The 56,783-nt window shown below is 66.4% G+C and carries 50 protein-coding genes (1 of these 50 running past the window's edge); 23 read left to right on the top strand and 27 right to left on the bottom strand.

Going from position 1 to position 56,783, the window contains the following annotated elements; genetic code table 11:
* From AC56LK_RS18450 to crtB, 7 genes are all read left to right on the top strand, one after another.
* A protein-coding gene (locus AC56LK_RS18450) for a PAS domain-containing sensor histidine kinase (protein WP_497185942.1) crosses the window boundary here: on the top strand, window positions 1-637 show its 3' portion. Its footprint begins 560 nt before the window's first position; 637 of the gene's 1,197 nt are visible here — the last part of the coding sequence; its start codon lies beyond the left edge, outside the window; the stop codon is at window positions 635-637.
* A 131-nt stretch (window positions 638-768) separates the two neighbouring features.
* Window positions 769-1,782 carry a porin gene (locus tag AC56LK_RS18445; protein ID WP_497185941.1) on the top strand — a complete coding sequence of 338 codons (1,014 nt, stop codon included), beginning with the start codon at window positions 769-771 and terminating at the stop codon, window positions 1,780-1,782.
* Between the two features lie 303 nt (window positions 1,783-2,085).
* Entirely contained in the window at window positions 2,086-3,099 is a 1,014-nt protein-coding gene (locus tag AC56LK_RS18440) for a polyprenyl synthetase family protein (protein ID WP_497185940.1), read from the top strand.
* A 17-nt stretch (window positions 3,100-3,116) separates the two neighbouring features.
* Window positions 3,117-4,430, top strand: a complete 1,314-nt coding sequence (locus AC56LK_RS18435; protein WP_497185939.1) for a glycosyltransferase — start codon at window positions 3,117-3,119, stop codon at window positions 4,428-4,430.
* 4 nt (window positions 4,431-4,434) lie between these two features.
* A complete protein-coding gene (gene crtY, locus AC56LK_RS18430; protein WP_497185938.1) occupies window positions 4,435-5,616 on the top strand; it encodes a lycopene beta-cyclase CrtY in 1,182 nt (393 codons plus the stop codon).
* Complete coding sequence (locus AC56LK_RS18425; protein WP_497185937.1) at window positions 5,613-7,142, top strand: phytoene desaturase; 1,530 nt, start codon at window positions 5,613-5,615, stop codon at window positions 7,140-7,142. Before crtY ends, AC56LK_RS18425 begins: the two co-directional genes overlap by 4 nt.
* Complete coding sequence (gene crtB, locus AC56LK_RS18420) at window positions 7,139-8,113, top strand: 15-cis-phytoene synthase CrtB (protein ID WP_497185936.1); 975 nt, start codon at window positions 7,139-7,141, stop codon at window positions 8,111-8,113. The genes AC56LK_RS18425 and crtB overlap by 4 nt, the downstream gene beginning before the upstream one ends.
* Here the strand turns inward: crtB and AC56LK_RS18415 are convergent.
* On the bottom strand, window positions 8,016-8,543 hold the full coding sequence (locus AC56LK_RS18415; RefSeq protein WP_497185935.1) for a sterol desaturase family protein: 528 nt from the start codon (window positions 8,541-8,543) through the stop codon (window positions 8,016-8,018). The two genes, crtB and AC56LK_RS18415, sit on opposite strands and share 98 nt — an antisense overlap.
* A 107-nt stretch (window positions 8,544-8,650) precedes the next feature.
* On the opposite strand from AC56LK_RS18415, the gene AC56LK_RS18410 reads away from it, so the two are divergent.
* Together AC56LK_RS18410 and AC56LK_RS18405 are read left to right on the top strand one after the other, a co-directional pair.
* Complete coding sequence (locus tag AC56LK_RS18410) at window positions 8,651-9,067, top strand: DUF2141 domain-containing protein (protein WP_497185934.1); 417 nt, start codon at window positions 8,651-8,653, stop codon at window positions 9,065-9,067.
* 209 nt (window positions 9,068-9,276) lie between these two features.
* Entirely contained in the window at window positions 9,277-10,764 is a 1,488-nt protein-coding gene (locus AC56LK_RS18405) for an alanine/glycine:cation symporter family protein (RefSeq protein ID WP_497185933.1), read from the top strand.
* A 41-nt stretch (window positions 10,765-10,805) separates the two neighbouring features.
* On the opposite strand, the gene AC56LK_RS18400 is transcribed toward AC56LK_RS18405, so the two are convergent.
* The 4 genes from AC56LK_RS18400 to AC56LK_RS18385 all read right to left on the bottom strand — a co-directional run bounded on the left by AC56LK_RS18400 (window position 10,806) and on the right by AC56LK_RS18385 (window position 13,331).
* Entirely contained in the window at window positions 10,806-11,072 is a 267-nt protein-coding gene (locus AC56LK_RS18400; protein WP_497185932.1) for a hypothetical protein, read from the bottom strand.
* Window positions 11,073-11,162: 90 nt separating this feature from the next.
* Window positions 11,163-11,528 carry a hypothetical protein gene (locus tag AC56LK_RS18395; RefSeq protein WP_497185931.1) on the bottom strand — a complete coding sequence of 122 codons (366 nt, stop codon included), beginning with the start codon at window positions 11,526-11,528 and terminating at the stop codon, window positions 11,163-11,165.
* Window positions 11,529-11,718: 190 nt separating this feature from the next.
* Entirely contained in the window at window positions 11,719-12,378 is a 660-nt protein-coding gene (locus tag AC56LK_RS18390; protein ID WP_497185930.1) for a class I SAM-dependent methyltransferase, read from the bottom strand.
* A gap of 14 nt (window positions 12,379-12,392) precedes the next feature.
* Window positions 12,393-13,331, bottom strand: a complete 939-nt coding sequence (locus AC56LK_RS18385) for a CysB family HTH-type transcriptional regulator (protein ID WP_497185929.1) — start codon at window positions 13,329-13,331, stop codon at window positions 12,393-12,395.
* A 179-nt stretch (window positions 13,332-13,510) separates the two neighbouring features.
* Between AC56LK_RS18385 and AC56LK_RS18380 the strand changes: the two genes are divergently transcribed.
* The 6 genes from AC56LK_RS18380 to cobA are packed head-to-tail and all read left to right on the top strand — an operon-like array spanning window position 13,511 to window position 19,514.
* A complete protein-coding gene (locus tag AC56LK_RS18380) occupies window positions 13,511-15,199 on the top strand; it encodes a nitrite/sulfite reductase (protein ID WP_497185999.1) in 1,689 nt (562 codons plus the stop codon).
* Entirely contained in the window at window positions 15,192-15,749 is a 558-nt protein-coding gene (locus AC56LK_RS18375; protein ID WP_497185928.1) for a DUF934 domain-containing protein, read from the top strand. Before AC56LK_RS18380 ends, AC56LK_RS18375 begins: the two co-directional genes overlap by 8 nt.
* Before the next feature lie 10 nt (window positions 15,750-15,759).
* Window positions 15,760-16,476, top strand: coding sequence for a phosphoadenylyl-sulfate reductase (locus AC56LK_RS18370; RefSeq protein ID WP_497185927.1), 717 nt, complete (start codon window positions 15,760-15,762; stop codon window positions 16,474-16,476).
* A gap of 35 nt (window positions 16,477-16,511) precedes the next feature.
* A complete protein-coding gene (gene cysD / locus AC56LK_RS18365) occupies window positions 16,512-17,450 on the top strand; it encodes a sulfate adenylyltransferase subunit CysD (RefSeq protein WP_497185926.1) in 939 nt (312 codons plus the stop codon).
* Complete coding sequence (locus AC56LK_RS18360) at window positions 17,450-18,784, top strand: sulfate adenylyltransferase subunit 1 (protein ID WP_497185925.1); 1,335 nt, start codon at window positions 17,450-17,452, stop codon at window positions 18,782-18,784. Before cysD ends, AC56LK_RS18360 begins: the two co-directional genes overlap by 1 nt.
* 13 nt (window positions 18,785-18,797) lie before the next feature.
* Window positions 18,798-19,514 carry a uroporphyrinogen-III C-methyltransferase gene (cobA, locus tag AC56LK_RS18355; RefSeq protein ID WP_497185924.1) on the top strand — a complete coding sequence of 239 codons (717 nt, stop codon included), beginning with the start codon at window positions 18,798-18,800 and terminating at the stop codon, window positions 19,512-19,514.
* A 1-nt stretch (window position 19,515) separates the two neighbouring features.
* Here cobA and AC56LK_RS18350 read toward each other — a convergent pair whose 3' ends face one another.
* The 5 genes from AC56LK_RS18350 to lptF all read right to left on the bottom strand — a co-directional run bounded on the left by AC56LK_RS18350 (window position 19,516) and on the right by lptF (window position 24,749).
* Window positions 19,516-21,615 (bottom strand): DUF4214 domain-containing protein, encoded by a 2,100-nt coding sequence (locus tag AC56LK_RS18350; protein ID WP_497185923.1) that lies wholly within the window; start codon window positions 21,613-21,615, stop codon window positions 19,516-19,518.
* A gap of 184 nt (window positions 21,616-21,799) precedes the next feature.
* The gene (locus tag AC56LK_RS18345) at window positions 21,800-22,009 is read right to left on the bottom strand and encodes a hypothetical protein (RefSeq protein WP_497185922.1); all 210 of its coding nucleotides are present in this window, start codon (window positions 22,007-22,009) and stop codon (window positions 21,800-21,802) included.
* 6 nt (window positions 22,010-22,015) lie between these two features.
* On the bottom strand, window positions 22,016-22,384 hold the full coding sequence (locus AC56LK_RS18340; protein WP_497185921.1) for a sirohydrochlorin chelatase: 369 nt from the start codon (window positions 22,382-22,384) through the stop codon (window positions 22,016-22,018).
* Between the two features lie 14 nt (window positions 22,385-22,398).
* The gene (gene lptG, locus AC56LK_RS18335; RefSeq protein WP_497185920.1) at window positions 22,399-23,583 is read right to left on the bottom strand and encodes an LPS export ABC transporter permease LptG; all 1,185 of its coding nucleotides are present in this window, start codon (window positions 23,581-23,583) and stop codon (window positions 22,399-22,401) included.
* Window positions 23,580-24,749, bottom strand: coding sequence for an LPS export ABC transporter permease LptF (lptF, locus tag AC56LK_RS18330; RefSeq protein WP_497185919.1), 1,170 nt, complete (start codon window positions 24,747-24,749; stop codon window positions 23,580-23,582). The genes lptG and lptF overlap by 4 nt, the downstream gene beginning before the upstream one ends.
* Before the next feature lie 75 nt (window positions 24,750-24,824).
* On the opposite strand from lptF, the gene AC56LK_RS18325 reads away from it, so the two are divergent.
* On the top strand, window positions 24,825-26,327 hold the full coding sequence (locus AC56LK_RS18325; RefSeq protein ID WP_497185918.1) for a leucyl aminopeptidase: 1,503 nt from the start codon (window positions 24,825-24,827) through the stop codon (window positions 26,325-26,327).
* 66 nt (window positions 26,328-26,393) lie between these two features.
* Here AC56LK_RS18325 and AC56LK_RS18320 read toward each other — a convergent pair whose 3' ends face one another.
* The 3 genes from AC56LK_RS18320 to AC56LK_RS18310 all read right to left on the bottom strand — a co-directional run bounded on the left by AC56LK_RS18320 (window position 26,394) and on the right by AC56LK_RS18310 (window position 27,487).
* The gene (locus AC56LK_RS18320; RefSeq protein WP_497185917.1) at window positions 26,394-26,855 is read right to left on the bottom strand and encodes a hypothetical protein; all 462 of its coding nucleotides are present in this window, start codon (window positions 26,853-26,855) and stop codon (window positions 26,394-26,396) included.
* Window positions 26,856-26,924: 69 nt separating this feature from the next.
* A complete protein-coding gene (locus AC56LK_RS18315; RefSeq protein ID WP_497185916.1) occupies window positions 26,925-27,137 on the bottom strand; it encodes a DUF1653 domain-containing protein in 213 nt (70 codons plus the stop codon).
* Window positions 27,137-27,487 (bottom strand): phiTE_015 family protein, encoded by a 351-nt coding sequence (locus AC56LK_RS18310; RefSeq protein WP_497185915.1) that lies wholly within the window; start codon window positions 27,485-27,487, stop codon window positions 27,137-27,139. Before AC56LK_RS18310 ends, AC56LK_RS18315 begins: the two co-directional genes overlap by 1 nt.
* Window positions 27,488-27,969: 482 nt before the next feature.
* On the opposite strand from AC56LK_RS18310, the gene xth reads away from it, so the two are divergent.
* Window positions 27,970-28,737 (top strand): exodeoxyribonuclease III, encoded by a 768-nt coding sequence (xth, locus tag AC56LK_RS18305; protein WP_497185914.1) that lies wholly within the window; start codon window positions 27,970-27,972, stop codon window positions 28,735-28,737.
* 4 nt (window positions 28,738-28,741) lie between these two features.
* Here xth and AC56LK_RS18300 read toward each other — a convergent pair whose 3' ends face one another.
* The 7 genes from AC56LK_RS18300 to AC56LK_RS18270 all read right to left on the bottom strand — a co-directional run bounded on the left by AC56LK_RS18300 (window position 28,742) and on the right by AC56LK_RS18270 (window position 39,575).
* Entirely contained in the window at window positions 28,742-31,372 is a 2,631-nt protein-coding gene (locus AC56LK_RS18300) for a sensor domain-containing protein (RefSeq protein ID WP_497185913.1), read from the bottom strand.
* A 73-nt stretch (window positions 31,373-31,445) separates the two neighbouring features.
* Window positions 31,446-32,657, bottom strand: a complete 1,212-nt coding sequence (prpF, locus tag AC56LK_RS18295; RefSeq protein WP_497185912.1) for a 2-methylaconitate cis-trans isomerase PrpF — start codon at window positions 32,655-32,657, stop codon at window positions 31,446-31,448.
* Window positions 32,658-32,668: 11 nt separating this feature from the next.
* Window positions 32,669-35,275, bottom strand: coding sequence for a Fe/S-dependent 2-methylisocitrate dehydratase AcnD (acnD, locus tag AC56LK_RS18290; protein ID WP_497185911.1), 2,607 nt, complete (start codon window positions 35,273-35,275; stop codon window positions 32,669-32,671).
* Between the two features lie 7 nt (window positions 35,276-35,282).
* A complete protein-coding gene (prpC, locus tag AC56LK_RS18285; RefSeq protein WP_497185910.1) occupies window positions 35,283-36,443 on the bottom strand; it encodes a bifunctional 2-methylcitrate synthase/citrate synthase in 1,161 nt (386 codons plus the stop codon).
* 17 nt (window positions 36,444-36,460) lie between these two features.
* Entirely contained in the window at window positions 36,461-37,351 is an 891-nt protein-coding gene (gene prpB / locus AC56LK_RS18280; RefSeq protein WP_497185909.1) for a methylisocitrate lyase, read from the bottom strand.
* A gap of 233 nt (window positions 37,352-37,584) precedes the next feature.
* On the bottom strand, window positions 37,585-39,246 hold the full coding sequence (locus AC56LK_RS18275; protein ID WP_497185908.1) for a cation acetate symporter: 1,662 nt from the start codon (window positions 39,244-39,246) through the stop codon (window positions 37,585-37,587).
* Window positions 39,243-39,575, bottom strand: coding sequence for a DUF485 domain-containing protein (locus AC56LK_RS18270; RefSeq protein ID WP_497185907.1), 333 nt, complete (start codon window positions 39,573-39,575; stop codon window positions 39,243-39,245). The genes AC56LK_RS18275 and AC56LK_RS18270 overlap by 4 nt, the downstream gene beginning before the upstream one ends.
* Window positions 39,576-39,708: 133 nt before the next feature.
* Here AC56LK_RS18270 and prpR point away from each other — a divergent pair, with 133 nt between their 5' ends.
* The 3 genes from prpR (at window position 39,709) to AC56LK_RS18255 (ending at window position 44,021) form a co-directional block, all read left to right on the top strand.
* The gene (gene prpR, locus AC56LK_RS18265) at window positions 39,709-41,301 is read left to right on the top strand and encodes a propionate catabolism operon regulatory protein PrpR (protein WP_497185906.1); all 1,593 of its coding nucleotides are present in this window, start codon (window positions 39,709-39,711) and stop codon (window positions 41,299-41,301) included.
* Window positions 41,302-41,460: 159 nt separating this feature from the next.
* Entirely contained in the window at window positions 41,461-42,852 is a 1,392-nt protein-coding gene (locus AC56LK_RS18260) for a pyridoxal-phosphate dependent enzyme (RefSeq protein ID WP_497185905.1), read from the top strand.
* Complete coding sequence (locus AC56LK_RS18255; RefSeq protein WP_497185904.1) at window positions 42,849-44,021, top strand: trans-sulfuration enzyme family protein; 1,173 nt, start codon at window positions 42,849-42,851, stop codon at window positions 44,019-44,021. Before AC56LK_RS18260 ends, AC56LK_RS18255 begins: the two co-directional genes overlap by 4 nt.
* A gap of 90 nt (window positions 44,022-44,111) precedes the next feature.
* Here the strand turns inward: AC56LK_RS18255 and AC56LK_RS18250 are convergent, their stop codons facing one another.
* On the bottom strand, window positions 44,112-45,419 hold the full coding sequence (locus tag AC56LK_RS18250; protein WP_497185903.1) for a family 1 glycosylhydrolase: 1,308 nt from the start codon (window positions 45,417-45,419) through the stop codon (window positions 44,112-44,114).
* Window positions 45,420-45,554: 135 nt separating this feature from the next.
* Here AC56LK_RS18250 and AC56LK_RS18245 point away from each other — a divergent pair, with 135 nt between their 5' ends.
* On the top strand, window positions 45,555-45,995 hold the full coding sequence (locus AC56LK_RS18245; RefSeq protein ID WP_497185902.1) for an FKBP-type peptidyl-prolyl cis-trans isomerase: 441 nt from the start codon (window positions 45,555-45,557) through the stop codon (window positions 45,993-45,995).
* Here AC56LK_RS18245 and AC56LK_RS18240 read toward each other — a convergent pair.
* The 4 genes from AC56LK_RS18240 to clpS all read right to left on the bottom strand — a co-directional run bounded on the left by AC56LK_RS18240 (window position 45,992) and on the right by clpS (window position 53,780).
* Window positions 45,992-47,551: a methyl-accepting chemotaxis protein gene (locus tag AC56LK_RS18240; RefSeq protein ID WP_497185901.1), complete on the bottom strand. Its 1,560-nt coding sequence runs from the start codon at window positions 47,549-47,551 to the stop codon at window positions 45,992-45,994. The two genes, AC56LK_RS18245 and AC56LK_RS18240, sit on opposite strands and share 4 nt — an antisense overlap.
* A gap of 103 nt (window positions 47,552-47,654) precedes the next feature.
* A complete protein-coding gene (locus AC56LK_RS18235) occupies window positions 47,655-51,059 on the bottom strand; it encodes a S41 family peptidase (protein ID WP_497185900.1) in 3,405 nt (1,134 codons plus the stop codon).
* A 121-nt stretch (window positions 51,060-51,180) separates the two neighbouring features.
* Window positions 51,181-53,481, bottom strand: a complete 2,301-nt coding sequence (clpA, locus tag AC56LK_RS18230; RefSeq protein WP_497185899.1) for an ATP-dependent Clp protease ATP-binding subunit ClpA — start codon at window positions 53,479-53,481, stop codon at window positions 51,181-51,183.
* On the bottom strand, window positions 53,478-53,780 hold the full coding sequence (gene clpS / locus AC56LK_RS18225) for an ATP-dependent Clp protease adapter ClpS (protein WP_027864722.1): 303 nt from the start codon (window positions 53,778-53,780) through the stop codon (window positions 53,478-53,480). The genes clpA and clpS overlap by 4 nt, the downstream gene beginning before the upstream one ends.
* A 318-nt stretch (window positions 53,781-54,098) precedes the next feature.
* Here clpS and cspE point away from each other — a divergent pair, with 318 nt between their 5' ends.
* A complete protein-coding gene (gene cspE / locus AC56LK_RS18220) occupies window positions 54,099-54,302 on the top strand; it encodes a transcription antiterminator/RNA stability regulator CspE (protein WP_020653506.1) in 204 nt (67 codons plus the stop codon).
* Window positions 54,303-54,363: 61 nt separating this feature from the next.
* Here cspE and AC56LK_RS18215 read toward each other — a convergent pair whose 3' ends face one another.
* On the bottom strand, window positions 54,364-54,657 hold the full coding sequence (locus tag AC56LK_RS18215) for a hypothetical protein (RefSeq protein ID WP_497185898.1): 294 nt from the start codon (window positions 54,655-54,657) through the stop codon (window positions 54,364-54,366).
* A gap of 28 nt (window positions 54,658-54,685) precedes the next feature.
* Window positions 54,686-55,939: an NADP-dependent isocitrate dehydrogenase gene (gene icd, locus AC56LK_RS18210; RefSeq protein WP_497185897.1), complete on the bottom strand. Its 1,254-nt coding sequence runs from the start codon at window positions 55,937-55,939 to the stop codon at window positions 54,686-54,688.
* A gap of 180 nt (window positions 55,940-56,119) precedes the next feature.
* Between icd and AC56LK_RS18205 the strand changes: the two genes are divergently transcribed.
* Entirely contained in the window at window positions 56,120-56,668 is a 549-nt protein-coding gene (locus tag AC56LK_RS18205) for a pseudouridine synthase (protein WP_497185896.1), read from the top strand.
* Window positions 56,669-56,783: the final 115 nt, after the last annotated feature.

Here is a 56,783-nt window from a genome sequence, read left to right as displayed (position 1 = left end):
CCGCGAAGAAGAGCGCACCCACATCGCACGCGAGCTGCACGACGACCTCGGCCAGCTGCTGGCCTCATTGCGCATGGACCTGACCCTGCTGCAGGGGAACAACCAGCTGCCCGAACCGAGCCAGCGCCTGATCGAAGGGATGGAAAGCAACCTCCTGATGGCGATCGCCTCGCTGCGCCGCATCGCCACCAACCTGCGCCCGCGCGCGCTCGACGAAGGCGGGCTGTATTTCGCCCTGCAGGGCTTGCGCGACGAATTCGTCGAACGTCACGGCATCGTCTGCGCCCTGCTGGCCGACGAGGCCGAACTGCGCCTCGACGATACCGCCAGCACCGCCGTGTTCCGCATCGTGCAGGAGGCGCTTACCAATATCGCGCGCCATGCGGGCGCCACGCGCGTCGTGCTCAACCTCGACCGCACCGACGGCGAGTTGCTGCTGACGATCCGCGACGACGGCCGCGGCATCCGCGCCGAAGACATGGAAAAGAAGGAATCGCTGGGCCTGGTCGGCATGCGCGAGCGGGTCTGGGCCATGGACGGCGAGATCACCATCAGCAGCGATGCCGAGGCCGGCACCCGCATCGACATCGTGCTGCCGCTGGCGGGCCGCATCATCGGGGAGGAAACCACGGGTTGAAGGCGCGCACCTTTGGATTGGCAGGATGGCATATCAGGATGTCACTAAGCGGAAATATTCCGTAGGTAATATCCGCCTCGTTCTGAGTTATCAAGAACTCGACATCCTGTCCAAAACCAAAGGAGCTCTTCATGAAGTTCAAGTACCTGGCAGCCGCGCTGCTGTCTTCCCTGCCACTGTTCGCTCACGCCCAGACCAACGTCACCGTCTATGGCGTGATGGACGCATCGATCGGCGTGGAAGACACCGACGCACCGGGTGAAGACAGCCGCACCGTGGTCAACTCGGGTAACCAGTCCAGCAGCCGTATCGGCTTCCGCGGTACCGAAGACCTGGGCAACGGCTTGAAAGCGCTGTTCAACATCGAAGCCGGCGTCGCCCTCGACACCGGCGCTGCCGACTCGAACCTGTTCGGCCGCCGCGCCGTGGTCGGCCTGCAAGGCGACTTCGGCACCCTGACCGTCGGCCGCGAATACAGCCCGATCGCCGCCGTGGCCGCCGCCACCGACGTCCTGGGCCAAGGCCTGTACGGCAGCAACCTGTCGGCCTTCGCCACCAACCGCCTGACCCGCCGCCTGGCCAACTCGGTCAACTACAAGAGCAACGCGATGAGCGGCTTCACCGTCAACGCTGCCTACTCGACCGGCGAACGCGCCGTCGAGCCGTCTGGCGACCTGATGGGCGTGTCGCTGGAATACAAGACCGGCGGCCTGTACCTCGGCGCCGGCTACCACGTGATCGAGCGCCTGGCGACCGGCGACGACAAGGAACTCGCCTTCGGCGCGGGCTACACCTTCGGCGCCTTCGAAATCAAGGGTAACTACCTGGTGGCCGACCAGACCGGCGCCAACAACGAGTACAAGAACGCCAACCTCGGCGCCGCCTTCACCACCGGCCCGAACAAGTTCTTCCTGAACTTCCAGCAACAGAAAACCGAGAATGGCGCCAAGGGCAATACCGTGTCGCTGGCCTACACCTACGCGCTGTCGAAGCGCACCAACATCTACACGACCTACGCCCAGCTGCGCAACAACGGCCGCGGCGTGTTCGGCATCAGCTCGTCGTCGGTGGCCATCGCCCCGCCGGCCACCGCGCTGGGCGCCGATCCGCGCGTGTTCAACGTCGGCGTGCGTCACTCGTTCTAAGCATCCCCTGCGGCGCGGCGCAAGCCGCGTGCCCCATCCAATGCCGGCCCTGCCGGCATTTTCTGTTTACGCCCCCGTCCCGCGCTTGACCCGCTCTCCTTCGGCTCCCAAGCGAATGTGGCCGAATTTTCACGTTTAATACGCTTGTCACAGTCTTGCGGCAGTCCGCAGGCTGCGTCACGCATGCACCACAAGAGCGGTGCGCACGATTGAAAATGAACGATTGCACAACATTGCTTCCGGTATGATCATCGGCAAATCTGACAATTATTGTTTCCGGCTTTCGGCTCGAAGGGGTAGCGCATGACGACAGCGGCACGGCGGCTCGATGGAAACCTGCAGGGGGCCATCAATGGTTTCGCCCCGGAACAGGACGACCAACTTCACACGCGGGGGGTGGACGCCCTGCGCGAGGCCATCGAGGACCGCATGGCCCAGCTGCTGACCGGGTCCGGCGACCAGGCCGACCTGCTGGGCGCCGCCATGCGCGCCGGTGCGCTCAGCGCGGGCAAGCGCATGCGTCCGCTGCTGGTGATGCTGGTGGCGCGCGACCTCGGCTGCACCTCGCCGGCCCTGGCCGACGTCGCCTGCGCGGTCGAGATGGTGCATGCGGCCTCGCTGATCCTGGACGACATGCCCTGCATGGACAATGCCCGGCTGCGGCGCGGCAAGCCGGCCATCCACGTCCAGTATGGCGAAGACCTCGCCATATTGGCCTCGGTAGCGCTGCTGAGCCGCGCCTTCGGCGTGCTGGCGAGCGCCGCCGACATTCCGCCGGTGACGCGCGCCCGCCTGGTGGCGCGCCTGAGCGACACGGTCGGCAGCCAGGGCCTGGCGCGCGGCCAGTTCCAGGACCTGCATGGCGGCGCACGCACGCTCGACGCCATCGCCACCACCAACGAACTCAAGACCGGCGTGCTGCTCGGCGTCGCGGTCGACATGGCCGCCATCGTCGCCCAGGCCGACGAGCGCGTGGCGGCCTCGCTGCGCGCCTTCGCGCTGGCGGCCGGCCACGCCTTCCAGATCCGCGACGACTTCCTCGACCTGCCGGGAGAAGACATCGCGCTCACCGGCAGCGCGAGCGGCAAGGACACCGGCAAGGACCTCGGCAAGGCCACCCTGCTTGCCTCGCTCGGCGTCGAGGAGGCGCAGCGCAGGCTGGCGCGCCACCTGCACGATGCGCAGGAGCACCTGGACGATGCGCTCGGCGCCACGGCCGCTACCCGCCGCTTCGTGGGCGGCCTGTTCGCGCAGGGCCGCGCGCGCCTGCGCATTCCGGTCGAGGCCGCACGCAGCCGCGAAGCGCTGGTGAACTGAGCGCGGGGACGCATCACATGGCGCACTTCGGGGTCGTCGCACCTGCGTTCTACAGCCATTTCAGCGCCCTCGCCGCTCTCGCCGGCGAACTGGTGGAACGCGGCCACCGCGTCAGCTTCATCCACCGCCCGGACGCCGCCGCCTACCTGAACGACCCGCGCATCGGCTTCCACACGGTCGGCGCCGGCACCCATCCGCCCGGGTCCCTCGCGGCCGCGCTGCGGCGCGCCGCCAATCCGGGCGGCCCGTTCGGGCTGCGCCGCGTCATCCTCGACATGGCCGCCGGCACCGACATGCTGTGCCGCGAACTGCCGCGCGCCGTCGATACCCTCGGGATCGACGCCGTCATCGCCGACCAGATGGAGGCCGCCGGCGGGCTGGTGGCGGAAGGCCTCGGCCTGCCCTTCGCCTCGGTCGCCTGCGCGCTGCCGGTGAACCGCGAGCCCGGCATCCCGCTGCCCGTCATGCCCTTCGACTACGCCGACGGCGAGCGCGCCCGCAAGATCTACGAAGGCAGCACCCGCGTCTATGACTGGATGATGGCGCCGCACCGGCGCAGCATCGCGGCCAATGCGCGCCGCCTCGGCCTGGCCGCGCGCGACGGGCTGCACGAATGCCTGTCGCCGCTGGCCCAGGTCAGCCAGACCGTGGCCGCCTTCGACTTTCCGCGCCGCGCGCTGCCGCCGCACTTCCACCACGTGGGGCCGCTGCGTCCCACCGGCAAGCGCGCCGGCGGGGCGCTACGGCACGGCATGCCCGCCATCGCGGCCGGCCGGCCCTTCGTGTTCGCCTCGCTGGGCACCATGCAGGGCGGACGCCTGGCGCTGTTCAAGCGCATCGCGCAAGCCTGCCGCGCGCTCGACGTGCAGCTGCTGGTCGCGCACTGCGGCGGACTGGATGCCCGCCAGGAACGCGTCCTCGAGCGCGCCGGCGCTACCTGGGTCTGTGACTTCGCCAACCAGCAGGCGGTCCTGGCACGCGCCGACGCGGTGGTCTCGCACGCCGGGTCGAACACGGTCATGGACGCGATCGCCGCGCGCACGCCGATCCTGGCGCTGCCGATCGCTTTCGACCAGCCCGGGACCGCGGCGCGCGTCGTGCACGCCGGCGTCGGCCTGAAGGCTTCTGCGCGGTTTGCCGGCAGCGCCCAGCTGAAGTCCCTGCTGCAACGCCTGCTCGGCGAAGGCGCATTCGCGGACCGCCTGGAAGCGCTGTCCGACAGCGTGATCTCTGCCGGCGGCACGCTGCGCGCGGCCGACATCATCGAGGATGCGCTGCGGCTGCGGCGCCGGCCGGGACCGGCGAGCATCGGCGCAGCCGCCCTTGGATAGGCCCGTGTCTTCTTCCGCTCCCCTCTACGACCTGGTGCTGGCCGGCGGCGGCCTGGCCAACGGCCTGCTGGCCTGGCGCCTGCGCAGCCTGCGCCCGGAGCTGCGCATCCTGCTGCTCGAGGCGGACGAGCACATCGGCGGCAACCACACCTGGTCCTTCCACGATACCGACCTGAGCCCGGGCCAACGGGCCTGGATCGCGCCCCTGGTCTCACACCGCTGGCCGCGCTACGAGGTCACCTTTCCCGAGCTGGCGCGCACGCTGGAAGGCGGCTACGCCAGCATCGCGTCCAGCGACTTCGCGCGCGTGATCGAGGCGGCGCTCGGCCCCGCGCTGTCGACGCGGGCACGGATCGCATCCGTCACGCCGACCCAGGTAGCGCTGGCGGACGGCGACACCATCCACGCCCGCGCCGTCGTCGACGGGCGCGGCATGCGCGCGAGCGAGCGGCTTTCGCTCGGCTACCAGACCTTCCTCGGCCAGGAACTGCGCCTGGCCGCGCCGCACGGCTTGCGCTGCCCGGTCATCATGGACGCCACCGTCGAACAGCAGGGCGGCTACCGTTTCGTCTACCTGCTGCCTTTCGGACCGGACCGCGTGCTGGTCGAGGACACCCACTACGTCGACAGCGCGGCCTGGCAGCCGGAACGGCTGCGCGCCAACATCGCGGACTACGTGGATGCGCGCGGCTGGCAGATACGCGACGTGGTGCGCGAGGAACAGGGCTCGCTGCCGATCGTGCTCGCCGGCGACTTCGACGCCTTCTGGGCCGACCTGGAGGGACAGCCCAGCAGCGGCCTGCGCGCCGGCCTGTTCCACCCGACCACCGGCTACTCGCTGCCGCATGCGGTGCGGCTGGCCGACCACATCGCGGCCATGGATGACCTGGGCGCCCCGGCACTGTTCGCGGCCATCCGCGAAGAAGCGCGGCGCGAATGGCAGGGCCAGCGTTTCTTCCGGCTGCTCAACCGCATGCTCTTCCTCGCCGGCCGCCCGGAACAGCGCTGGCGCGTGATGCAGCGCTTCTACCGCCTGCCGGCGCCCTTGATCGCGCGCTTCTATGCCGGCCGCCCGCACCTGGGCGACAAGGCGCGTCTGCTCAGCGGCAAACCGCCGGTGCCGGTGGCGCAAGCCCTGGCGGCGGCATGCAAGATCCACCCCGACCAGATCAGGAAACCAGCATGAACGAACAAAAGAAGGCCGTGGTGATCGGCGCCGGTTTCGGCGGCCTGGCGCTCGCGATCCGGCTGCAGGCCAGCGGTACCCAGGTCACCCTGCTGGAAAAGCGCGACAAGCCGGGCGGCCGTGCCTATGTCTACGAAGACCAGGGCTTCGTGTTCGACGCCGGACCGACCGTCATCACCGACCCTTCCTGCCTCGAGGAGCTGTTCACGCTGGCGGGCAAGCGGATGGCCGACTACGTCGAGCTGCTGCCGGTCGCGCCCTTCTACCGCCTGTGCTGGGAAGACGGCAGCCACTTCGACTATGCCAACGACCAGGAGGCGCTCGACCGCCAGATCCACGCGCGCAACCCGGCCGACGTCGAGGGCTACCGGCGCTTCCTGGCCTATTCGAAGGCGGTGTTCGACGAGGGCTACCTGAAGCTGGGCGCCGTGCCTTTCCTATCCTTCCGCGACATGATCGCGGCCGGCCCGCAGCTGGCGCGGCTGCAGGCCTGGCGCAGCGTCTACGGCCTGGTGTCCCGCTTCATCCAGGACGAGCAGCTGCGCCAGGCCTTTTCCTTCCATTCGCTACTTGTGGGCGGCAATCCCTTCGCCACCAGTTCGATCTACACCCTGATCCACGCCCTGGAACGCCGATGGGGCGTGTGGTTCCCGCGCGGCGGCACCGGCGCCCTGGTGCGCGCCATGGTGCGCCTGTTCCAGGACATCGGCGGCCGCATCGAACTGAACGCCCCGGTGGCGCGCATCGAGGCCGAAGGCAGCCGCGTCAGCGGCGTGCGGACCGAGGACGGGCGCCTGTTCCCGGCCGACGCGGTGGCCTCGAATGCCGACGTGGTCCACACCTACGACAAGCTGCTCGGCCAGCACCCGCGCGGCGCGGCCCAGGCCGAGGCGCTGCGCAAGAAGCGCTTCAGCAATTCGCTGTTCGTGCTCTACTTTGGCCTCGACCGGCATCACGATCAGCTGCAGCACCACACGGTCTGCTTCGGCCCGCGCTACCGCGCGCTGATCAAGGACATCTTCCAGGGCCAGGCGCTGGCCGAGGACTTCTCGCTCTACCTGCACGCGCCCTGCGTGACCGACCCCTCGCTGGCGCCGCCCGGCTGCGGCAGTCACTACGTGCTGGCGCCGGTGCCGCACCTGGGCAATGCGCCGATCGACTGGGCGTCCGAGGGCCCGCGCTACCGCGACCGCATTCTCGACTACCTCGAGCAGCGCTACATGCCGGGCCTGCGCAGCCAGCTGGTCACCAGCAGCTTCTTCACCCCGGTCGACTTCCGCGACCAGCTCAACGCCCACCTCGGCTCGGCCTTCTCGCTCGAACCGATCCTGACCCAGAGCGCCTGGTTCCGCCCGCACAACCGCGACGGCGCGCTGTCCAACCTCTACCTGGTGGGCGCCGGCACCCACCCCGGCGCCGGCGTGCCGGGCGTGATCGGATCGGCCAAGGCGACCGCCGGCCTGATGATCGCCGACCTGGCACAGGCATGGACGCCCGGTATGGCCGGGGAGGCGGTGCGGGCATGAGCGAAGCCTTGATGGACCATGCCACCCACAGTATCGAGGTCGGGTCGAAGAGTTTTGCCGCGGCGGCCCGCCTGTTCGATCCGGCGACGCGGCGCAGCGTGCTGATGCTGTATGCCTGGTGCCGCCATTGCGACGACGTGGTCGACGGCCAGGCGCTCGGCTTCAACCTCGCCACGCCCGCGACGCACGATGCGGCCGGCGCGCTGGCGCTGCTCGAGGCGCAAACCCGCCGTGCCTATGCCGGCGAAGCGATGCACGAACCGGCCTTCGCCGCTTTCCAGGAGGTGGCCCTGCGCCACCGCATCGAGCCGCGCTTCGCGCTCGACCACCTGGCCGGCTTCGCCATGGACGTCGACGGCGCCCGCTACGAGAGGATCGAGGACCTGCTGCGCTACTGCTACCACGTGGCCGGGGTGGTCGGGCTGATGATGGCCTCGATCATGGGCGTCCGCGATCCGCGCGTGCTGGACCGCGCCTGCGACTTGGGACTGGCCTTCCAGCTCACCAACATCGCGCGCGACATCGTCGAGGACGCCCGCATGGGCCGCTGCTACCTGCCGGCGCAGTGGCTGCGCGAAGCCGGCATCCCGCCGCGCGAGTTGGCCGAGCCGCGCCACCGTGTGGCACTTGCCGGGCTGGCGGCGCGCTTGGTGGACCATGCCGAGCCCTATTACGACTCGGCGCGCGCGGGGATTGCCGCCCTGCCCCTGCGCTCGGCCTGGGCGATCGCCAGCGCGCGCAATGTCTACCGCCAGATCGGCATCGAAGTGAAGCGGCGCGGACCGCGCGCCTGGGACGAGCGCGCCGGCACCAGCAAGGCGACCAAGTTGTGGCTGCTGGCGAAAGGCGCCGGGAACGCCCTGGCCTCGCGCTTCAGTGCGCGTGATCCCGGCGCCCGTCCGGCGGCGCTGTGGCAGCGTCCGGGCGCTTCGGCGGAGCTCCCCCGTGCAGCGCATGCAAGCGTTGCTTGAGGCTGGCCACCGGCGGCGCATACAGGAAACCGAAGGAGACCGCGCCGTCCCTGCCTTCCACCGCATGGTGCATGCGGTGGGCCTGGTACAGGCGCTTCAGGTAGCCGCTGCGCGGCGTGGTGCGGAAGGGCCAGCGCTGGTGCACCAGGCCGTCGTGGGCGACGAAGTACAGGAAACCGTAGGCCGTCATGCCGGCGCCGATCCATTGCAGCGGCCAGGCGCCGCGGGTGCCGAACCAGATCAGGGCAATCGCCACGCCCGCGAAGACCACGGCGTACAGGTCGTTCTTCTCGAACCAGCCCGTGCGTGGCTCATGGTGCGAGCGGTGCCATCCCCAGCCGAAGCCGTGCATCACGTACTTGTGCGCGACGATGGAAAACACTTCCATCAGGATGACGGTGAGCACGACGATGAAGGCGTTGAGCAGCATGGCGCGAACCGGATAAGGGGATACGGCGAGCCTATCACACGCGCGGGCGCGCACGCCATCCGGAGCGGTTCACCGGCGGTACAACAATTCACTTTGAAAGGACATTCATGCCTAAGCTGGCTTCCGCCCTGCTCTCCTGCACCTTCCTGCTGGCGGCAAGCCCTGCCCCGGCCGCGACGATCGAAGTGCGCGTGTCGAACGTCGCCGGCGGCAAGGGCCAGGTCAATGTCGCCGTGTGCGACCGCGAACGCTTCCTCAAGCAGTGCGCCTACAGCGCCTCGGTGCCGGCCCTGGCCGGCGAGACCGTGGTCATCCTCAAGAACATTCCGGCCGGCACCTGGGCCGTGCTGGCCTACCAGGACGAGAACGAAAACAGCGAGCTCGACCGCAACTTCATCGGCATCCCGAAGGAGAATTACGGCTTCAGCCGCGATGCCGCCGGCCGCTTCGGGCCGCCCGGCTTCGACGACGCCGCCATCGAGGTCCGTGAGGGCACGACCCTTGCCCCGATCCGGCTCCACTGAGGCAAAAAACGCCCATCCGCGGTGCGCCGGGGCGCCGGTGTGCACGCTCCGGGAGCAAGCTTGCTCCCGCTAAAAAATAACGATAGGAATCAGATAATTCTTCGGGTATCTTTGTGGTCTGACGCGTGGCCGGGCGGCGTTTCCGGCCATGATCGATAACACGGACGCAGGATGCGATGCCTGCGCTGGCTTGCTAGGGGAACGAGTAAATGAACGAGTTGGTCAATGCCATTAACGAATACGTCTGGAGCCTGGCCTTAATTGGCCTGTGCCTGGGCGCCGGCCTGTATTTCTCCATCCGGTCGCGCTTCCTGCAGGTGCGCCACGTCGGCGAAATGGTTCGCCTGATGTGGGACGGCAAGAGCTCCGAGCAGGGCGTCTCGTCCTTCCAGGCCCTGGCCATGACCCTGGCCGGCCGTGTCGGCACCGGCAACATCGCCGGCGTCGCCACCGCCATCACCTTCGGCGGCCCCGGCGCCGTGTTCTGGATGTGGATGATGGCCTTCCTGGGCGCCAGCTCGGCCTTCGTCGAATCCACCCTCGGCCAGGTCTACAAGGAAACGATCAACAAGCAGTTCCGCGGCGGCCCCGCCTTCTACATCGAGAAGGGCCTGGGCGTGAAGTGGTACGCGGTGCTGTTCGCGGTCGTCACCATCCTCGCCACCGGCCTGCTGCTGCCGGGCGTGCAGGCCAATTCGATCGCCGAAAGCCTGCATACCGCGACCGGCGTCGACACCATGTACACCGGCATCGGCCTGGCCCTGGTGCTGGCCTTCATCATCTTCGGCGGCGTCAAGCGCATTGCGACCTTCGCCGAATTCGTGGTGCCTTTCATGGCGATCGGCTACATCCTGGTGGCCTGCTTCATCGTGGCGATCAACATCGATCAGCTGCCGGGCGTGCTGAAGCTGATCTTCAGCTCGGCCTTCGGCCTGGACGCCGGCTTCGGCGCCATCCTCGGCCTGGCGATCCAGTGGGGCGTCAAGCGCGGCGTGTACTCGAACGAAGCCGGCCAGGGCACCGGCCCGCACGCTTCCTCGGCCGCTGAAGTGAGCCACCCGGCCAAGCAGGGCCTGGTGCAGGGCTTCTCGGTCTACATCGACACCCTGTTCGTGTGCTCGGCCACCGCCTTCATGCTCCTGATCACCGGCCAGTACAACGTGCAGGCCCCGGACGGTTCGCCGATGTTCGTCGGCGTGCAGGGCGTGGCCTCGGGTCCGGGCTATGTCCAGACTGCGCTGGAAAACATCATGCCGGGCTTCGGCTCGCTGTTCGTCGCCATCGCCCTGCTGTTCTTTGCGGGCACTACCATCGTCGCCTATTACTACATCGCCGAAACCAACATCGCCTACCTCAACCGCACCACCAACCGTCCGTGGCTGACCCTGGTGCTGAAGCTGGGCATGATCGCCTCGACCATCTACGGCGCCGTCAAGACCGCCGACGTGGCCTGGGCGCTGGGCGACCTGGGCGTGGGCCTGATGGCCTGGCTGAACCTGATCGCCATCCTCCTGATGCGCGACACCGCCTTCAAGTGCCTGCGCGACTACGAGGCGCAGAAGAAGCTGGGCAAGGATCCGGACTTCGATCCGGTGGCGCTGGGCATCAAGAACGCGCACTTCTGGGAGCAGCGCGTGGCCCTCGCGAAGAAACAGCCGAAGGCGGGCGACACGGTCGCTACGGAAATCGTCGGCTAAGCCTGCCGGGCTGCGGCCGCTTGGTGCGGCCGCAGCCCGGGTCAGGCGGACAGGCCTTTCTGCAGCAACTCGGCGACCAGCTGGTTCAGCTCAACGCCCTTCTCCTTGCTCAGCGTCTGCAGCTGCTGCACCAGGTCGCCGTTCAGTTTGACGGCAAACGGCACCAGTCCCAAGGCGCGATCACGTTCGCGCTGTTCGCGGCGGTCGGGCGCGGCCGCCTTGCCTGCCGCACCGAAGGCGGCTCCTTGCGCCCCCATCTGGTTCATCAGTTTCTTTGCATCGCTTTTTGCCAGGTCGGTCTTTTTCATCGCATGCCTCTATGTTGTCGAAGCTGGATTCTACTCGTGAATAGGACCGCCACCCGGAATTCGTTCAGCGCGCCGCCTCGAACATGGCCGTCAGCGCAGCGGCATTGCCGCCTTCCGGGCAGCCGGCCGCGTGTCCAGCCAGCTTGCCGTCCTTGAGCAGGAAAAACTCGGGGGTGTACGCGGCGATGTGAGCAGCTTCAGGTTCGCCTCACCCAAGCGCGCCAGCAACACCGGATTGCTGCGCAGCGCGGCGAGTGCATTGCGCGAGAAACCGCAGCCCGCACCGACTACCATCAGCAGTTCCCTGCCGGCGGGCGGCGGTGCTGCACGGCGCGTCAGCACGTTCGTGCCGCTGTCGTATTCGTACAGGCTGCGTCCGCTGAAGCCCTGACCGAGCGTGTCGACCACGGCGGGAATCTTCCGATGGCCGAGATGTGGCCGGTCCGCGACAAACATCTTCGCTTCGCTGAAGCGCCGGGTGTCGATGCCGCGCGCTAGCACATGTGCGGTGGCCTGTGAGTCCGGATCGCGTTGTTGCTCCGCTTCAGCGCAGCCGTCTCCATTGCGCGGGCAAATTCCTCTTCATAACGACGTGCGATGCGCGTGGTGTGGTTCGTACTCGTGGCATTCGCCGCACTCGTGAGTCTCACTTCAGGCGGCAGGTCAGCGCCCAGCAGCTGTCCCAGCGCCCGATCTTGATCTCGCGCACCGCCGTCCCCAGGCGCTTGCGCAGCGCGCTGTCGGTCGGATAGTTCTTGGGCAGCTCGTGGCGATTGCCGTCCGCGTCCACGAACTGGGCCCAGGTATTGCCTTGGGCGTCGGTGCGCGCGACCGTCGGGCTGGCGCCTTCGACGTACTCGTCGTCGATCAGCACCAGCAGCGCATCCTTGCCGATGCGGGCACGCAGGCCGGCCAGGAAGGCGTCCTGCTGCTCCTTTTTGAAGTGCGACCACAGGAAACCGGCGAACACCGCGGTGAATTTCCCCAGATCCGTGGGCAGGTTCAGCGCATCGACCACGCGGTACTCGACGTTTTCCAGCCCTTCGCCATGCTCGCGCGCCACGTTCAGCATGGCTTCGCTGATGTCGGTCGCCAGCACGGACTGGGCCGTCTCGGCGATCACGTCGGTGAAGTAGCCGGTGCCGCAGCCCAACTCGAGCACGGTGTGCCCGCGCATCAGGTCCGCGACCTGCTCGGCCACGTCGTCGAGGTCGTCCTGGCGGTCTTCGTCGGTTTCGTCGTGGAACTGGGCGTCGTAGTGGTCCGCGATGGCCGTGTAGAAGTCCGCGACTGGATTGGTACTCATGGTATTTCCTTATATTACAGTTCGTAGTTCTCGCCGCCGCGCATGGCGGACTCGACCATTTTGCGGTTGAGCGTCGGGGCGAGCAATTCGATGAAGGTATAAATGTAGCTGCGCAGGTAGGCGCCCTGCTTGACCGCCACGCGCGAGATGTTCATGCCGAACAGCTGGCCCACGGGAATCGCGCGCAGGTTGCGGTCGCGCTCCGGATCGAAGGCCATGCCGGCAATGATGCCCACGCCCATGCCCAGCTCGACATAGGTCTTGATGACGTCGGCATCGATCGCTTCCAGCAGCACGTCCGGCTTCAGGCTGCGCAAGCCGAAGGCATGGTCGATCTTGCTGCGGCCGGCGAATGCCGCATCGTAGGTGATGACCGGATAGGACGCGATTTCCTCCAGCGACACGGCTTTGGAGCGCAGCAGCGGGTGCTCGGGCGGCACGACCAGCACGTGTTCCCACTGGTAGCACGGCAGTGTGATCAGGCCGTCGATGGCGGCAATCGACTCGGTGGCGATGGCCAGGTCGGCCTGATCGTTCTTGACCATGTCGGCGATCTGCTTCGGATTCCCTTGCAATAAAGACAAGCGCACCTTGGGGTACTTCTGCATGAAGGCCTGCACCACCTTCGGCAGCATGTAGCGCGCCTGGGTGTGGGTGGTGGCAATGGTGAAGCTGCCGCTGTCATGGGCCGCGTATTCCTTGCCGATGCGCTTGAGGCTGTCGATCTCCTGCATGATCAGCTCGACCGACTGCAGCACCAGGCGGCCCGGCTCGGTGAGCCCGCGGATGCGCTTGCCATGGCGGGTGAAGATGTCGACGCCGAGCTCTTCCTCGAGTTCGATGATGGCTTTCGAGACCCCGGGCTGGGAGGTGAACAGGGCCTTGGCCGCATCGGTCAGGTTGTAGTTCTGGCGGACGGCTTCGCGCACGAAGCGCAGCTGGTGAAGATTCATGTAGTGATTCGGTTCTTATGATTGTGTCAGCAGACGACATTTTAAGATGCTTATTCAAGTTACGCATATAAGCAAATGAATTCTCCGTAGTTTGGAATATAAGCGCCACCCCCTAGACTTGGCCAACCATTTAACGGGTGGACAGTGTAGCAATGGGTCCATCCACACCGGACGAGACCATGTACCGCTACGACCACTACGACCATCTCATCGTGCGCGAACGCATCGCGCAGTACCGCAGCCAGGTGGAGCGCCGCCTGAACGGTGAGCTGACCGAAGAAGAATTCCTGCCGCTGCGCCTGCAGAACGGCCTATACATGCAGCGCCACGCCTACATGCTGCGCGTCGCCGTGCCCTATGGCCTGCTGTCCTCGGCCCAGATGCGCATGTTCGCTCATATTGCCCGTAAGTACGACCGTGGTTACGGCCATTTCACCACCCGCCAGAACATCCAGTACAACTGGATTGAGCTGGAGCAAACGCCGAGCATCCTGGAAGACCTGGCCTCGGTCGAGATGCACGCCATCCAGACCTCGGGCAATTGCATCCGCAACATCACCACCGACGAATTCGCCGGCGTGGCCGCCGACGAGATCATCGATCCGCGCCCTTTCGCCGAGATCCTGCGCCAGTGGAGCACCTTCCACCCCGAGTTCATCGCCCTGCCGCGCAAGTTCAAGGTGGCGATCAATGGCGCCGTCGAAGACCGCGCCGCCATCGCCATCCACGACATCGGCCTGACCCTGGTCAAGAATGACGCGGGCGAAGTCGGCTTCAAGTTCATGGCCGGCGGCGGCATGGGCCGTACCCCGATCCTGGGCTCGGTGATCCGCGACTTCCTGCCGTGGCAGCACCTGCTGACCTATACCGAAGCCGTGATGCGCGTGTACAACCAATACGGCCGCCGCGACAACAAGTACAAGGCCCGCATCAAGATCCTGCTGAAGGCCCTCGGCGTCGAGGAGTTCACGCGCCAGGTCGAAGCCGAATGGGCCGACCTGAAGGATGGTCCGGAAACCCTGACCCGGGAAGAATTCGACCGCGTCGCCCAGTGGTTCCAGCCGCACGGCTATGCCCAGCTGGACGATAGCGATCCGGCTGCCCGGCATCCGGACAACCGCGCCTTCGCCAACTGGCTCAACCGCAACGTCAAGCCGCACAAGGTGGCGGGCTATGCCGCCGTGGTGCTGTCGCTCAAGAAGACCGGCGTGCCGCCGGGCGATGCGACTGCCGAGCAGATGGACTTCGTGGCCGACCTGGCCGACAAGTACAGCTTCGGTGAACTGCGCGTGACCCACGAACAGAACCTGGTGCTGGCCGACGTCGAGCAGTCGAAACTGTTCGAACTGTGGCAGCTGGTGAAAGCCAAGGGCCTGGCGACGCCGAACATCGGCCTGCTGACCGACATCATCGCTTGCCCGGGCGGCGATTTCTGCTCGCTGGCGAACGCCAAGTCGATCCCGATCGCGGCCGCCATCGCGGAACGCTTCGACAACCTCGACTTCCAGCACGACATCGGCGACATCGAACTGAACATCTCGGGCTGCATCAACGCCTGCGGCCACCACCACGTGGGTGCGATCGGCATCCTCGGCGTCGACAAGGACGGCAGCGAGTGGTACCAGGTGTCGATCGGCGGCTCGCAGGGCAACAACTCGGCGATCGGCAAGATCATCGGGCCCTCTTTCTCGGCGCAGCAGATGCCGGAAGTGGTCGGCCGCCTGCTCGAGGTCTACGTGCGCGAGCGCTTCGAGGGCGAACGCTTCGTCGACACCGCCCAGCGCCTGGGTGTCGCGCCGTTCAAGGAATACGTGTATGCCACGCCGATCGCGGCGGGCGAACTGGTTGGAGAAGACCACTATGCTTAATTCGCACAAGCAGATCATCAAGCACCGCGAAGTGGTCGAAGACGACTGGGCGGTCCTGCGTCTCGACGAGGGTCAGGCTGCGGAAACCGTCGAAGTCCCGGAAGGCAAGATCATCGTGCCGCTGACCGTATGGCAGGCGCAGCGCGCGGCGCTGTCCGGCCGCGCCGAGATCGGCGTCTGGCTCGCGCCGGACGAACAGGCGGCAAGCATCAAGGACGACCTGCATCGCTTCGGCGTGATCGCCGTGGACTTCCCCAAGTTCTCGGACGGCCGCGGCTACTCGACCGCCTTCAACCTGCGCAAGCGCCTCGGCTACACCGGCGAGCTGCGCGCCATCGGCGACGTGCTGCGCGACCAGCTGTGGCCCCTGTCGCGCGTCGGCTTCGATGCCTTCGCCACCCGCCAGGACCGCAGCATCCACGACGCGCTCAAGGGCTTGACCGTGTTCTCGGAAACCTACCAGGCCTCGGTCGACCAGCCGCTGCCGTTGTTCCGCCGCGCGCCGCGCGGCACGCCGCCCGAACTGACGGACGTCGGCGCGGGCATCTAAAGGAAGCACCATGAGCGACCTGCACCACCGCGTCGAGGAAACCCAGGCCATCCTGGCACGCATCGCCCGCGAGTACTCGCCCGCGGTGTTTGCATCGAGCCTGGCGGCCGAGGACATGGTCCTGACCGACCTGATCCTGAAAGCACAACTGCCGATCGGGATCTTCTCGCTCGAGACCGGCCGCCTGCACGCCGAGACCCTGGACATGCTGAAGCGCGTGCGCGAGACCTATGGCTACGAGATCGCCCTGTTCCGCCCGCAGCCCGAGGCGGTCGAGGCCTACGTGGCGCAGAACGGCCTGAACGCCTTCTACGACAGCGTCGAGATGCGCAAGGAATGCTGCCGCGTGCGCAAGGTCGAGCCGCTGGGCCGCGCGCTCAGCGGCAACAAGGCCTGGATCACCGGCCAGCGCCGCGCGCAATCCACCACCCGCGCCGAACTGGCGGTCCAGGAAGACGACGCCGCCCACGGCCTGCAGAAGTTCAACCCGCTGGCCGACTGGTCGGAAGAGAACGTGTGGGACTACCTGCGCGCCAACAAGGTGCCCTACAACGCCCTGCACGACCGCGGCTATCCCTCGATCGGCTGCGAACCCTGCACCCGCGCGATCCAGCCGGGCGAGGACGTGCGCGCCGGGCGCTGGTGGTGGGAAAACCCCGAGTCGAAGGAATGCGGCCTGCACGTGGTCGACGGCAAACTCATTCGCATCAAATCCGTGGCCGCGTAAGCAGCCAATACGCAGCCAACAACAGGCAAACCAACATGACGACAGTATTCGACAATCCGGGCGTACTCACCGACGTGAACGCGCGCCACCTCGACGCCCTCGAATCCGAGGCCATCCACATCCTGCGCGAAGTGGCGGCCGAATGCAGCAACCCCGCCCTGCTGTTCTCGGGCGGGAAGGATTCGGTCGTGCTGCTGCGCCTGGCCGAAAAAGCCTTCCGTCCGGGTAAATTCCCGTTCCCGCTGGTGCACATCGACACCGGCCACAACTTCGCAGAAGTGATCGCCTTCCGCGATGCGCGCGTGGCGGAACTGGGCGAGCGCCTGATCGTCGGCTCGGTCGAGGATTCGATCAAGCGCGGCACCGTGCGCCTGCGTAACCCGGCGACCGACTCGCGCAACGCCGCCCAGGCCGTGACCCTGCTGGAAACCATCGCCGAACACGGCTTCGACGCCTGCATCGGCGGCGCCCGCCGCGACGAGGAAAAGGCGCGCGCCAAGGAACGCATCTTCTCCTTCCGCGACGAATTCGGCCAGTGGGATCCGAAGGCCCAGCGCCCGGAGCTGTGGGACCTGTATAACACCCGCGTCCACCCGGGCGAGAACATGCGCGTGTTCCCGATCTCGAACTGGACCGAGCTGGACGTGTGGCAGTACATCGCCCGCGAGAAGCTGGCCTTGCCCCCGATCTACTTCGCGCACGAGCGCCAGGTGATCCCGCGCAACGGCCTGCTGGTGCCGCTGACACCCCTGACCCCGGCCCGTGAAGGCGAGACGGTCGAGACCCGCACCGTGCGCTTCCGCACCGTGGGCGACATCTCCTGCACCTGCCCGGTGGCATCCAACGCCAGCACCGTGGAGAACATCATCGCCGAGACGGCCGTCACCGAAGTGACCGAGCGCGGCGCGACCCGGATGGACGACCAGACCTCCGAAGCCTCGATGGAAAAACGCAAGAAGCAAGGATATTTCTGATGAATGCCCGCATTGACACCCCCTTTGATAACCTCCACCAGAGCGGTATGCTGCGCTTCATCACCGCGGGTTCCGTCGACGACGGCAAGAGCACCCTGATCGGCCGCCTGCTGTACGACAGCAAGGGCATCTTCGCCGACCAGCTGGCCGCCGTCTCGCGCTCGAAGCACAAGCGCACCGTGGGCGACACCATCGACCTGTCGCTGCTGACCGACGGCCTGGAAGCCGAGCGCGAACAGGGCATTACCATCGACGTGGCCTACCGCTACTTCGCCACGCCGAAGCGCAAGTTCATCATCGCCGACACCCCGGGCCACGAGCAGTACACCCGCAACATGGTGACCGGCGCCTCGACCGCCGACGCCGTGATCATCCTGGTGGACGTCTCGAAGGTAAAACTGGGCGACGACGGCAGCGTGGAGCTGCTGGTGCAGACCAAGCGCCACTCGACCATCGCCAAGCTGCTGCAGATCGAACACGTGATCGTGGCCGTCAACAAGATGGACCTGGTGAACTACGACCAGGCCGTGTACGACCGCATCGTCGCCGCCTACGGTGAATTCGCGCAATCGCTGGGCCTGAAGGACGTCACCGCGATCCCGCTGTCGGCCCTGGCCGGCGACAACGTGGTGGATGCGTCGGAAAAGATGCCGTGGTACGCCGGCCCGACCCTGATCGAGCTGCTCGAAGGCCTGTCGGTCTACGATGAATCGCACGCCGCACCCTTCCGCTTCCCGGTGCAGCTGGTGGCGCGCCACAACGGCCACGAAGCCAATGACTTCCGCGGCTACATGGGCCGCATCGAGTCGGGCAAGGTCTCCGTTGGGGACAAGCTCGTCGTCCAGCCTTCGGGCCAGACCGCCACCGTCAAGGACATCGTGACCTTCGACGGTTCGCTGCAATCGGCCGTGGCCGGCCAGTCGGTCACCCTGCTGCTGAACGAATACCTCGACATTTCGCGCGGCGACCTGCTGGCAAGCAGCGAGCAGCCGGCCACCCAGCTGAAGCAGGTGGTGGCGGACGTGTGCTGGATGTCGGACGAACCGCTGGATGCGCGCCGCAAGTACTGGATCAAGCATGGCACCCGCCAGACCGCTGCCAAGATCAAGCAGGTGGACAGCATCCTCGACGTCAACACCCAGCAGCGCAAGGCAGGCGACCTGGCCGACGGCCTGAAGCTGAACGACATCGCCAGCGTGCAGCTCACCGTCCAGCAGCCGCTGGCGGCCGACGCCTACGCCGACAACCGCGCCACTGGGGCCTTCATCCTGATCGACGAAGTCACCCACCAGACCGTCGCGGCAGGTATGATCCGTCTGGATCAACACCAATAAGGGAAAACGAAGCATGGGGGCACTGGGCAAAGTCTATCTGGTAGGAGCCGGCCCCGGTGCCGCCGATCTCATCACCGTACGCGGCGCGCGCCTGCTGGCGCAGGCCGACGTCGTGCTCTACGACGCCCTCGTCACCCCCGAGATGCTGGACCTGTGCCGCCAGGCCGAGCTGATCCCCGTCGGCAAGCGCTCGGGCCAGCGCTCCACGGCGCAAACCCTGATCAACCAGCAGCTGGTCGAATGCGCCGGCAAGTTCCAGCGCATCGTCCGCCTGAAGGGCGGCGACCCGATGCTGTTCGGCCGCGCCGACGAAGAGTTGCGTACGCTGGAAGCGGCGGGCATCGACGTCGAAGTCGTCCCCGGCATCACCACCGCGGTGGCGGCGGCGGCATCGACCAAACAGCCGCTGACCAAGCGCGGCGTGGCGCGCAGCGTCGCCTTCTTCACCTCGAGCACCGCGCCCGACCAGCCCGACCACCCTGCCCTGCCCGAGACCGACACCCTGGTCCAGTACATGGGCGGACGCGAAGCGGCGGCCACCGCCGAGCGCCTGCTGGCGGAAGGACGGCGGCCGGACTTGCCGGTGGTGGTGGTGGAGAACTGCAGCCGCGCCGACGAGCGCATCCTGCGGCTGACTTTATCGGACCTGGCGCGCGGCCTGGAGCCGGGGCATGGGCCGGTGCTGGTGATGCTGGGCGAGGCGCTCGCGAAACGCGAGCACCAGACCTGACTCACGCCCAGGGCGTGAACTCGATCCCGTTCCGGATCGCCCCGATCACCTGCGCCTGGTTCTCGGCGCTCTCGCTGAAGAAGGCCAGCACCTGCTCGCGCGGCGTGTGCAGATCGCCCAGCGCCTTCATCCAGTAATCGCGGCCGGCGCCTTCGGCGCTCCGGTGCAGCACGTTGTTGTACAGGAGCTCGACGAACTGGGCGTCGCTGGCGTTGGCGCCGTACAGGCTCTTGAACTCGGCGCTGGTCGCGAAACCGGCCGCCACCTGCTCCAGGCTGATGCCGGCATCCATCATCTTGATCCAGTAGCCCACGCCCTGCTTGTCCGGGGCGCGGTTGAACGCGGCCTTGTACAGGCGGTAGGCCTGGCCGGCGGTACCCTCGATGTCCAGCGCCAGCGAGACGTCGTTGAACGCGATGCGCTCGACGTTGACCAGGGTGTCGACGCCGCTGCTGCCGACGTTGTCGATCACGGTCGCCGCGCCGGCATCGCGCAGCACCGTGAAGCCGCCGCGCATGCCGGCGTAGCTGACCGTGTCCACGCCGCCGAAGCCTGCCAGGCGTTGGCTGCCGGCGCCGCCCACCAGGTGGCTGCCGCTGTCGCCGAACCAGCCGCTGCCGCCGCTCCCATTGTCCATGCCGCCGGTCAGCACGCGCACCTCCACCTGGGCCGCGCCGTTGGCGGCCGTGTCGACCCAGGCGGCGGCGAAGCCGCCGTTCGCCAGGGCGGTGAGTTCCGGGTGGGCCTGGTCGCCGGCACGGCCTTCGTTGATCGCGAACTCGCGCAGGTCGATCGCGTTGCCGCCGCCGTCGAAGCGGCGGCCGAACACACCGTTGCCCTCGAAGTCGCCGGTGGCCGACTGCCAGCCGATCACGAAGCCGCCGTTGGACAGCGCGGTCACGGAGGCTTCGAAGCGCCCGCCGCCGCTGTCGATGTTGGCTTGGGTGATCGCGCCCACCTTGTTGCCAGCCGCGTCGTAGCGCTGGAAGAAGATGTCGCTGATGGTGAAGCCGAGCGGCTCGTTGGCATAGCTGTCCCAGGCGACCGCGTAACCGCCGCCCGCCAGCGCCGCGATGGTCGGCAGCGGCGCGGCGGTGCCGAGGCTGGCCGCCAGGCCGTCGCCGTTGACCACGCTCGCCGCGCCGCCCTGGGCCGCGACGTAGACGTTGCCGTCGCCGATCTCGCCCCAGGCCACGGTGTAGCCGCTGCCGGTGGCGGCAAGGCTCGGGTTGAACGCCGTGCCGAGCGTGCCGTAGACCTGCTCGCCGCCGACCGGGTTGCCGGCGGCGTCCAGCACGCGCACGTGGACCTGGCCGCCGGCGCGCCAGGCGATGGCGAAGGATCCGTCCTGCAGCGCCACCACGTCCGGCATGGCGGCGTCCGCGGCGGGTGCCGCGTCGGCCAGCAGCTGCGCGCCCTGGTTGCCGTTGACGTCGGCGATCTTGAAGGCGATGCGCGGCTGGCCGTTCACCATGCTGGTGTAGGCCGTCACGAAGCGCCCGCCGCCCAGGGCCGCCACGGATGGCTGGCCGTCGGCGCCGTCCCACGCGGGCGTCAGCGCGAAGGCGCCGGAGCGCGCGTTGCCGGCGGCGTCGCGTACCTGCGCCCAGATGGCATTGTCGGCGCCCTGCCAGACGGCCGCGAAACCGCCATCCTGCAAGCTTGCCAGGGCCGGGTCGGCGGCGGCGCCGGCGGCACCCAGCGCGGCTTCGCCGCCGAAGCCGTTCAGCTCGCGCGTGCTGCCCGCTTCGACCGTGTACACCAGGGTCTCGGCGATGCCCTTGCCCGGCAGCGGGTTGCCGGAGTAATCGATCTGGTTGCGGTCGTAGTAATGCGCGGTGACCGTCACCGGGGTGCCGGCGGCCGGCATCAGGGCGGCATTCGCAACCACCAGCCGGGCCGTGGTGTCGACGGCCGGGTTGTAGTCGATCCTGAACAGGCCCGGAACGGACTGGGCGTCGATCACCCAGCGGCCGCTCGTCAGCAGCCCGAAGTCGATCGGGGTCAGGACGGCGGCAACCTCGCCGGTCCGCAGGCTCGTCAACAGGGTATTGCGGTCGTCGATGATGCCGACCGGGGCGTAATCGATTTCGGTGCTCATGGGAATGTCCGGATGGGTGAGGCGCGCAGAAAGCGCTGAATGGCTTAATGATGCCCTACGCCAACATATTTTCCCAGAGGGAATTTAAATTCCACACGGCAATGCGACAGAAATCCAACAGAAGATTGCCGCCCTGTCAGCGATGTTTGCAGGCTGTTTAGCCAGCCTGCAAAGGATCTTGTTCTTATACCCAGGGCAGGAAATCGATCCCGTTCTGGATCGCGCCGATCACTTGCGCCTGGTTCTCCGTGCTTTCGCTGGCCAGGGCCGGGCCGCCGCCCGGCGCGGCGCTGCCCAAACTCAGGTCGGCGCCGAAGCCATCCAGGCCGCGCGAACTGCCCGTAGGCGATGCTGAACAGGCCGGGATGCGACTGGACGTCGATGATCCTTGCACATCCGCTCAGGCCATCGAACGGATGCAGTAATCGGTCATCGCCGCCTGCACGGCCGGGTCTTCGCCGATGGCGCCGGCGATGTGCAGGCGCAGGCCGGGATGGGCGGCACGGATCTCGTCCGCCAGCAGCGGCAGGTCGCGCAGCAGGTGGCCGCCCTGCCCCAGGAAGACCGGCACCACCGAGATCTCGGCCACGCCTTCCGCGACCAGCGCGTCGATGGTCGCGGGCAGGCGCGGCTCCATCAGTTCGAGGAAGGCGAGCGTCACGCGCACCTCCGGCAGGCGCGCCTGCGTCTGGTCGCGCAGGCGTTCGAAGGGCGCGGCCCAGCTTTGGGCGCGGGCGCCGTGGGCGAACAGGACGAGTGCACGGTTCATGGGAGTCTCTTTCATCAGTGTCGCTCCACCCACATCAGGGCCCCGATCGCGAGCAGCAGGAACAGCAGGCTCGGTGCGGCCGCCGTGAAGAAGGCCGGCAGCGCGGTCAGCACGCCCAGGTTCGAGAACAGTGCGTTCAGCAGCAGGAAGCTCACGCCGATCATGATGCCGACGAAAATCTTGAGGCTCACGCCGCCGCTGCGCGTATGCAGGTAGGCGAAGGGCAGCGCCAGCGCCATCAGGACCATGATCGACAGCGGATCGATGATCTTCTTCCAGAACGCCACCTTGAAGCGTCCGGTCTCCTGGCGATTCTCGGCCAGGTGGCGCGTGTACACGGCCAGTTCGTTGGCCGACATGCGCTCGGGGTCGGAACGCGACACCGACAGGATCTTGGGCGTGATCTCGGAGGCCAGGTCGAGGGTGTCGAGCTTGCGGGTCGCGACGGCGGCGGTCTCCTGGCCGAAGCTGGCCGCGATCGACTGGCCTTGCGGCACCGGCGCACCCGGCGCGGGCAGCGTGCGGCTGTTCGAGAACATGGTCTCGCTGACGCCGCTCAGGCGCCAGGTGTTGTCGCCGCGGTAGCTGCCGGCGCTGGCGGTGATCACGGCGCGCATGCGCATGTTGGCGTCGAATTCGTACAGGCGCACGTCGACCAGCTGGCCGTCGGGACCGATCTGGCGCACATTGAAGAAGCGCGTGCCGATCACCGGCCCCTTGACGCCCTCGGCATGGATGCTGTCCTTGGTCCACATCCCCGAGCGGAACTCGGCCGACAGGGTCGAACCCTTGGCGGCCAGGCGCACGCGCTCGGCCAGCGGCGCCGTGCGCGGGGTAATCAGCTCGCCGAACACGAAGGTGATCAGCACGAATACCAGGCCGACCTTGAACAGCATCCAGGCCGCCATCCGCGTCGACATCGAGGACGCGCGCATGATGGTGAATTCGGAGCTGGAGGCGAATTGCGCCATCGTGTAGATGGTGCCGATCAGGGCCGCCACCGGCATCACCTGGTAGACGTTGCCCGGCACCAGCAGCAGCACGTAGATCAGCGCGTGCTGGAATTCGTAGCCGCCCTTGCCCACCGACGGCAGTTCGCTGGTCAGGTCCATGAAGGAGATCAGGGCGAGGAAGGCGACCAGCACGAAGGCGACCGCCTGCGCGATATTGACCGCGAAGTAGCGTTGCAGGACCGTCATTCCGCCTCCGCCCTGGCCAGCGGCGCCGGCGCCTTGCCCTTCGCCGGGCCGGCCAGCTTGCGCCGCTTCCAGGCGCCGAGCAGCGCCAGCGGGTGCCAGCGGTGGTTGACGTTCAGGCGCCAGGCGAACAGCCCCAGCACCGTGAGCCCGGCCGCCAGGTGCAGCGGCCACCATGCCATCTCGAATTCGAGCTTGGCGCGCTTGACGCTGTTCTCCATCATCTTGTTCAGGTTCAGGTAGGTAAAGAAGATCAGCAGGGCCAGGATCATGTTGGCGGAACTGCCCGCGCGCGGGTTGACGAAGCCGAGCGGGATCGCCAGCAGCATCAGCACCAGGCAGATGATCGGCGCCGAGATGCGCGCCAGCAGCTCGGCGCGGGTGTACTGGTTATCGTGCTGCAGCAGCACCGAGGTCGGGAGCGCGTTGCTGGGCGTGTCGGTGCCGAGCACCGGGGCCTTGGTCGCGACGCGCATCTTGTAGCGCTCGAACTCCATCGACTGGAAGTCGGCCTGCCCCGGTATGCCCTGGTAGCGCCGGCCATTGCTCAGCACCAGGTACTGGCCGCCCTTGGCGTCGGTCTCGATGACGCCCTCCTTGGCGACGACGATCGAGGTGTTGCCGTTCTTGTCCTGGGAGTTGACGAACACGTTCTGCACCACGGTGGCGCCGGTGGTCGAGCGTTCGACGAAGAACACGCGGTCGGCGGACGAGGATTCGCGGAACTGCCCGGGCGCCACCCGCTTGAGGTCTTCGCGCTTCTGGAAGCGCTCGACGAATTCGACACGCTTCATCGCGGCCCAGGGCGTGACCAGCAGCGACAGCGCGGCGACCACCACCAGGACCGGCAGGCCGAAGGTGAGCACCGGGCGGATCCAGCGCATCAGCGACATGCCGGAGGCGAACCAGACGACCATCTCGGAATCGCGGTAGCTGCGCGTGACCGCGGCCAGCACCGAAATGAACACGGTGAGCGTGAGGATGGTGGGCAGGTAGTTCAGGATGGCGAATCCGATCAGGGCCAGCACGTCGGCCGGATCGACCTTGCCGCCGGCGGCCGTGCCGAGGACCTTGATGAGCGTCCAGGTGACCAGGATCGTGAACAGCACCGTAAAGGTGGCGCCGGCCGAACTGGCCAATTCACGTTGCAGGGCGCGTCGAAAGATCATTCAATAATAGCTATAATTGCAGGTTAGGCACGTTAGTACGCAATGCGCCGCGAAAATCAAACCGGAGAACCAAAAATGGACTTTAGCATAAAAGCATTCGACACCAAGAACACCCTGGCCGCTGCGAAAGCCGGCGTGGTGGCGGTTGCCGTGTTCGAAAACAAGAAGCTGTCGCAGGCTGCCAGGGCGCTGGACGCCAGTGGCGAGATCAGCGCGGCGGTCAAGTCCGGCGATATCAGCGGCAAGGCCGGTTCGACCCTGCTGCTGCGCGGCGTGACTGGCGTCGCCGCGGCCCGCGTGCTGCTGGTTGGCATGGGCACGGACGAAGCGGTGAGCGAAAAGAGCTTCAGCACCGCCGTCGGCGCCGCCCTGAAGGTATTCGGCACCCTGGGCAGCCAGGATGCCATTATCGCATTCCCTATCGCGGATGTGAAAGAGCGGGACATCAACTGGGCCGTGCGCGCACTTGTGATCGCGGCCAATGAGACCGAACACCGTACTGATACGCAGAAGAGCAAGAAAGACCCGGCGCCCGCCGGCGTGCGCAAGATCGTCATCGCCGCCGACGCCGCGAACGCCGCCCCCCAGCTCAAGGGCACCCTGGCCCAGGCCGTCGCGATCTCGAACGGCATGGCGCTGACCAAGGAACTGGGCAACCTGTCGCCGAACGTCTGCACCCCGACCTACCTGGCCAACACCGCGCGCCAGCTGGCCAATCAATTCGGCTTCGAGATCGAAGTCCTGGAGCGCAAGCAGCTCGAAGCGCTGAAGATGGGCAGCTTCCTGTCGGTGGCCAAGGGCAGCGACGAAGCGCCGAAGTTCATCGTCCTGAAGCACATGGGCGGCAACAAGAAGGATGCGCCGACCGTCCTGGTCGGCAAGGGCATCACCTTCGACACCGGCGGCATCTCGATCAAGCCGGGTCCGAACATGGACGAGATGAAGTACGACATGTGCGGCGCCGGCTCGGTGCTGGGCACCTTCCGCGCGATCGGCGAGATGGACCTGAAGCTGAACGTGATCGGCATCGTGGCGGCCTGCGAGAACATGCCGTCGGGCCGCGCCTCGAAGCCGGGCGACATCGTCACCTCGATGAACGGCCTCACCATCGAGATCCTGAACACCGACGCCGAAGGCCGCCTGATCCTGTGCGACGCCCTCACCTACGCCGAGCGCTTCAAGCCGGCCGCCGTGGTCGACATCGCGACCCTGACCGGCGCCTGCATCGTGGCCCTGGGCCACCACACCAGCGGCCTGTTCACCCGCCACGACGAGGCGCACGACGCGCTTGCCCAGGAACTGCTGGACGCCGGCAAGCAGGCCGGCGACGTGGCATGGCGCTTCCCGCTGGGCGAGAATTACAACGAGCAGCTGAAGTCGAACTTCGCCGACCTGGCCAACATCGGCACCCCGGGCGCAGCCTCGATCACCGCGGCCTGCTTCCTGGAGAACTTCACCCGCAAGTACACCTGGGCCCACCTGGACATCGCCGGCACCGCCTGGAAGTCGGGCGCCGCCAAGGGCGCCACCGGGCGTCCGGTGCCGCTGCTGACCACCTTCCTGATGAACCGCGTCTGATATATTGTTCCACCAAGTAAAACAGCCCCGCTTGCGGGGCTGTTCTCGTTCCAGGGTCTGCCGGCGTCAGAACACGGCGCTATCGACCCGCTGGGCCGCCGCCAACTCCTCGCGCGGCCGGGCCGGTGCCATGAGCACCGTCAGGTTGGCCGGATACGACCAGCTTGCCCCAGAATACTTGTCTACCGCGAAACCCATGCCGGCGCTGATGACCACGTTGCCCATCAGGCTCATGGCGTCGGGACGCGAGCCGAAGGCTTCCTGCGCCATGCCCATGCCCGCCTTCTTGCAGCTGACGACCAGCGGTTCGGCGCTGCGCGCGATCGTGACCCGTCCGGGCGCCACGACGAACCAGCGCCCCAGGTTATTGCTCAGCAGGCAACCGACCCCGCCGACTTCCTGGTAGTCGAGCACGGCGTGCAGTTCGACCTGCTGCTGCAGGGGAGCGTCGGAAACGGTGGCGCAGCCGCCCAGGAAGAACGGCCCGATCAGGAAAGAGAGGAAGAACTTCCGGGAAAAACGCGACATAAGGACCCGCCAGGAAAGCTGTATGCCTCATTAACGGCAGGCAAGAGCAGATACTGAAGGGTCGATGCGCTATTCGTCCGTAGCAGGAAGTAGCGCGAAGCGCGGCACGGCCGCGCCGTCGACGCTGACGGTCTCGAAGAAAGCGGCACGCGGACGCACCCAGACCGCGCCGTCCTGGCCGCGGTACACCATCACGGGCGTGTGATCCGCCTCCAGCACGGCCTCGCAGACCAGTTCATAGATACCGCCCTTGTAGTGGCGGTAGCGCCGCGTGGGCGACATCAGGCCTTGCTGTCGGCCAGGGCCTTCTGCTTTTTCTTGAGGCTCTGGATGACCTTCAGCACGCCTTCCATGCCGGCGGCCTCGTCCAGTTCGCTGAAGGCGTCGAGCACTTCGTTGAGCACACGGTTGCGCACCATGGCCTCGTCCTGCGTGACCGCAGGCTTGGCCTCGGCTTCCCTGGCGAATTTCGACGGCGCGTCGGCCGCAGCCTTGGCGCCATGCGTCAGGGCAGCCTGCCAGATCACCCAGCGGCGCTGGGTTTCATAGACGAGGTATTCCTCGGGCTTGTCTTCGCGGCGGCGGGTGATATGGCCTTCGCGTTGGGCCCACGCTTCGAATGCAGTGCGCATTTCAGTCCTTTGTCAGTCGGCGTTCGGGTTCATCTGCTATCGAAAAAACAAGATTTCGAATAGTACCACTTTGCACCGTGCCAACATGCCCGCACGATTCAGCGAAAACAATGACAACCGAACTTGTTTCTCAATCTGCAAATAGTACAAGGTTAGTTGCACTAGCGCAATAAGTATATTCCCACACGGAAACAGTGTTAAATACTGTGGCGCTAGTTTAATTCTTTTACGAACATTTTTACACCCCGTTCCGCAGGAAATTACCAATTTTTTTATTATTCTATTAATTCATTTTAGCATAGCGACTTGCATTGCACACAATTGTTATAGGCTATCTAATAACAGTTCCCAATGGTCTAGCATAAATACAACTGTCATATCAGCGGTTTTATCCTGCATGCATGAGCCGGACGGACTGGCCGGCTTTCCGCTCATCTTGCAAACGGTTATGATGCCGCCTTCGACCACCCACCTGCCCGCCCATGAAGATCGCCACCTGGAACGTCAACTCGCTGAAAGTCCGCCTCCAGCACCTGCTCACCTGGCTGGAAGCCAATCCGGTCGACGTCCTGTGCATCCAGGAAACCAAGCTCACCGACGACAAGTTTCCGGTGGCCGAGATCAATGCCGCCGGCTACCAGGTCGCCTTCATCGGCCAGAAGACCTATAACGGCGTGGCGATCCTGTCGAAGCATCCGATCGAAGACGTCCAGAAAGGCAATCCCCATTTCGAGGACGAGCAGCAGCGCCTGATCGCCGCGACCATCGCCGGCATGCGCATCATCTGCGCCTATGTGGTGAACGGACAGGAAATCGGCAGCGACAAATTCGCCTACAAGATGGCCTGGCTGGCCGGACTGCGCGAATGGGTGGCGGAAGAAATGCGCAGCCACCCGCAACTGGCCGTCCTGGGCGACTACAACATCGCGCCGGAAGCATGCGACGTGCACGACCCGGCCGAGTGGGAAAACCACATCCATTTCACGCCGCCGGAACGCGCCGCGCTCCAGGAGCTGATGGCGCTCGGCCTGTCGGACGCCTTCCGCCTGTTCGAGCAGCCGGAAAAGCAGTACAGCTGGTGGGATTACCGCCAGATGGCCTTCCGCCGCAACCGCGGCCTGCGCATCGACCACATCCTGCTCACCGGCGAACTGGCGAAGCGCTGCACGGCCTGCCATATCGACCGCGAAACCCGCAAGTGGGAGCAGCCGTCGGACCATGTGCCGGTGGTGGCGACGCTGGCCGATTGAGAACCTAGTCCTCGATCATCCCCACCACCGAACTGACCAGCAGCCGCGCCGCCTCGCCCGCCGGCAGTGGCCGCGCGAACAGATAGCCCTGGGCGAACTGGCAGCCGAAGCCGCCCAGCAGCCCATACTGCCCTTCCGTCTCGACGCCCTCGGCCACCACCGACAGCCCCAGGCTGTTCGCCAGCGCCATCACGGCCGCCACGATGGCGCGGTCTTCCGCACTGACCTCCAGCTCGCGCACGAAGGCGCGGTCGATCTTGATCTTGCGGACCGGGAAGCGCTTCAGGTAGGCCAGGCTTGAATAGCCGGTGCCGAAGTCGTCGATCGACAGGCGCATGCCCATGCCGTTGATCTGGCGCAGGATGTCGAGGGTGCGCCCGCCATGCTGCATCAGCGCGGTCTCGGTGATCTCGAATTCCAGCAGCGAAGGGTCGATGCCGGTCTCGCCGACGATGCGGAGCATCGAGGCCACCAGCCCGTCGTGCATGAACTGGCGCGCCGACAGGTTGATCGCAAGCGGCACCGCGGCCAGGCCGCGGCCCTGCCAGGCCATGCTCTGCTCGCAGGCGGTGCGGATCACCCACTCGCCGACCGGCACGATCATCCCGTTCTCTTCCAGGATCGGGATGAACTCGTCCGGCCCTACCAGCACCTCGCCCCCCCTGCGCCAGCGCAGCAGGACCTCGAGCGCATGCAGGCGGCGCGTGGCGGCGTCGACGATGGGCTGGTAGTGCAGTTCGAATTCCCCGCGCGTGAGCGCGCCGCGCAGGCTGGACTCCAGCTCGAAGCGGCGCGCCGCCGCCTGGTTCATGCGCTGGTCGAAGAACTGGTAGTTGTTGCGCCCGGCCGCCTTGGCGTGGTACATCGCGGCGTCGGCATGGCGCATCAGGGTCTCGACGTCGTTGCCGTCATCCGGGCACAGGCAGATGCCGATCGAGGGCGAGATGTGCAGGCTGTGGCCCTCGAGCGGGAACGGGGTCGCCAGCGCCTCGATGATCTTGTCGCCCACCTGGGCGCAATCCTCGGCGCCGCCGACGTCCGGCAGCAGGATCACGAACTCGTCGCCGCCCAGGCGCGCCACGGTGTCGCTGTCGCGCACCGCCGTGCACAGGCGCCGCGCGACCTCGCGCAGCAGCTGGTCGCCGGTGGCATGGCCGAGCGAATCGTTGATGGTCTTGAAGCGGTCGAGGTCGAGGAACATCACCGCCAGCTTGCGCCCGTTCCGGTTGGCCGAACGCAGCGCGCACTCGATCCGGTCGGACAGCAGCGCGCGGTTCGGCAGCCCGGTCAGGCTGTCGTGGTAGGCCATGTGGTGCACGCGCGCCTCGGCCTGGCGCCGTTCGGCGATTTCTTCCTGCAGCAGCGCATTCGCCCCCGCCAGTTCGGCGGTGCGTTCGGCCACCCGGACTTCGAGCTCGTCGCGCGCACGCCGGATCGCATCGGCCGCCTCGCGCCCGGCGGTGACGTCGTCGATCAGCCAGACGCTGCGCCCGGCCTTGTCAAGCGCGTCGAACAGGCGGCCCGACAGGCGCGCCCAGAAGCGGCTGCCGTCGCGCCGCGCCATCTGGTATTCCGCCGTGTGCACCCGGCCGGCCTCGAAACTGCGCGCGGTATCCAGGCGCGCCATCTTCCAGCTGGCCTCGTCCGGATACAAGCTGCGCACCGGGGTGCCGTCCATGCCGCCGGCCGGGCTGCCGAACAGCTCTTCCATCTTGCTGTTGCAGTGCAGGGTCACCCCGTCCTCGACCACCGCGATGCCGAGCACCGCGTTGTCGAGGATCGCGCGGTTCTCCATCAGGGCGTTGCGCAGCTGGATTTCGTCGGCACGTTCGCGGGTGCGGTCCTCGAACATCCAGATCGCCCCCAGCTCCGGATCCTCGGGACTGAACAGGTAGCCGTTCAGCTGCCCCCAGATGCGCGAGCCGTCCTTGCGCACCAGCTCGGTCTCGGCGCGGTAGGGAATGCCGCTCGCCAGCTGCGGATAAACGCTGACGCCGAAGTCCTGCCAGGCCTGGTCGTCCGGGTAGACGATGCGGGTCGAGCGGCCCAGGGCCTCGCCGTCGCGGTAGCCGAACATCGCGGCGAAGGCCGGGTTGTAGCGCTGGATGACGCGGTTGCGCGTGTACATGATGCCGATCGTGGCGTTCTGCATGATCGCCTGGACCTCGAACAGGGTCTGGCGCACCTCGGTCACGTCCTCGGCGATCCAGATGGTGCCGGCCTCGCGCGCCGCGGGATCGACCGCGCGGCCGCGCAGGCGTGCCCACATGATCGAACCGTCGCGCCGGCGAAACGGATACTCGCCCTTTTCGAACAGGCCGCCGGCGGCCAGCACCGGATAGGCTTCCGCGACCAGCGCCTGGTAGGCATCGGGACCGTCGAAGATGTCGGCGGGATGCAGGCGGCTCAACTCGGAATACGAATAGTCGAGCATCTCGCAGATGCGCGGATTGCAGGACTTGAACTGGCCCGGCAAGGTGAAGACGATGCCGACCGGCGCGTTCTGCAGGATGGCCTGCTGGTCGCGCAGGGCGATGCGCAGCATCTCGTGTTCGAGATCCGGCACCTCGATAGCGGGAGCCTCGGTGAGCGCGTTAGCGCCTGCGAGCGAAAGCCCGCCGGAGTGTCGGTCCATGGTGTTTCGTGATTGTCTCTCGGCCAACTTGCCATTTAGCAATCATAAACCACAAACCGATCATGTTCCAAATTCAAGTTTCCTTGAAATAATTTCCGGGAACGCGTACCCAGCCTTCCATCAGCACGCGGGCGCTGCGGCTCATGATCGCCTTGGCCACGCTCCATTCGCCGTTCACCTGCACCGCTTCGGCCCCGACGCGCAAGGTGCCGGACGGGTGGCCGAAACGCACGGCGCCGCGCCCGCCGCCGCCGGCCGCCAGGTTGACCAGGGTGCCGGGAATGGCGGCGGCGGTGCCGATCGCCACCGCGGCCGTGCCCATCATCGCGTGGTGCAGCTTGCCCATCGAGAGCGCACGCACCAGCAGGTCGACGTCGCCGGCATTCACCGCCTTGCCGCTGGAGGCGACGTAGTCCGCCGGTTTGGCGACGAAGGCCACCTTCGGCGTGTGCTGGCGCTTGCACGCCTCCTCGATGCCCGAGATCAGGCCCATGCGCAGGGCGCCGTGGGCACGAATGCTCTCGAACATGGCCAGCGCGCGCGGGTCGCCGTTGATGGCTTCCTGCAGCTCGGTGCCGTCGTAGCCGAGCGCCTCGGCATTCACGAAGATGGTCGAGATGCCGGCGTTGATCATGGTCGCCTGCAGCAGGCCGACGCCCGGGACGTCCAGCTCGTCGACCAGGTTCCCGGTCGGGAACATCGAATTTGCCAAACCCGCGCCGGCGCCCTCTTCCTCGGCCGCCGGATCGAGGAATTCGAGCTGCACTTCGGCCGCCGGGAAGGTCACGCCGTCGAGTTCGAAGTCGCCGGTTTCCTGCACTTCGCCTTGTGTGATCGGGACATGGGCGATGATGGTCTTGCCGATGTTGGCCTGCCAGATGCGCACGACCGCCATGCCGTCCCGCGGCACGCGTTCCGGGTCGACCAGGCCGCTGGCGATGGCGAAGGAGCCGACCGCCGAGGACAGGTTGCCGCAGTTGCCGCTCCAGTCGACGAAGGGCTTGTCGATCGAGACCTGGCCGAACAGGTAGTCGACGTCGTGGTCCGCTTTTTCACTCCTGGCGACGATCACGGCCTTGCTGGTGCTCGAGGTGGCGCCGCCCATGCCGTCGATCTGCTTGCCGTAGGGGTCGGGGCTGCCGATCACCCGCAGCAGCAGCGCGTCGCGCGCCGGTCCGGGCACGCGCGCGGCTTCCGGAAGGTCTTGCAGGCGGAAGAAGACGCCCTTGCTGGTACCGCCACGCATATAGGTGGCGGGGATCTTGATTTGGGGGATGTGGGCCATGAACGAATCTCTTATGCTGCGGCTTTCGGCGCCGACGACTCGAGGAAATCCTGCGCGAAGCGCTGCAGCACGCCGCCCGCTTCGTAGATCGCCACTTCCTCGGCGGTGTCCAGACGGCAGGTCACCACGACCTCGACACGCTCGCCGTTGCGGCGGTGGATCACCAGCGTCAGGTCGGTGCGCGGAGTACGCGCGCCGATCACATCGAAGGTCTCGGTGCCGTCGATGCCCAGGCTCAGGCGGTTCACGCCCGGCTTGAACTCGAGCGGCAGCACGCCCATGCCGACCAGGTTGGTGCGGTGGATGCGCTCGAAGCCTTCGGCCACGATCGCTTCCACGCCCGCCAGCCGCACGCCCTTGGCCGCCCAGTCGCGCGAGGAACCCTGGCCGTAGTCGGCGCCGGCGATCACGATCAGCGGCTGCTTGCGCTCCATGTAGGTCTCGATCGCTTCCCACATACGCGACTCCAATCCTTCCGGCTCGATGCGCGCCAGCGAGCCCGCCTTCACGTTGCCCATGGCGTCGCGCACCATCTCGTTCTTCAGCGTCGGGTTGGCAAAGGTCGCGCGCTGCGCCGTCAGGTGGTCGCCGCGGTGGGTCGCGTAGGAGTTGAAATCCTCTTCCGGCAGGCCCATCTTCGCCAGGTATTCACCGGCGGCCGAATCCAGCATGATCGCGTTTGAGGGCGACAGGTGGTCGGTAGTGATGTTGTCGCCCAGGACCGCCAGCGGACGCATGCCCGCCAGCGAGCGCTCGCCGGCGAGCGCGCCTTCCCAGTAGGGCGGACGGCGGATGTAGGTGCTATTCAAGCGCCAGTCGTACAGCGGGCTGACCTTCTCGCCATCGTCGGCGACGCGCGCGAACATCGGCGTATAGACCTTGCGGAACTGCTCCGGCTTGACGCTGCTTTCGACGATCGCGTCGATTTCCTCGTCGCTCGGCCACAGGTCGGCCAGGCGGATGGGCGCGCCCGCGGCGTCGACGCCCAGCACATCCTTTTCGATGTCGAAGCGGATGGTGCCGGCAATGGCGTAGGCCACCACCAGCGGCGGCGAGGCCAGGAAGGCCTGCTTGGCGTAAGGGTGGATGCGGCCGTCGAAGTTGCGGTTGCCCGACAGGACCGCGGTCGCGTACAGGTCGCGCTCGATGATCTCCTGCTGGATGGTCGGATCGAGCGCGCCGCTCATGCCGTTGCAGGTGGTGCAGGCGAAAGCCACCACGCCGAAGCCCAGCTTTTCCAGTTCCGGCATCAGGCCGGCTTCTTCCAGGTACAGGGCCACGGCCTTGGAGCCCGGCGCGAGCGAGCTCTTGACCCAGGGCTTGCGCAGCAGGCCGGCACGGTTGGCGTTGCGGGCGATCAGGCCGGCCGCGATCATGTTGCGCGGGTTATTGGTGTTGGTGCAGCTGGTGATGGCCGCGATGATCACGGCGCCGTCCGGCATCAGGCCAGGCTCATTCTCGACCACGCCCGAAATGCCGCGCGCGGCCAGCTCGGAGGTCGGCACGCGCTTGTGCGGGTTCGACGGTCCGGCGATGTTGCGCACGACGGACGACAGGTCGAAGGACAGCACGCGCTCGTACTGGGCGGTCGCGAGGCTGTCGGCCCACAGGCCGGCTTCCTTGGCATAGGCCTCGACCAGGTGCACGGTCTCTTCCTCGCGGCCGGTCAGGCGCAGGTACTTGATGGTCTGCTCGTCGATGTAGAACATCGCGGCGGTGGCGCCGAATTCCGGCGCCATGTTCGAGATCGTGGCGCGGTCGCCCAGGGTCAGGGCGGCCGCCCCTTCGCCGTAGAACTCGAGGTAGGCGGAGACGACTTTCGACTTGCGCAGGAACTCGGTCAGCGCCAGCACGATGTCGGTCGCGGTAATGCCCGGCTGCGGTCTACCCGTCAGCTCGACGCCGACGATGTCCGGCAGGCGCATGTACGAGGCACGGCCGAGCATGACGCTTTCGGCTTCCAGGCCGCCCACACCGATGGCGATCACGCCCAGCGCGTCGACCATCGGGGTGTGCGAATCGGTGCCGACCAGGGTGTCCGGATAGGCCACGCCATTCTCGGACTGGATCACCGGCGACATCCGCTCGAGGTTGATCTGGTGCAGGATGCCGTTCCCCGGCGGGATCACGTCGACGTTCTGGAAGGCCTTCTTGGTCCACTCGATGAAGTGGAAGCGGTCTTCGTTGCGGCGGTCTTCGATGGCGCGGTTCTTGGCGAAGGCGTCCGGATCGAAGCCACCGCACTCGACGGCCAGCGAATGGTCGACCACCAGCTGGGTCGGGACCACCGGATTGACCAGGGCCGGGTCGCCGCCTTGCGCGGCGATGGCGTCGCGCAGTCCGGCCAGGTCGACCAGGGCGGTCTGGCCCAGGATGTCGTGGCAGACCACGCGTGCCGGGAACCAGGGGAAGTCGAGCTCGCGCTTGCGTTCGATGATCTGCTTCAGCGCATCCAGCATGCTGGCCGGGTCGCAGCGGCGGACCAGGTTCTCGGCCAGCACGCGCGAGGTGTAGGGCAGCGTGTCGTAGGCGCCGGGCTGGATGGCGTCGACGGCGGCGCGCGTGTCGAAGTAGTCCAGCGAGGTGCCCGGGAGGGGTTTGCGGTGATTGGTATTCATGTCGGTCTTACTTCCGGTCCGCGATCGGCACGAACTGCAGGTCTTCCGGACCCACGTAGTTGGCGCTCGGGCGGATGATCTTGTTGTCGATGCGCTGCTCGATGATGTGCGCGGCCCAGCCGGAGGTGCGCGAGATGACGAACAGCGGCGTGAACATGGCGGTCGGCACGCCCATCATGTGGTAAGACACGGCCGAGAACCAGTCGAGGTTCGGGAACATCTTCTTGACTTCCCACATCACCGATTCCAGGCGCTCGGCGATGTCGAACATCTTCATCGAGCCGGCTTCTTGCGACAGCGTGCGCGCCACTTCCTTGATCACCACGTTACGCGGGTCGCTGATAGTGTACACCGGGTGGCCAAAGCCGATCACGACTTCCTTGTTCGCCACGCGGTTGCGAATGTCGGCCTCGGCTTCGTCGGCGTTCTCGTAGCGCTTCTGGATCTCCAGCGCGACTTCGTTGGCGCCGCCATGCTTCGGGCCGCGCAGCGCGCCGATCGCGCCGGTGATGGCCGAGTGGATGTCGGAGCCGGTGCCGGCGATCACGCGCGAGGTGAAGGTCGAGGCGTTGAACTCGTGTTCCGCGTACAGGATCAGCGAGGTGTGCATCGCGCGCACCCAGGATTCGCGCGGCTTCTCGCCGTGCAGCAGGTGCAGGAAGTGGCCGCCGATCGAATCGTCGTCGGTCTCGACGTCGATGCGCTTGCCGCTATGGCTGAAGTGGTACCAGTACAGCAGCATCGAACCGAACGAGGCCATCAGGCGGTCGGCGATGTCGCGCGCGCCCGGCACATTGTGGTCGTCCTTTTCCGGCAGCGTGCAGCCCAGCACCGACACGCCGGTGCGCATCACGTCCATCGGGTGGGCGCCGGCCGGCAGTGCCTCGAGAGCGCTCTTGACCGCCTGCGGCAGGCCGCGCAGCGACTTCAGCTTGGCCTTGTAGCCCTTCAGTTCTGCCTGGGTAGGCAGCTTGCCGTGCACCAGCAGGTAGGCGATTTCCTCGAACTCGCAGGTCGTGGCGACGTCCAGGATGTCGTAGCCGCGGTAGTGCAGGTCGTTGCCGGTCTTGCCGACCGAGCACAGGGCGGTATTGCCGGCGGCGACGCCGGACAGGGCCACCGATTTCTTCGGCTTGAACGTTGGGGTCTCGTTGTTCTGGGTGCTCATGCGTCGAATCTCCTCGATTACTTGGTATTTTTCTGGGCAAACAGTGCGTCGAGCTTCCGCTCGTAGCTGTGGTAGTCGATGCGGTCGTACAGTTCGGCGCGGGTCTGCATCGTGTCGATCACGTTCTTCTGGGTGCCGTCGCGGCGGATCGCCTCGTACACGTTTTCGGCCGCCTTGTTCATGGCGCGGAAGGCCGACAGCGGGTACAGGGCGATGCTGACGTTGGCGCTGCGCAGCTCGTCGAGCGTGAACAGCGGAGTCGCGCCGAATTCGGTGATATTGGCCAGCACCGGCACCTTCACGGCATCGGCGAACTGCTTGTACATCTCCAGGCTGGTCATCGCCTCGGGGAAGATCATGTCGGCGCCGGCTTCCACGCAGGCGACGGCGCGCTCGATGGCCGCGTCCAGGCCTTCCACGGCCAGCGCGTCGGTGCGCGCCATGATGACGAAATTCTCATCCGTGCGCGCATCGGCGGCCGCCTTCACGCGGTCGACCATCTCGTCCTTGCCGACGATTTCCTTGCCCGGGCGGTGGCCGCAGCGCTTGGCGCCGACCTGGTCTTCGATGTGGCAGGCGGCGGCGCCGGCCTTGATCAGCGAGCGCACGGTGCGCGCCACGTTGAAGGCCGAGGCGCCGAAGCCGGTGTCGATGTCGACCAGCAGCGGCAGGTCGCACACGTCGGTGATGCGGCGCACGTCGATCAGGACGTCTTCCAGGCCGGAGATGCCGAGGTCCGGCAGGCCCAGCGAACCGGCGGCGACGCCGCCGCCCGACAGGTAGATCGCGCGGTAGCCGGCGCGCTTGGCCAGCAGCGCGTGGTTGGCGTTGATGGCGCCGATGACCTGCAGCGGGGATTCTTCCTGGACGGCCTTGCGGAATGCGGCGCCGGCGGAGTGGTGGGTCATGCTGGTCCTTTCGAATGATGCGTTGTCGATACCGTCTATCAATGCAAGCGGCGTGCCAGTAAGCTAGCGGTGCAAACTTTCTAATTAATCAAACACTTAGCGCAATACTCGGCTGGTTGACGTTTAGCCGGACAGCTCATCTGTTTCATCGTGATGCAACACGAAACGGCAAATGAAACATGATAACAATAAAAAACCCCGCGGCAGCGGGGTTGAGCGGGAAAACGGGAGACTTAGTGTGCCGTAGCTGCTGCCGCCCCGATACCGGTCTCGGAGCGCACCTCCTGCGCTTCGAAGCCTGCCCTGTCGATCGCCGCGCGCGGGCTCTTGTCGGTCACCGAGAAGAACCAGATGCCGAAGAAGCCCACCGCCATCGAGAACATCGCCGGCGAGGTGTAGGGGAAGATCGGCGCGGCGTTGCCGAGCACGTCGACCCACACCGACTTCGACACCAGGGTCAGCACGACCGCGGTCGCCAGGCCCAGGAAGCCGCCGACGGTGGCGCCGCGGGTGGTGCAATCCTTCCACAGCACCGACATGAACAGCACCGGGAAGTTGGCCGAGGCGGCGATCGCGAAGGCCAGCGACACCATGAAGGCCACGTTCTGCTTCTCGAACGCGATCCCGAGCAGCACGGCGATGACGCCCAGTGCGATGGTGGTGATCTTCGAGACCTTCAGTTCGTCGGCGCTGTTGGCCTTGCCCTTCTTGAACACGGTGGCGTACAGGTCGTGCGACACGGCCGAGGCGCCCGACAGGGTCAGGCCGGCCACCACCGCCAGGATGGTCGCGAAGGCCACCGCCGAGATAAAGCCCAGGAAGATGTCGCCGCCCACGGCCTGCGCCAGGTGGACCGCCGCCATGTTGTTGCCGCCCAGGAGCTTGCCGGCCGCGTCCTTGAAGGCCGGGTTGGTCCCGACCAGCACGATCGCGCCGAAGCCGATGATGAAGGTGAGGATGTAGAAGTAGCCGATCCAGGTGGTGGCCCACAGCACCGACTTGCGCGCTTCCTTCGCGCTCGGGACGGTGAAGAAGCGCATCAGGATGTGCGGCAGGCCGGCGGTGCCGAACATCAGCGCCATGCCGAAGGAGATCGCCGAGATCGGGTCTTTCAGGAAGCTGCCCGGGCCCATGATGGAATCGCCCTTGGCATGCACTTCGGTCGCCGTGGCGAACAGTTGTTCGGGGCTGAAGTTGTACTGCGCCAGCACCGCGAAGGCCATGTACGAGGCGCCCGACAGCAGCAGGACGGCCTTGATGATCTGCACCCAGGTGGTGGCGGTCATGCCGCCGAACAGCACGTAGACCATCATCAGGATGCCGACCAGGACCACCGCGATCCAGTACTCGAGGCCGAACAGCAGCTTGATCAGCTGGCCGGCGCCGACCATCTGCGCGATCAGGTAGAAGGCCACGACGACCAGGGTGCCGGACGCCGCGAACACGCGGATCGGCTTCTGGTGGAAGCGGTAGGCGGCGACGTCGGCGAAGGTGTAGCGGCCCAGGTTGCGCAGGCGCTCGGCCATCAGGAAGGTGATGACCGGCCAGCCGACCAGGAAGCCGATCGCGTAGATCAGGCCATCGAAACCGTCGAGGAAGACGGCGGCCGAGATGCCGAGGAAGGAAGCGGCCGACATGAAATCGCCGGCGATCGCCAGGCCGTTCTGGAAGCCGGTAATGCCGCCGCCGGCGGTGTAGAAGTCGGAGGCCGAGCGGGTCTTGGCGGCGGCCCACTTGGTGATGAACAGGGTCAGCACCACGAACAGCGCGAACATGCTGATCGCGGTCCAGTTGGTGGCCTGCTTGGTGGCCTGGCCGAGGTCGGGCGCGGCCATGGCGGCGCCGCCGGCTGCGAGCGCGAGCAGCGCGATGGCGGAACGGTGCAGGGTCTTCATGCCGCCACCTTCTGCTTGCCGCCCTCGGCCACGCGGGCCTTGACGGCGTCGGTCAGCTGGTCGTAGGCGCTGTTGGCGCGCCGTACGTAGATGGCGGTGACGACCACGGTGAACAGGATCACGAACAGGCCCAGGGGGATACCCCAGGTCATGACGCCGTCGCCGACACGGCTGCCCATGAATTCCTTGTCGAAGGCGCAGAGCAGCGTGAAGCCGTAATACACGACCATCATGCTCCACGTGAGCATCCAGCCGAAACGCGATCGCGTCTTGACCAGCTTGCGGTAATCGGGGTCGGCCTTGACCCGCCGTACGATGTCTTGATCCACTTCTGTCTCCGGTTATCTATTCTGGTGATGCCTGGTATTCAGGGCTGGTGTCAATGCTAAGGGCGCGCCCTTACCTCAGTCTTACGCTGGCTTACGCCTAACTGACAGCGGCCGACCCTGCTACACTTGATACATGAGTCCATCCACACGCAGCCCCATGGACGGCGCCGACAAGCCGGTCATCTGGACCGTGTCCGTATCGCGCCTGTCCGACCTGTTCCGCGACATCACCCTCGAGTACGACCACCTGGCGACGATCGAACCGCTGCACCTCGGTTTCGACGAGGCCGCGCGCACGCTGCGCGAGCGCCTCGCCACCGAGCACTGCGACGTGGTGATCGCCGCCGGTTCCAACGCCGCCTACCTGAAGGGCCGCATCCCGGTGCCGGTGGTGGTGGCCAAGGCCAGCGGCTTCGACGTCATGCAGGCGCTGGCGCGCGCGCGCCGCGTCTCGAGCCGCATCGGCGTCATCACCTACCAGGAGCCGCTGCGCGAGCTGGCCGAATTCGCGGACACCTTCGGCATCGCCATCGCCCAGCGCACCTACGTGACCGAGGAAGACGCACGCGCCGGCATCAATGAGCTGAAAGCGTCCGGCATCGAGGTGATCGTCGGCGCGGGCTTGATCACCGACCTGGCCGAGGAAGCCGGCCTGACCGGCGTGTTCCTGTATTCGGCCGCGTCGATCCGCCAGGCCTTCGACGATGCGCTCGAGACGGCCCGCCTCACCCGCCTGGAAGCGGGACGCGGACGGCGCGGCGCCGCGGCGGACAGCCGCCGCGCGCGGCGCGGCCTGCATGACCTGCGCGGGGAGTCGGCCGCGATGGAGCGCCTGCGCCAGACCGTGGTGCTGTATGCCCGTTCGCCGGCCACGGTGCTGATCCAGGGCGAGACCGGCAGCGGCAAGGAACTGGTGGCGCAGGCCATCCACCGCGAAGGACCGCACCGTGCCGCCAACCGGCCTTTCGTGGCGGTGAACTGCGGCGCGATCGCGGAATCGCTGCTGGAATCGGAACTGTTCGGCCACGAGGAAGGGGCGTTCACGGGGGCCCGCCGCGGCGGCCATGCCGGCCTGTTCGAGGCGGCCAACGGCGGCACCCTGTTCCTCGACGAGATCGGCGAAATGCCGCTGGCGCTGCAGACGCGTTTGCTGCGCGTGCTGGAAGAGCGCGAAGTGATGCGCGTGGGCGGCACCCGGCCGGTGCCGATCGAGGTGCGCGTGATCAGCGCGACCCACTGCGACCTGGCTGCGCGCGTGCGCGAGGGACGCTTCCGCGCCGACCTGTTCTACCGGCTGGCGGTGCTGCGCCTGGACCTGCCGCCGCTGCGCGCACGCGTCGCCGACATCGCGCCCCTGAGCGAATGGTCGCTCAAGAACGCGCTGGCGGCGCTCGGGGCCAAACCGCATCCGAACCTGCATGCCGAGATCCGCGCCTGCGCCCCGCTGCTCGAAGCCTATGGCTGGCCGGGCAACGTGCGCGAGCTGCGCAACCTGATGGAGCGGCTGGCGCTGTTCCTGGCGGCCGAACCGCTGCAGGCCCTGAGCCCGAGTTTCCTGGTGTCGATTGCCCCTGAGCTAGGCCAGGGAACGGCATTTCCGGCCCCGGCGGCAACGGCGGAAAATATCGCGGAGGTGCTGGCGCGCTTCGGCGGCCAGCGCGATGCGGCGGCAAAACACCTGGGGATCAGCCGCACGACCCTGTGGCGGCGCCTGAAGAATCCGTAGCGTGGGCGGGAGACCCACCCTACAAGATCAACACCAGCTGTCATATTCGCCGTATCATGACTTTTTTACATGGCCTGGCACCCATTGAATGCCAGATCCTCGACTAGCGTCCGCCCAGCGGCGCACCGCCCGGGCCCGGCCCGGCCTTTCGGAGGCACTATGCAACATGCGTCGCAAGCTGCACTGTTTTCCCTGATCGGTGATACCCCCCTGATTGAAGTGACACGGATCGACACCGGTCCCTGCCAGCTGTTCCTGAAACTCGAATCCCAGAATCCCGGCGGCTCCATCAAGGACCGCATCGGCCGCGCCATGATCGAGCAGGCCGAGCACGACGGCCACCTGCAGCCCGGCGGCACCGTGGTCGAAGCCACCGCCGGCAACACCGGCCTGGGCCTGGCCCTGGTGGCCCGCATCAAGGGCTACCGGGTGGTGCTGGTGGTGCCCGACAAGATGGCGGCCGAGAAGATCCTGCACCTGAAGGCGCTCGGCGCCGAGATCCACCTGACGCGCTCCGACGTCGGCAAGGGCCACCCCGAGTACTACCAGGACTATGCGGCGCGCCTGGCGAAGGAGATCCCCGGCGCCTGGTTCGCCGACCAGTTCAACAACCCGGCCAACCCGCGCGCCCACGAAACCACCACCGGCCCCGAGATCTGGGACCAGGTCAACCACCGGCTGGACGCGATCGTGGTCGGCGTCGGCTCCTCCGGCACCCTCACCGGCCTGTCGCGCTACTTCAAGAAGACCCAGCCCAACCTCGAGTTCATCCTGGCCGACCCGCAGGGCTCGATCCTGGCCGACTACGTGAACACCGGCGTGCTGCGCACCGACGCCGGTTCGTGGGCGGTGGAAGGCATCGGCGAGGACTTCATCCCCGGCATCGCCGACCTGTCGCGCGTGAAGAAGGCCTACACCATTCCGGACGAAGAAAGCTTCGGCACCGCGCGCCTGCTGCTGCAGCGCGAAGGCATCCTGGGCGGGTCGTCCACCGGCACCCTGCTGGCCGCGGCGCTGCGCTACTGCCGCGAGCAGACCCGCCCGAAACGGGTGGTCACCTTCGTGTGCGACACCGGCACCCGCTATCTCACCAAGGTGTACAGCGACGGCTGGATGGTCGACCAGGGCTTGATCACCCGCCCCAAGACCGGCGACCTGCGCGACCTGATCGGGCGCCGCTACGACGAGGGGGAAGTGGTCAGCCTGCTGCCCACCGACACCCTGCTCACCGCCTTCAACCGCATGCGCAGCGCCGACCTGCAGCAGATGCCGGTAATCGACAAGGAAGGCCGCCTGGTCGGCCTGATCGACGAATCAGACCTGCTGCTGCACGTGACGGCAGAATCGGGCAACAGCGCGAACCACTTCAGCGCGCCGGTCTCCAGTACCATGACGTCTTCGCTCCAGACCCTGCTGCCGACCGGCAGCATGGGCCATCTGCGCGAGATCCTCGACCGCGGACTGACCGCCGTGATCGCCGACGGCGAGCGCTTCTACGGCCTGATCACCCGCTTCGACCTGCTCAACCACCTTCGTAGGACCCTCTCATGACAGAGACCAAAAAACACCTTGCCACCCGCGTGATCCACGGCGGCCAGGCGCCGGAGCCGAGCACCGGCGCCGTCATGCCGCCGATCTTCGCCACCTCGACCTTCCGCCAGGAGAGCCCGGGCGTGCACAAGGGCCTGGACTACGGCCGCTCGCACAACCCGACCCGCTGGGCGCTGGAGCGCTGCGTGGCCGACATCGAGAGCGGCAGCGCCGCCTTCGCCTTCGCCTCCGGCCTGGCCGCGATCGCGGCGGTGCTGGAACTGCTGCCGGCGAACTCGCAGATCGTGGCGGGTGACGACATGTACGGCGGCACCTTCCGCCTGTTCGAGCGCGTGCGCCGCAAGAGCGCCGGCCACAGCTTCGCCTATGCCGACCTGACCGACCCCGACGCCCTGGCCCGGACCATCACGCCCGAGACCAGGCTGGTCTGGGTCGAGACCCCGACCAACCCGATGCTCAAGCTGGCCGACCTGGCCGCGATTGCGCAGCTATGCCGCGCGCGCGGCATCATCACGGTGTGCGACAACACCTTCGCCAGCCCGATCGTCCAGCGCCCGCTGGAACTCGGCTTCGACATCGTGGTGCACTCGACCACCAAGTACATGAACGGCCATTCCGACGTGATCGGCGGCGTGGCGGTGGTCGGCAAGGAAGCGCAGCACGCGGCCCTGGCCGAGCAGCTCGGCTTCATCCAGAACGCCGTCGGCGCGATCCAGGGGCCCTTCGACAGCTTCCTGGTGCTGCGCGGGATCAAGACCCTGGCCCTGCGGGTCGAGCGCAGCAGCGCCAACGCGCTGGCGCTGGCCCAGTGGCTGGAGCGCGAGCCGAAGGTCCGCAAGGTGTTCTATCCGGGCCTGGAATCGCACCCGCAGCACGCGCTGGCGCGGCGCCAGATGAACGGCTTCGGCGGCATCGTGTCGATCGACCTGGCCGCCGACCTGGCCGGAGCGCGGCGCTTCCTGGAAGCCTGCGAGGTGTTCACGCTGGCCGAAAGCCTGGGCGGCGTGGAGAGCCTGATCGAGCACCCTGCCCTGATGACCCACGCCAGCATTCCGGCCGAGCAGCGCGCCCAGCTGGGTATCGGCGACGGCCTGATCCGCCTGTCGGTCGGCATCGAGCACCTGGACGACCAGCGCGAGGACCTGCGCCGGGCGCTGGCCGCGATCTGATCGTTCAAACCGGCGGCGGCGAGGCGCCCGTTCGGGCCCGGCCGGCACCGAGGCGATCCCGAAACTCGCCGTCGCGGAGGTATCCGGCGCCTACTCCGCGTTGCGCGGGGCGCCCGTGGCCGTCGCCGGGTCCGGCCGCGGGTGCGGATGCGACCCGCCACGCTCGGGATAATCCTCGTCGAGTTTCAGCGGCACCTGCAGGCAGACGCTTTGTGTCGGCAAGACTTCGGTCCAGTCGCGGATCAGGTCGCGGTATGCCAGCCCGACCGGACGCAGGTGGCGGTCGAGGTCGGCCAGGCCCAGCGCATTGACGTGGCCATTGTTCTCGCGCAGGCTGCTGTCCCAGTCCACCTGGTCGGTCAGTGAATACCAGGTGAAGCCGACCAGGGGCACGCCGTTGTTGCGGACCCGGAGCACGTTCGCCCACTCCTTGCGCAGCCAGGTGACCGCCTCGTTGCCGCCCGGTCCCTGGCACAGATTGGTCTCGGTATGCATCACGGGCAGGCGGTAACGGTTGTAGTACTGGTGCGTGATCACGGCATAGCCGAAGATCTCCCCGGACGAGGTCGTGGCACCGTCGGCCGCCACGTGGTGCTCGTTGGTCTGGTAATAATCGTTCCCCATGATGCAGTGGTGCTTCAGGTTGTTATTCAGGAAGAAGTGGTACTCGTCGCGGCGCATGCCGTTGTCGAGCAGGTACTCGTACATGGTCGAGTCCACGCGGCGGCCGTAGTTCAGGTCGAGCGACAGGAAACGGCGCGCGTTCATGGTCTCCGCCGCGCCGATCGCGGCCGGCGACGTGGCGTGAAAATATTCGGTGGATTCGCTCTGGACGAACAGCGCATCCGGACGCACTTCCAGGATGGCGCGCATGGCCAGCAGGTTGGCCTTCACCAGGTGCTTGAGGGCGGTCACGAAGGCCCGGTCGCTGCGCATCTCTTCGTTCCACCAGCCGTACAGCGCGGAGAACAGCGCGCTGATCGACATCTCGTTCACCGGCGTGTACAGCTGGATCCAGGGGTAGCGCAGCGCAAACGCGCGGGCATAGGCGGCGAAGATGGCGGGGAAATCCGGATTCTGGAAGTTGCCGAGGAAATCGGGCAAGCCGAAATGGCAGAGGTCGACGATCGCCACCAGGCCGCGGCGCCGCAAGTCGGGAAAGACCTCGTCCGCGAACGACCAGTCGTAGCGCCCCGCGCCCAGCAGCGTCGTGTGCAGCGGCGGGCCATAACGCAGGAAGCGGATGCCGATCTCCTGCACCAGATCGAAGTCGCGCCGCCAATGGCGGTAATGGCCGCACTTGTCCATCTCGTCCATGCGGACCCGGCCGGCAGCGATGGTCGGGATGCTGTTCTCAATGCCGGTCGCAAAGAGAAATCCGGGTGGATTCGATACCATGTGCTGTCTCGCAAGGGCCACGGTGCCAGGCCATTGTCGACACGATTGCCTCTGCGTGTCAACGAGATATGCGAATCATGGCGTAGCAGCAATGTATACTGGCATCACCCCTTCAACACACGACGAAAGACCACCTTGAAACAGCTGATCTCCCACTGCCTCCTCGGTTTGACCATTGCCCTGGCCGCCACCGGCTGCAAGCGCGCCGAAACGCCACCATCCACCCAAGCCGACTCGGTGGCGCTGCAGAAGATCGATACCGTGGCCGGCACCGGCAAGGAAGCGGTCGAGGGCACGACCGTCGTGGTCCACTACACCGGCTGGCTGTACGAGCCGAAGGCCGACTCGAAGCACGGCGCCCAGTTCGACTCATCGAGCGGACGTGAGCCGTTCAGCTTCCAGCTCGGCGGCGGCCAGGTCATTCCCGGCTGGGATGCGGGCGTGCAGGGCATGAAAGTGGGCGGCAAGCGCACCCTGATCATCCCCTCCTCCCTCGGCTACGGCAGCTCGGGCGCCGGTCCGATTCCGCCGAACGCCAACCTGATCTTCGACATCGAACTGCTCGAAGTCCGCTAAGCCAGGGCCAGCGCGCGCAGCTTGAAGGTGCCCACCAGCGCCGACAGCTCGGCCGCCTGCTGGCGCATCGATTCGGCCGCAGCCGCGGCCTGCTCGACCATCGCGGCATTCTGCTGGGTCGACTCGTCCATCTCGGCGATCGCCTGGCTGACCTGGGCCACGCCGCCGGCCTGTTCGCCGCTCGCCGTGGAAATGGTGTCGAGCAGGCCGGCCACGTCGTGCACGTGCGCGAGGACCGCGCGCATGGTTTCGCCCGCGGTGCCGGCGATGTCGGTGCCGGCGGCGATTTCGCCGGTCGACACATTGATGAGCTGCTTGATCTCCTTCGCGGCCGTGGCCGAATGCTGGGCCAGGCTGCGCACCTCGGCCGCCACCACCGCGAAACCGCGCCCTTCGGCGCCGGCGCGCGCCGCTTCCACCGCCGCGTTCAGCGCCAGGATATTGGTCTGGAAGGCGATGCTGTCGATCATGCCCGTGATGTCCACGATCCTGTCGGCGGAGGCCTTGATCGCCCCCATGCGCGCCACGACTTCCTCGACCGCCTGCGCGCTGCGGGTGGCCACCTTCGATGCCGACTGGGCCAGGGCGTTCGCGGAGCGGGCGCTGGCGCTGTTGCGGGCGATGGCTTGCGCCAGTTCTTCCATCGCGCCGACGGTCTGGCGCAGGCTCGAGGCCTGGCGCTCGGTGCGGCGCGACAGGTCCTGGTTGCCGTCCGCGATCTCGCTCGATGCCGCGTCGATCGCCTGCGCCCCCTGCAGCACCTGGGACACGGTGGCGGACACGCCGCCGGTCATGCCGTTGAGGGCGTCGAACAGGCGGCCGATCTCGTCGCTGCGTCCGTGGCGGATGACGGGGCGCAGGTCGCCATGCGCCACCTGCTCGGCGAGCAGGACGGCCTGCTGCAGCGGGCCGACGATGGTCCGGGTCAGCATCCAGGCCAGCGCCGCACCGATGCCGAGTGCGCCGAGTCCCAGCGCCAGCACCAGCGCCTTGCCGAAGACCGAGGCGCTGGCCGATTCTTCGGCCAGGCGGTGGGCTTCCGCCGTCTGGTGGGCCAGCAGGGCTTCCAGCGCGCCGGTGTGCGCCTTGTAGCGCTTCTCCCAGTCGCCGCCGACGAGGCCTTCGACCACCTGGGTCTGGCCGAACTCCTTGGCCTGGAGCAGCGCGGCCTGGACCTTTGCCAGCGCCGCCTTGTGCTTGCTGGCTTCCGCGATCAGCGCCGTTTCGCGTCCGTTGCGCGGCAGCCTGGCCAGCTTCGCTTCGAGCTGCGCGGCGCTCTGCTTGCCACTCGCGAGCTGGGCGCCGAAGTAGTCCGCCAGTTCGAGGCTGTCGCTGCGCGCGATGGCAACCAGGCGCGAACCGTTCAGGCGCTCGACGCCGAGCAGGTCCGAGGTGATCTGCTGCTTGGCCAGCTTGTCGTAGACCAGGTCGGTGGTCAGCGCGTCGTTCGACTGCATGCGCCACAGGGCCACGGCCGACAGGAGGAGGATCAGGAAGGCGACGACACCGAAGGAGCCAAGGATCCTGGTGCCGGTCTGGAGCTTTGCGAGTGGCATGGCAAGTACCGGGCTGGTGAGATACTTGCAGTCTAGAAATAGTATGTGACAGCGTGATGAATTTCCGTGACATCCGCTTCTGCGAATGTCACGGGAGTGTCGCTTACTTGTTCAGCGCCGGCGCCTTGCTGGCCGCCTCGCCGGCCTCCCACTGGCGTTTCAGCGCCGGGATCGCGGCCGGCTTCCAGGGCCTGACCGGCTGTTCCTTCATCTTCTTCTCGAGCAGCTCGATCGCCACTTCCAGCTGGCGGTCGCGGCCCGCGAAGGTCTCGTGCGGCAGGTTGTCGACCTCGACGTCCGGAGCTACGCCCACGCCTTCGATCAGCCATTCGCCGTCCGCCGCGAACTGGCCGAATTCCGCCACCCGCGCCATGCCGTTGTCGGACAGGCCGTTGCCGTCGCTGAGCCAGACCCCGGCGCCGGCGGTGCGCTTGCCGACCAGCGGGCCGAGCTTGAGCGACTTGACGCCGGCGGCGAAGGTCTCGCCGTCCGAGTAGGTCAGCTCGTCCATCAGCACCACCAGGTGGCCGCGGAAGGTGTTCTGCATGTTCGACTGCGGCAGGTTGCCGTTCGCGCTCCAGAAGGCCCAGGAACGGCGCAGCAGCTTCTCGATGATCCAGCTGTCGATGTTGCCGCCGTTATTGCGGCGCACGTCGATGATCAGGCCTTCCTTGTTGATGTTGGCGTAGAAGTCGCGCGCGAAGGCGTTGATGTCGCGCGCCACCATCGCGCGCAGGTGCAGGTAGCCGATCTTGCCGTTCGATGCCTTGTCGGCCTGCTGGGCCCTGCCCTGCTCCCAGTCGGCATAGCGCAGGGCCGCGTGGCGCGTCATCGTCACCGGCGTCACGATGACCGGGCGCGCCTTGCCCCCCGCGCTCTTCACGTGCAGCAGCACCTGCTTGTCGGCCTGGTCGAGCAGCAGGTCGGCGATGTCGCGCGCTTCCACCAGCGACTTGCCGTTGACGGCGGTGATGATGTCGCCTTCCTTCACGCCCACGTCGGGCGCCGCCAGCGGTCCACGCTCGGACGGCAGTTCCGGTTCGCTGCGGTAGACGCGGTCGACGCGGAAGCCGTCGTCGACCCGCGTCAGCACCGCGCCCAGGCTCGAGGGCACGCCTTCGCCTTGCGCGCGGCGCACGTCGCCCGGACGGATCTGCGAGTGCAGCGCGCCGACTTCGCCCACCATCATGCCCAGCACGTCGTCCAGTTCGGCGCGGTCGGTCACGCGCTCGACCAGCGGCGCGTAGCGGGTGCGCACGGCGTTCCAGTCGACCCCACGCATGCTGGCGTCGTACAGGAAGTCGCGGTGCATGCGCCAGGCGTCGTTGAACATCTGCTTCCATTCCAGGCGCGGGTTGGTGCTGACCGCCCAGTCGTCGATCTTGACCTTGGCCTTGGTGACGTCGGCCGGAGCCTTGGCACCGGCGGCGACGATCAGCATCTCGCCGGGGCCGGATGCATTGAAGGTACGGTAGAAGACGTGCTTGCGGTCGGTGCTCAGGCCGAACTCGCGGATGTTGGCGACGAAGGTTTCCAGCGGCGGGCTGCTGCGCGAGATCTCGAGGGTCTTGAGTGCGCCGCTGCGGCCGTTGTCGGACTCGAGGACGTAGAGGCGCTTGTCGTCGACGGCCAGGGCGCGGTAGTTGCCCGGCGCGACCGGCACTTCGTACAGGCGCTCGCGCAGGCCGGCGTAGTCGATCGCCGGGGTCGGCGCGGCCTTGGCCTTCGGATCGGTGGCGTTGGCGGCGGCGGTTGCTGCTGCGGCGGCGGCCACGGCGGCGGTCTTGTCGGCTTCGTCCTTGCCGGGCGTGGTCACGGCGGTGCGCGCGGCCGCTTCCGGGGACGTCGCTTCCGGCTTGGTCAGCTCGTCCTCGGGCTTGAACGGGAAACGTACGCCCGGCTGCAGCGCCAGCGCATAGATGCCGACGCGGCGGTCGAACACCGGGCCCATGTTGCGGTCGCCCCAGGGGCCGGCATTGCCGACATTGAAGTGGCGCGACGACAGGAAGTACAGCCACTTCCCGTCCGGCGAGAACACCGGCGAGTCGGCGGTGTAGCGGTCGGTGGTGACGAAGGCCATGCTCTTGCCGGCCAGGTTATACATGCCGATCTGGTTGCGCTGTTCGCTGCTGCCGACGCGGACCAACGCCAGGTTGCGGCTGTCGGGCGACCACACCACCTGGTCCGGGCGCTCGGCGCCGACCTGCTTGGCATCGTCGATGATGACATTGGTTTTCGTCTGCAGGTCGAGCAGCCAGGTGCGGCCTTTCTTGTCGGTGTGGGCCAGCCACTTGCCGTCCGGCGACGGGTACAGGCCGGAGCGGTGGCTGGCGCCGTCGACCGTCAGGCGCTCTCCCTTGCCGGAGCCGTCGGCGGCGTAGCGCCAGATCTCGTTCTCGCCGCTGGTGTCGACGAAGGCGTAGACCCACTTGTCGTCGTGGCTGAATACGGCGCTGCGGGCGCGTGCGCCTTCCGGCACGGCGATCTCGACGCGGCGGTAGCTGCCGGTGCCGGCAATGGTCACCTTGCCGCGCGCGGTCAACACGATGCGCTGGGCCTTGTTGGCGACTTCGATGCTGGTCAGCGCGTCGAGCGGCGAGCGCACGCGGCGGGTGCGCTGCTGGTCGAAGTCCGAGACCAGGCTGGCCTCGAGCCGGGTGTCGGCGCCGCTGGCGATGTCGAACACGCGCAGGTCGGCGCCCAGCTGGTAGGCGATGCGGCCGTCGCCCAGCGACGCGGTGCGCACGTCCCATTCCTTGTGCCGGGTGTGGACCTTGCGGTCGCTGCCGTCCGGCAGTGCGGACCAGAGGTTGTCGGCGCCGCCGGAATCGCTGATGAAGTAGATGCGGCCCTGCCACCACATGGCGCGGCGGTTGTTGGCGTCGTCGTCCTTGAACAGGCGCACGGCCTCGCTATTGCCGCCCAGTTCGTAGCGCCACAGCTGGGCATGGGCGCCGCCGCGGTAGGCCTTGACGTTATCGTTGGTCATCGACAAGCCCATGCGCGTGAAGAACACGCTGCGGCCATCGTCGCTCAGCACGGCGTCGTTGGCATCGGCCAGCGGCAGCACGCGGCGCGCCATCTTCACTGGGTCGAGGGCGGCGACGATACGGTGTTTCGACGGCCCCACCGAATTTTCGGTACTGACCAGGACTTCGCCCTGCGCCGTCCAGCCCAGCACGGTGACCCCGCCGTTTTCAAAGGTGATGCGCTTGGGCAGGCCGCCCTCGATCGGCATCACATAGGCTTCCTGCGCGCCCTCATACGAGGCCGCGAAGGCGACGTAATTGCCGTCATGCGAGATCGTCGCCTGGGTTTCCGAAGCCGGGTGGGTGGTCAGGCGGGTGGCCTTGCCCCCGGCCAGCGTGGTGCGCCACAGGTCGCCTTCGGCGGTGAAGACGATGCTGTCGCCGCGGATGGCGGGGAAACGGAAATATGGATCTGCGGCGGCGGCCTGGCTGCCGATCAGGGCGAGCGACAGGGCGAGGATGGTGCGGGACACGGTCATGTGGGAAGGCGGCAAAAGGGGTTACTAAAGTGGAAGAGTTTGCCACACGCTTAAGGCCGCGCGATGTGCACACGTATAAAAAAACCGCGCCGAAGCGCGGTTCTCGTGAGCATCCGACCGATTACTCGATCTCGACCGTCTCCGCCGGAGCCGGCGGCGGCAGTGCGTCCCCTTCCGGGAACTCGAGCACGACGTCGTCCTTCTCGTTCAGGTCGACCGTGATGCGGCCGCCGTTGACCAGGCGGCCGAACAGCAGCTCGTCGGCCAGCGCCTTGCGAATCATGTCCTGGATCAGGCGCGACATCGGTCGAGCGCCCATCAGCGGATCGAAGCCCTTCTTGCCGAGGAACTTGCGCAGCTTGTCGGTGAAGACCGCTTCCACCTTCTTCTCGTGCAGCTGCTCTTCCAGCTGCATCAGGAACTTGTCGACGACACGCAGGATGATGTCCTCGTCCAGCGCGCGGAAGCTGATGATCGCGTCCAGGCGGTTGCGGAACTCCGGCGTGAACATGCGCTTGATGTCGGCCATCTCGTCGCCCGCCGCCTTCGAATCCACGAAGCCCACCGAGCGCTTGGTCAGGCTCTCGGCGCCCGCATTGGTGGTCATGATGATGATCACGTTGCGGAAGTCCGCCTTGCGGCCGTTGTTGTCGGTCAGCGTGCCGTGGTCCATCACCTGCAGCAGGATGTTGAAGATGTCCGGATGGGCCTTCTCGATCTCGTCCAGCAGCAGCACCGCGTGCGGCTTCTTGGTGATGGCCTCGGTCAGCAGGCCGCCCTGGTCGAAGCCGACGTAGCCCGGCGGCGCACCGATCAGGCGCGACACCGCGTGGCGCTCCATGTATTCCGACATGTCGAAGCGCACCAGCTCGATGCCCAGGATGAAGGCCAGCTGCTTGGCGACCTCGGTCTTGCCGACACCGGTCGGACCCGAGAACAGGAAGGAGCCGATCGGCTTGTCGGTCTTGCCGAGGCCGGCACGCGCCATCTTGATGGCGGCCGACAGGGCTTCGATTGCCGGATCCTGGCCGAACACCACGTTGCGCAGGTCGCGGTCGATGGTCTGCAGCTTGCTGCGGTCGTCCTGGTTGACGGTCTGCGGTGGAATGCGCGCGATCTTCGAGATGATGTCCTCGATCTCGGTCTTGCCGATGGTCTTCTTCTGCTTCGACTTCGGCAGGATGCGCTGTGCCGCGCCCGCCTCGTCGATCACGTCGATGGCCTTGTCGGGCAGATGACGGTCATTGATGAAGCGCGCCGCCAGTTCGGCCGCGGTCGACAGCGCCGAAGCCGAATACTTGACGCCGTGATGCTCTTCGAAGCGCGATTTCAGGCCGCGCAGGATCGCCACGGTCTGCTCGACCGACGGTTCGTTGACGTCGACCTTCTGGAAGCGGCGGCTCAGTGCGTGGTCCTTCTCGAACACGCCGCGGAATTCCGTGAACGTGGTCGCGCCGATGCACTTGAGCTGGCCGTTGGCCAGGGCCGGCTTCAGCAGGTTCGAGGCGTCGAGCGTGCCGCCCGAAGCCGAACCGGCGCCGATGATCGTGTGGATCTCGTCGATGAACAGGATGCCGTTCGGGGTGTCCTTCAGTTGCTTGAGCACGGCCTTGAGGCGCTGCTCGAAGTCGCCGCGGTACTTGGTGCCGGCCAGCAGCGCGCCCATGTCGAGCGAAAACACGACGGCGTTCTGCAGGATTTCCGGCACGTCTTCCTGGACGATGCGCCATGCCAGGCCTTCCGCGATGGCGGTCTTGCCGACACCGGCCTCGCCCACCAGCAGCGGATTGTTCTTGCGGCGGCGGCACAGGATCTGGATCACGCGGTCGACTTCTTCCTCGCGGCCGATCAGCGGATCGATCTTGCCGTCGGCGGCCGACTTGTTCAGGTTCTGGGTGAACTGGTCGAGCGGGCTTTCCTTGGCCTGGCCTTCGACCTGCGCTTCTTCCACGCCTTCCGACGCCTTGCTGGTGTCGAGCTGCTGGTCCTTGCGCACGCCGTGCGAGATGAAATTGACCACGTCGAGGCGGGTCACGCCCTGCTGGTGCAGGTAGTAGACGGCGTGCGAATCCTTCTCGCCGAAGATCGCCACCAGCACATTGGCGCCGGTGACTTCCTTCTTGCCGTTCGAGGCCGACTGGACGTGCATGATGGCGCGCTGGATCACGCGTTGGAAACCGAGCGTCGGCTGGGTGTCGACCTCGCCCGTGCCGGGCACGGTCGGGGTGTTATCACCGATAAAATTAGTCAAGGTCTTGCGCAGGTCTTCGATATTGACCGCGCACGCACGCAGGACTTCGGCGGCTGATGGATTGTCGAGCAGGGCCAGCAGCAGGTGTTCCACGGTAATGAACTCGTGGCGGGCCTGGCGGGCTTCGACAAAGGCCATGTGTAGGGATACTTCAAGTTCCTGCGCAATCATACTTCCTCCATCACGCATTGCAGGGGGTGCCCTGCCTTACGCGCATGCGTTAAGACAAACTCCACTTTGGTACACGCTATATCTTTGGAAAACACCCCACAGACGCCCTTGCCGTGCCGATGCACGGAAAGCATGATCTGGGTCGCCGTTTCGCGATCCTTGTTGAAATACTCCTGGATGATCGCAACCACGAATTCCATCGGCGTGTAGTCGTCGTTCAGCAACGCCACCTGGTACAAGGGTGGCGGTTTTACGGTCTGCCGCTCCAGCAGCTGTTCGGTGTCATGCTTCGTAGCCATGGGCGTATTCTAATGCTTTCAAAGTCTGTGCCAAGCGTAAACATCAGCTTGTTTTCATGTGCTTCCATGTTACGCGATTCCCGTTGAATGCGCAGATGGCGATCCAATTGACGAAATCAAGAGCCGCGTTAGCTCTGCTGTGGAATATTTGGCAACACCCGCTCAAAAGCGCTTGACTTACGTGGTTATTCCACCAACAATGTACTCATCGACATCGTACTTATGTACTTGTTGATAAGAAGTGAGCAGGCTGAGGAGGGGGCAAGAAGCTTCTTGCTTTTATGGCTCGTGTGATTAGTTAAATTTGAAAGTTCTTTTATGGCAACTGGTACTGTTAAGTGGTTCAATGATTCCAAAGGCTTTGGCTTCATCACTCCTGATGACGGCGGCGAGGATCTGTTCGCACACTTCTCCGCAATCAATATGAACGGTTTTAAGACCCTCAAAGAAGGTCAAAAAGTCCAATTCGAAGTCACGCAAGGCCCGAAAGGCAAGCAAGCTTCCAATATCCAGGGCATGTAATCTTTCCCCTCCCGGAAGCAAGGAACCCCGCGCAAGCGGGGTTTTTTTTCGTCCATCCGCCCTACCCTGCTCCTTCGGTACGAGCATAAGCCAGTTCCGCCGCAAAGTCGCTGGTGTCCTTCAACAGTGCGGCGATGCGCTCGTCGCTGACCGAATCAACACGCGCGAGCCGCGCATCGTCCTGCCAGTCGGCCAGCACGGCATCGAAGCGCTGCGCCAGCACGGCGCCGCGCTCGGCCAGCCCCGCCGGCAGCGGACCCGACGCGTGCAGCCCGCGCAGCGTTTTTGGATTGGCAATACGGTGGAAGCCGTAGATGAAACGGCCGATGCGCTCGTAGTCTGCCTGGTAAGCCATTGCTGCCCCCGATAAAAAGCACTCCGGCTTACATCTGCTCGATCATCACCTCGCCGAAGCCCGAACAGGACACCTGGGTCGCCCCTTCCATCAGGCGCGCGAAGTCGTAGGTGACTTTTTTCGAGGTAATCGCGCGTTCCATCGCACTGATGATGAGATCGGCCGCTTCGACCCACCCCATATGGCGGAGCATCATCTCTGCCGAAAGGATGAGGGAACCCGGGTTCACGTAGTCCTTGCCGGCATACTTCGGCGCAGTGCCGTGGGTGGCCTCGAACATCGCCACCGAGTCCGACATGTTCGCGCCCGGGGCGATGCCGATGCCGCCGACCTGGGCCGCCAGCGCGTCGGAGATGTAGTCGCCGTTCAGGTTCAGGGTGGCGATCACGCTGTACTCGGCCGGGCGCAGCAGGATCTGCTGCAGGAAGGCGTCGGCGATCGAATCCTTGATGGTGATCTCGCGGCCGGTCTTCGGGTTCTTGAACTTGCACCATGGACCGCCGTCGATCAGTTCGGCGCCGAACTCCTTCCGGGCCAGCGCATAGCCCCAGTCGCGGAAGCCGCCTTCGGTGTACTTCATGATGTTGCCCTTGTGGACCAGGGTCACCGAGGGCTTGTCGTTGTCGACCGCGTACTGGATCGCCTTGCGCACCAGGCGCTCGGTACCTTCGCGCGAGACCGGCTTTAGCCCCAAGCCCGAACTCTCCGGGAAGCGGATCTTCTTGACGCCCATCTCTTCGGTCAGGAACTTGATGACTTTCTTGACGCCCTCCGAACCTTCGGCCCATTCGATGCCGGCATAGATGTCTTCCGAGTTCTCGCGGAAGATCACCATGTCGGTCTTTTCCGGCTGCTTCAGCGGCGAAGGCACGCCGGCGAAGTAGCGCACCGGACGCAGGCAGACGTAGAGGTCGAGTTCCTGGCGCAGCGCGACGTTGAGCGAGCGGATGCCGCCGCCGACCGGGGTCGTGAGCGGGCCCTTGATCGAGACCACGTAGTCCTTCACCACGTCCAGGGTTTCCGACGGCAGCCACACGTCGGGGCCGTAGACATTGGTCGATTTTTCGCCGGCATAGATTTCCATCCAGCTGATCTTGCGGCTGCCGCCATAGGCCTTGGCCACGGCCGCATCGACGACCTTGAGCATGACGGGGGTGATGTCGACGCCGGTGCCGTCACCCTCGATGTACGGAATGACCGGATTGTCCGGCACATTCAGCGAAAAGTCGGCGTTGACGGTGATTTTCTGGCCGTCGGCCGGGACCTTGATATGTTGGTACATCGTGCTCTCCCATGTGGTCGCGTGGCAGGCCATGTCGCGGCGCCGGCCTGGCCTGCATTTCATCTACAATGTGGAATACGGCTGCAAGTCTTGTATAAGACCCTTTCCTGGCATCTTGCATTATGCACCAGTATTTTCCGAGGCGCTACGCAACGCCTTTTATGACTCCATTCGCCTTTCATGCCTCTGATCCTCTTCAATAAACCCTTCCAGGTCCTGTGCCAGTTCTCTGGACAGGACGGCCGCGAGACCCTGGCCGACTACCTGGACATCCCCAATATCTACCCCGCGGGGCGGCTGGATGCCGACAGCGAAGGCCTGATGCTGCTGACCGACGACGGCAAGCTGCAGCACAAGATCGCGCACCCGGACCACAAGGAAGCCAAGACCTACCTGGTGCAGGTGGATGGCGTGGCCGATGCCGCCGCACTGGCCCGGCTGCAGGCGCCGCTCGACCTGGGCGACTTCGTGACCAGGCCCTGCAAGGCGGTGCGCATCGCCGAGCCGGAGTGGCTGTGGCCGCGCAACCCGCCGATCCGTGCGCGCCAGGACAAGCCGACCAGCTGGATCGCGATCACGCTGGAGGAAGGCAAGAACCGGCAGGTGCGCAGGATGACGGCGGCGGTGGGCCTGCCGACCCTGAGGCTGGTGCGCAGCGGTATCGGGCCGTTCTCGCTGGCGACGCATCCGCTGATGCCGGGGGAGTTCACCGAAGTCCGGTACACCTAATCGGGATAGGGGCGGCCAGTTGTCTGGCCGGTCCCCTCCCACACCACCCGGCATGCGGGTCCGCACCGGGCGGTTCGAGTAGTTGAGGTTAAGTGAGGCGAGGCATGCCGAGGCG

It is taken from the genome of Telluria sp. ZB4P36 (assembly GCF_059685865.1).
Note: the sequence above shows the minus strand (reverse complement) of the source record. Positions and strands in the feature narration are given on the sequence as shown.

Bases quoted from the DNA above. Each gene is read 5' to 3' on its own strand.
- AC56LK_RS18445 (WP_497185941.1), top strand. From the start codon at position 769: ATGAAGTTCAAGTACCTGGCAGCCGCGCTGCTGTCTTCCCTGCCACTG.
- AC56LK_RS18440 (WP_497185940.1), top strand. From the start codon at position 2,086: ATGACGACAGCGGCACGGCGGCTCGATGGAAACCTGCAGGGGGCCATC.
- AC56LK_RS18435 (WP_497185939.1), top strand. From the start codon at position 3,117: ATGGCGCACTTCGGGGTCGTCGCACCTGCGTTCTACAGCCATTTCAGC.
- AC56LK_RS18425 (WP_497185937.1), top strand. From the start codon at position 5,613: ATGAACGAACAAAAGAAGGCCGTGGTGATCGGCGCCGGTTTCGGCGGC.
- crtB (WP_497185936.1), top strand. From the start codon at position 7,139: ATGAGCGAAGCCTTGATGGACCATGCCACCCACAGTATCGAGGTCGGG.
- AC56LK_RS18415 (WP_497185935.1), bottom strand. From the start codon at position 8,543: ATGCTGCTCAACGCCTTCATCGTCGTGCTCACCGTCATCCTGATGGAA.
- AC56LK_RS18410 (WP_497185934.1), top strand. From the start codon at position 8,651: ATGCCTAAGCTGGCTTCCGCCCTGCTCTCCTGCACCTTCCTGCTGGCG.
- AC56LK_RS18405 (WP_497185933.1), top strand. From the start codon at position 9,277: ATGAACGAGTTGGTCAATGCCATTAACGAATACGTCTGGAGCCTGGCC.
- AC56LK_RS18400 (WP_497185932.1), bottom strand. From the start codon at position 11,072: ATGAAAAAGACCGACCTGGCAAAAAGCGATGCAAAGAAACTGATGAAC.
- AC56LK_RS18395 (WP_497185931.1), bottom strand. From the start codon at position 11,528: ATGTTTGTCGCGGACCGGCCACATCTCGGCCATCGGAAGATTCCCGCC.
- AC56LK_RS18390 (WP_497185930.1), bottom strand. From the start codon at position 12,378: ATGAGTACCAATCCAGTCGCGGACTTCTACACGGCCATCGCGGACCAC.
- AC56LK_RS18385 (WP_497185929.1), bottom strand. From the start codon at position 13,331: ATGAATCTTCACCAGCTGCGCTTCGTGCGCGAAGCCGTCCGCCAGAAC.
- AC56LK_RS18380 (WP_497185999.1), top strand. From the start codon at position 13,511: ATGTACCGCTACGACCACTACGACCATCTCATCGTGCGCGAACGCATC.
- AC56LK_RS18375 (WP_497185928.1), top strand. From the start codon at position 15,192: ATGCTTAATTCGCACAAGCAGATCATCAAGCACCGCGAAGTGGTCGAA.
- AC56LK_RS18370 (WP_497185927.1), top strand. From the start codon at position 15,760: ATGAGCGACCTGCACCACCGCGTCGAGGAAACCCAGGCCATCCTGGCA.
- cysD (WP_497185926.1), top strand. From the start codon at position 16,512: ATGACGACAGTATTCGACAATCCGGGCGTACTCACCGACGTGAACGCG.
- AC56LK_RS18360 (WP_497185925.1), top strand. From the start codon at position 17,450: ATGAATGCCCGCATTGACACCCCCTTTGATAACCTCCACCAGAGCGGT.
- cobA (WP_497185924.1), top strand. From the start codon at position 18,798: ATGGGGGCACTGGGCAAAGTCTATCTGGTAGGAGCCGGCCCCGGTGCC.
- AC56LK_RS18350 (WP_497185923.1), bottom strand. From the start codon at position 21,615: ATGAGCACCGAAATCGATTACGCCCCGGTCGGCATCATCGACGACCGC.
- AC56LK_RS18340 (WP_497185921.1), bottom strand. From the start codon at position 22,384: ATGAACCGTGCACTCGTCCTGTTCGCCCACGGCGCCCGCGCCCAAAGC.
- lptG (WP_497185920.1), bottom strand. From the start codon at position 23,583: ATGACGGTCCTGCAACGCTACTTCGCGGTCAATATCGCGCAGGCGGTC.
- lptF (WP_497185919.1), bottom strand. From the start codon at position 24,749: ATGATCTTTCGACGCGCCCTGCAACGTGAATTGGCCAGTTCGGCCGGC.
- AC56LK_RS18325 (WP_497185918.1), top strand. From the start codon at position 24,825: ATGGACTTTAGCATAAAAGCATTCGACACCAAGAACACCCTGGCCGCT.
- AC56LK_RS18320 (WP_497185917.1), bottom strand. From the start codon at position 26,855: ATGTCGCGTTTTTCCCGGAAGTTCTTCCTCTCTTTCCTGATCGGGCCG.
- AC56LK_RS18315 (WP_497185916.1), bottom strand. From the start codon at position 27,137: ATGTCGCCCACGCGGCGCTACCGCCACTACAAGGGCGGTATCTATGAA.
- AC56LK_RS18310 (WP_497185915.1), bottom strand. From the start codon at position 27,487: ATGCGCACTGCATTCGAAGCGTGGGCCCAACGCGAAGGCCATATCACC.
- xth (WP_497185914.1), top strand. From the start codon at position 27,970: ATGAAGATCGCCACCTGGAACGTCAACTCGCTGAAAGTCCGCCTCCAG.
- AC56LK_RS18300 (WP_497185913.1), bottom strand. From the start codon at position 31,372: ATGGACCGACACTCCGGCGGGCTTTCGCTCGCAGGCGCTAACGCGCTC.
- prpF (WP_497185912.1), bottom strand. From the start codon at position 32,657: ATGGCCCACATCCCCCAAATCAAGATCCCCGCCACCTATATGCGTGGC.
- acnD (WP_497185911.1), bottom strand. From the start codon at position 35,275: ATGAATACCAATCACCGCAAACCCCTCCCGGGCACCTCGCTGGACTAC.
- prpC (WP_497185910.1), bottom strand. From the start codon at position 36,443: ATGAGCACCCAGAACAACGAGACCCCAACGTTCAAGCCGAAGAAATCG.
- prpB (WP_497185909.1), bottom strand. From the start codon at position 37,351: ATGACCCACCACTCCGCCGGCGCCGCATTCCGCAAGGCCGTCCAGGAA.
- AC56LK_RS18275 (WP_497185908.1), bottom strand. From the start codon at position 39,246: ATGAAGACCCTGCACCGTTCCGCCATCGCGCTGCTCGCGCTCGCAGCC.
- prpR (WP_497185906.1), top strand. From the start codon at position 39,709: ATGAGTCCATCCACACGCAGCCCCATGGACGGCGCCGACAAGCCGGTC.
- AC56LK_RS18260 (WP_497185905.1), top strand. From the start codon at position 41,461: ATGCAACATGCGTCGCAAGCTGCACTGTTTTCCCTGATCGGTGATACC.
- AC56LK_RS18255 (WP_497185904.1), top strand. From the start codon at position 42,849: ATGACAGAGACCAAAAAACACCTTGCCACCCGCGTGATCCACGGCGGC.
- AC56LK_RS18250 (WP_497185903.1), bottom strand. From the start codon at position 45,419: ATGGTATCGAATCCACCCGGATTTCTCTTTGCGACCGGCATTGAGAAC.
- AC56LK_RS18240 (WP_497185901.1), bottom strand. From the start codon at position 47,551: ATGCCACTCGCAAAGCTCCAGACCGGCACCAGGATCCTTGGCTCCTTC.
- AC56LK_RS18235 (WP_497185900.1), bottom strand. From the start codon at position 51,059: ATGACCGTGTCCCGCACCATCCTCGCCCTGTCGCTCGCCCTGATCGGC.
- clpA (WP_497185899.1), bottom strand. From the start codon at position 53,481: ATGATTGCGCAGGAACTTGAAGTATCCCTACACATGGCCTTTGTCGAA.
- clpS (WP_027864722.1), bottom strand. From the start codon at position 53,780: ATGGCTACGAAGCATGACACCGAACAGCTGCTGGAGCGGCAGACCGTA.
- cspE (WP_020653506.1), top strand. From the start codon at position 54,099: ATGGCAACTGGTACTGTTAAGTGGTTCAATGATTCCAAAGGCTTTGGC.
- AC56LK_RS18215 (WP_497185898.1), bottom strand. From the start codon at position 54,657: ATGGCTTACCAGGCAGACTACGAGCGCATCGGCCGTTTCATCTACGGC.
- icd (WP_497185897.1), bottom strand. From the start codon at position 55,939: ATGTACCAACATATCAAGGTCCCGGCCGACGGCCAGAAAATCACCGTC.
- AC56LK_RS18205 (WP_497185896.1), top strand. From the start codon at position 56,120: ATGCCTCTGATCCTCTTCAATAAACCCTTCCAGGTCCTGTGCCAGTTC.